We start from the raw sequence: 57,671 nt of genomic DNA, 5'->3' as shown, positions 1-57,671 counted from the left end.
CGGTCGCCCGGCCTGGGAAAAGGTCGGCGTACAGTTCACCGACGACGTTTCGCCGTATGAAGAGATGAAGATCAAACTGCTCAACGGCAGCCATCTGGCGCTGACGTATCTGGGCTTTTTGAAGGGCTATCGCTTTGTCCACGAGACCATGAATGACCCGTTGTTCGTGCGTTACATGCGCGCTTACATGGATCTGGATGTCACGCCGCAACTGGCACCGGTGCCGGGCATCGATTTGACCGAGTACAAGAACACGCTGGTGGCGCGGTTTTCCAATCAGGCGATTGCCGATCAGTTGGAACGAGTGTGTTCGGATGGTTCGTCGAAGTTTCCCAAGTTCACCATTCCGACCATCAATCGGTTGATTGCCGATGGCCAGGAAACCAAACGCGCGGCGTTGGTGGTCGCGGCCTGGGCGCTTTACTTGAAAGGCGTGGATGAGAATGGCGATACGTATTCGATTCCGGATCCTCGGGCGGCGTTTTGTCAGGCGTTGGTGGCGGATGATGCGTTGATTACCCAGCGGTTGCTTGGGGTTGAAGAGATTTTTGGCACGGCGATTGCTCAGTCGGCAGAGTTTGTGGCGGCGTTCGAGTGGTGCTGTGACAGCTTGCGCGAGGTGGGGGTTTCGCAGACTCTGGAGCGGGTTCTGGTTTGAGTGATGCGGTGACTTTAATGACCCATTCGCGAGCAGGCTCGCTCCCACATTTTGAAATGCGTCCCCCTGTGGGAGCGAGCCTGCTCGCGAATCGCTTCACCGCGAAAGACCTGATCCCCTGAGGATATCCCAGTGACAACCCGACAACTCTTCCTCGGCATCGACTGCGGCACCCAAGGCACCAAAGCGATCATCCTCGATGCCGCCAGCGGTCAGGTGCTCGGCCAAGGCGCCGCCGCGCACACCATGATCAGCGGCGCCAACGGCCGCCGCGAACAAGACACGCAACAATGGCTGGAAGCCTTCGCACTCGCCACCCGTCAGGCACTGTTGGCGGCGAATGTCGACGGCCAGTCAATCCTGGGCATCGGCGTATCCGGCCAGCAACACGGCCTGGTTTTGCTCGACGATCAAGGCGAAGTCCTGCGCCCGGCCAAGCTGTGGTGCGACACCGAAACCAGCGCCGAAAACGATCGACTGCTCAGCCATCTGGGCGGTGAAGCAGGTTCGCTGGAACGCCTCGGCGTGGTCATTGCACCGGGTTACACGGTGTCGAAACTGCTGTGGACCAAAGAGCAGCATCCGGAGGTGTTTTCGCGCATCGTCCGCATCCTGCTGCCCCACGACTACCTCAATTTCTGGCTCACCGGCCGTTCGTGCAGTGAATATGGTGACGCCTCCGGCACCGGCTATTTCAACGTGCGCACCCGTCAGTGGGACTTGCAGCTGCTGCGCGACATCGACGCCAGCGGTCGCCTGCAAGCCGCGTTGCCTGAGTTGATCGATGCGCATGAAGCCGTGGGCACGATCCTGCCGGCCATCGCCGAACACCTGGGCATCAACCGCAACGCACTGGTCGCAAGCGGCGGCGGCGACAACATGATGGGCGCCATCGGCACCGGCAATATTCAACCCGGTACGATCACCATGAGCCTCGGCTCTTCCGGCACCGTCTACGCCTACGCCGACGCGCCGAAAGTCAGCCCGGACGCCTCGGTCGCGACGTTCTGCTCCTCCAGCGGCGGCTGGCTCCCGCTGATCTGCACGATGAACTTGACCAACGCCACGGGCGCGATTCGCGACCTGTTCGACCTCGATCTCGAGCAATTCAACGACCTCGTCGCTCAGGCACCGATTGGCGCCGAAGGCGTGAGCATGCTGCCGTTCCTCAACGGTGAGCGCGTCCCCGCCCTGCCCCATGCCACCGGCAGCCTGCACGGTTTGACGCTGGATAATCTGACTCAGGCCAATCTGTGCCGCGCCGCCGTCGAAGGCACCACCTTCGGCCTGCGTTATGGACTGGATTTGCTCCGTCAGAATGGTTTACAAAGCCGCAGCATTTGCCTGATCGGCGGCGGTTCGAAAAGCGCGGTGTGGCGACAGATCGTCGCCGACATCATGAACACGCCGGTGATCTGCACCGAACAAAGCGAAGCTGCGGCCCTTGGCGCAGCGATTCAAGCAGCGTGGTGCAAGTCATGGTCGAACGGTCACGAGGACACACTGGCCGACCTGTGCCAGCGCTGCGTGAAGCTCGACCTGAACAGTGAAACCCTGCCGATCACCGCCAATGTCGCGGCGTTTCAGCAGGCTTATGAACGCTATCAACAGCATGTCGCAACCCTATAAAGAGCAAACAATTATGTATTTGGTGTGTGGCGAAGCCCTGTTTGATTTTTTCAGCGAAGACGACGCCAGCGGTCTGGCATCGAAAGTGAATTTCAAGGCGATTGCCGGCGGCTCGCCGTTCAACGTCGCCGTGGGCTTGCGCCGTTTGGGCGTGGATTCAGCCTTGTTCGCCGGCCTGTCCACCGACTACCTCGGCCGCCGCTTGCAGCAAGTGCTTAAGGAAGAAGGCGTACGCCCGGACTTTCTGGTGGATTTCGCCGCGCCGACCACTCTGGCGATGGTCGCCGTCGGTGCCAACGGCTCGCCGCATTACAGCTTTCGCGGTGAAGGCTGTGCGGATCGGCAGCTGAATCCAAGCCATCTGCCGTCGCTGGGCGACGAGGTGCGCGGCTTGCACATTGGTTCGTATTCATTGGTGGTGCAGCCGATTGCCGACACCCTGCTCGCCTTGGTCCAGCGTGAAAGCGGCAAACGCCTGATCACCCTCGATCCCAACGTACGCCTCAATCCCGAGCCGAATATCGACTTGTGGCGCGAGCGAATCGCCACGCTGGTGCAACTGGCGGATCTGATCAAAGTCAGCGACGAAGACTTGAGCCTGCTCTATCCCGAACAGGATCCGCAGCGCGTCATCGACGGCTGGCTGGAACATCGCTGCCAAGTCGTTTTCCTCACTCGCGGTGGCGAAGGCGCGACCGTGTTCAGCCGCGCCCATGGCTCATGGTCGGTGCCAGCCTGCTCGGTGAAGATCGCCGATACCGTCGGTGCCGGCGACACCTTCCAGGCCGCGCTGATCACTTGGCTGACCGAGCACGGTCTGGACTCGGTCGAAGGCGTGCAGCAACTCGGTCGCGAGCAGATTGACGGCATGCTCAAGTTCGCCGTGCAAGCCGCAGCGCTGACCTGCAGCAAGACCGGTCCGGATTTGCCCTATCGTCACCAATTGACCTGAGCGCGTAGACTGTCGCCCTTTTTCGCGCATGACGGATGACGGCTTTTGAATTCAGGGCAAACAGTTGGACTACTGGTACTCGCGGCGCTGTTGACGGGTTGCGGCACCTCGCCGCCCCGTTCGCCGGAAAACATCTGCGAGATCTTCCGGGAGAAAAGCGACTGGTACGACGCTGCGCAAGTCACGCAGAAGCGCTGGGGGGTGCCGATTCAGGTGCCCTTCGCGATCATGTATCAGGAATCCGGCTACCGTTACGACGCCAAAACCCCGCGTAAATACCTGCTCTGGGTAATTCCGTGGGGCCGGGTGTCGACCGCTTCGGGTTATGCCCAGGCCAAGGATGAAGTCTGGTCTGACTATCAGAAAAGCACCGGCAGAAACTGGGCAGACCGCGAAGACTTCGACGACGCGATCGACTTCGTCGGCTGGTACATGGACAAGACCACGTCGATCAACGGCGTCTACAAATACGACGCCTATGGCCAGTACCTCAACTACCACGAAGGCTGGGGCGGCTATCGCAACAAGACTTACGCCGCCAAAGCCTGGCTGATGCCGACGGCGCGCAAGGTGCAGAATCGCTCCGACATGTATGCCCAGCAATATGCCGGGTGCAAGGAAGATTTGAATCGCGGGTTCTGGAGCCGGTTCTGGCATTGGCTATAACACGGTCCCCCTGTAGGAGCTGCCGCAGGCTGCGATCTTTTGACTTTGATTTTCACAAACAAGATCAAAAGATCGCAGCCTGCGGCAGCTCCTACATAGGGTTGGTGTGTTACGCCGTCCTCCTTGTGGGAGCTAGCCTGCTAGCGATAGCGTCCGTTCAGACGCAAAACGCCCAACGGCTTACAACACCGAAAAGTTGTAACTCACAATCAACCGGGTCTCATCCACATCCCGGGCAAACTTTTCATAGTTGGTGCGGTAAGTCGCATTACGCAAACGCACACTCACATCCTTGAACGTTCCCGCCTGAATCACGTACTTCAACTCGCTGTCACGTTCCCACTCTTTACCTTCCTGATCGCTGCCCAACACCTTGATGTGATCACCGCTCACATAGCGGGTCAGGAAGCTCAGGCCATTGATGCCGATCGCCTTGAAGTCGTAGTCATAACGCAACTGCCAGGAACGCTCCTGCGCAGCAGCGAAGTCGTTGACCTGCACATAGTTGACCAGATACGGATTGCTGCCATCGAGGTACGGCATCGAGTTGTCGCCGTTCATGCGCTGCCAACCGCCACTGAACGTGTGGCCGCTGATGGCATAAGACAGCATGCCGCTCAATGCGCGGTTATCGATGGAACCGGCCCGTTCTGCACCGCTGTCGGCACTCTTGATCAGGCGTACATCGGCCTTTAATACGCCGCCGCCCAAAGGCTGATTCCCCAACAGCCCGACGAAGTGCTGACGATAGATGTCCTCAAGTTCCGCGTAGTGATACTGCGCGGTCAGGCGATCATTGATCTTGTAGTCGAAGCCGTACATGTCGAAATGGTCGGCAGTGGTGTTGCACGCGTAGCGCTTGTTCTTGCAGTGCACGCGGATGTCTTGCGAGTCGGTGGAATCACGCGCGGTGTAGTTGTCCAGACGCGCCGCCATAAACGTCAGATCCTTCACTTCTTTTGAAGTCAACATCGCACCGTTGAACATCGTTGGAAGCAAACGCCCGTCGTTGTACTTGAGCAACGGCAGATCCGGCAGCAGTGCGCCGTATTTCAGCACCGTATCGGACACCCGCACTTTGGCGGTCAATCCCAGCTTCGCGTACTGATCCTTCGAACCGCGCGGGTCCTGCCCGCTGGACGGCAGCAACCCGCTGTTGCTGCTGTCGGCGCTGGAATCGAGCTTGAAGCCGAGCATGCCAAGCGCATCGATACCGAAACCCACGGTGCCTTCGGTGTAACCCGATTGCAGATTGAAAATGAAACCCTGAGCCGACTCTTCGCGCTTGGACGCGCCTTGATCGTTGGACGTGTGCCCATCACGGAAATCGCGGTTGAAATACACCGTGCGCGATTCGATTTTCGCCGTGCTGTCTTCAAGAAATCCGCTGGCCTGAACGGGCGCGGTAAATCCTGCGCACAGCACAACGGCTCCGAAGCCCAATGACAGGCGCGGGGTGATGAGGGGGAATGGGGGACGCATCAAAAACTCCACAATGCAGCGTTTGCGCACAGGCGCAATAAGCCAGAAAAATAGCTCCCGTCCCGGGTCAATACTGAGCCGAGAGGAAGTGAACACGCGGGGGTGAGTTGCAATGATGGCAGATGGCTTTGACGTGCCACAGGCGACTTTAGTCTGAAACTGACCGGCAATTCTTTAGCGCATGGCCAGTTGATTGCACCTGAACTTTTGTCGTAAAAATCCAGCAAACGCCCGGATTCATTAGAAAAAAAGGCCGGCCTAAGGGTTTTCCCTAGGCGTCACGGGGCGCCTTCCTACGGCATTTGCGCCTTGAATGAGGCGGTTTAATCCTCCATCATCCGTCTCCTGCTTATTCAACGGACGGAATTCAAGGCATGCTGGACGCCAACGCAACCCACATCACCCTCACGCTCGAAGGTGCCAACGCCGACCTGCAAGTCCTTAGCTTCACCGGTCGCGAAGCCCTCAACGAACCGTTCCGTTTCGACCTCGAACTGGTCAGCGCCCGTCCCGACCTGAAACTCGAAGAGCTGTTGCACAAGCCCGGCGTCCTGACCTTCGGCGCCACTGGCGAAGGCAAGATCCATGGCCTGGTGTACCGCATCGAGCAAGGCGATTCCGGCAAGACCCTGACCCGCTACAGCATCAGCCTGGTGCCGCAACTGGCCTACCTGCGGCACAACCACGACCAGCAGATCTTCCAGCAACTGACCGTGCCAAAGATCATCGCCCGGGTGCTGGAGGATCGCGGCATTCTCGCCGACGCCTACAGCTTCCAGCTCAGCGCCGAATACCCGGAACGCGATTACTGCGTGCAGTACGACGAATCCGACCTGCATTTCATCCAGCGCCTGTGTGAAGAGGAAGGCATCCACTTCCACTTCCAGCACAGCAGCAGCGGCCACAAACTGGTGTTCGGCGACGACCAGACCGTGTTCCGCAAACTCAAAGCTGTGAGCTACCAGCAAGACTCCGGCATGAGCGCCGACAAACCGGTGATCAAACGCTTCAACCTGCGTCTGGAAACCCGTACCACCCGCGTCAGCCGCCGCGACTACGACTTCGAAAAACCGAAGATCCTGCCCGAAGGCGCGGTCAAATCCGAGTTCGCCCCGGACCTTGAGGATTACGACTACCCCGGCCGCTTCACCACCCGCGAGCGCGGCAAGTTCCTCTCGACCCGCGCACTGGAACGCCATCGCAGCGACTACAAACTCGCCGAAGGCAAAGGTGACGAACCGACCCTCACCAGCGGCCACTTCCTGACCCTCGCCGAACACCCGCGCGCCGAGTGGAACGATATGTGGTTGCTGCTGGAAGTGCTTCACGAAGGCAAGCAACCGCAAGTGCTCGGCGAAAACGTCACCAGCGACGTCACCGACAACAAAAGCGATTTCCACCAGGGCTACCGCAACAGCTTCCTCGCCACCCCGTGGGACGCGCACTACCGCCCTGCCCTCGAACACCCGAAACCAAAAGTCCTCGGCAGCCAGACCGCCGTCGTCACCGGGCCCGCCGGCGAAGAAATCCACTGCGATCAATACGGCCGCATCAAAGTCCAGTTCCACTGGGACCGCGACGGCCAGGGCGACGACAAAACCACCTGCTGGATGCGCGTCGCCAGCGGCTGGGCCGGCGCAGCATACGGCGGCATCGCCATCCCGCGCATCGGCATGGAAGTCCTCGTCACCTTCCTCGAAGGCGACCCCGACCAGCCACTCGTCACCGGCTGCCTGTACCACAAGGAAAACGTCGTCCCCTACGACCTCCCGGCGAACAAAACCCGCAGCACCTTCAAAACCCTCAGCTCACCGGGCGGCAAGGGCTACAACGAATTCCGCATCGAAGACAAAAAGGGTGTGGAACAGATCTACATCCACGCCCAGCGCGATTGGGACGAAAACATCGAGCACGACCAGAAGATTCGTGTCGGCAACGAACGGCACGACACCGTTGAAGCCAACACCCTGAGCGAGTTCAAGGTCGAAGAGCACCGAATTACGCATCTGGATCGCAAAAGCGAAATGCGTGCGGATGACCACCTGACGGTTGCGGTGACTCAGCATGTGAAGGTGGGTACTGCTCAGTTTGTTGAGGCTGGGACGGAGATTCACTATCACGCTGGCGAAAAGGTGGTGATTGAGGGTGGCATGGAGCTGACCGCCAAGGCTGGCGGGAGTTTTGTGAAGGTTGATGCGGGTGGTGTCACGATCAGTGGCGCTGAAGTGAAGGTTAATACCGGCGGTGCGCCGGGGGTTGGTACGCCTGCTGCGCCGTTGCTGCCGGGGCCGATGAAAGTGGCGGATGCGGATAAGGCTGGCACAGTGCTTGTTCCCCTCCCCAAACGTCTGAACGAGTCCGGTATCACACCGCTGTGCGGCAAACAAAGCAACGGCGCTTGCAGCCGTAAGGATTGCACATGCATGTAAAAGCGCTGAGCGCCCTCCTCGATGCCCCGCGCCACGCATTCGAGCAGTTGCCAAGAGAAAGCTCCGGTTCAACGCTGTGCTTCATCATTGATCGCACCCGCCAGCCAGAGGCTACAAGTCGTCTCTACCGCATTGGCGAGCCAGTCCACTGCCAAGGCCTTTTCCTGAGCACCGACTTCGCTGAAATGGCTGCTGAAGGCCCGCTGTGGCTGACCGCACCGTGGGGCAGTCGCCTGGCCGCGGAAGCGGCAAAACTCTGCGAAGAAAAGTTTGCCGGTATCGCATTGGTCACCGACGATCCAGCCACAGCACTCGCTCACGCCCGCTGGCTGCTGCGCGCAAACGACGGTTCCGGTGGCCAAAGCCTGTTGAGTTACCACAAACCAAGCCTGTGGGCCGCGCTGGCCTATACCGCAGGCGAAAACTCGCACCAGCTCTTTGGCCCTTGGCAGCACGTCTACAGTCCCGCGCCGGTCCACTTTGGCCGCAATCGCGGATTGTGGCTGAGTTGGCGCTCCGTCTCGGAACTCGAATGGCTGGGCGACGTCTCAGCGTTCGACATGCCGCAAGCAGCACCGAAGATTCAGGAACATCTAGGATGGGTTTACTGGGCAGACGAGCAATACGCCGCCTACGGCGAACCCACCGACGAACAACTGCCCAACCTCGTGGAAAACCTCAACGTGTTGGTTGCCCACAACATTTACGAAGGTCGTCATTTACTGAAACTGGGCCAGATCACCAACGGCCCACTGCTCGAAACGCAGCCTCAGGCAATGGCCATCCTGCAATCCAGGGAAGAGTCGTTCATCAAAGTTCAGCAGCTGCAGCAACTCGCCACCAGCGCTGCTTGATGACCCCGTCCGCGTAAAGAATGAATGGAAGCGAAATGGAACAGAACACCAGCGCCGCACCTAAAACAGAGTTGTCACCTACCCAGCCAGTAGCAGCTGACGAAATCTGTGCAAAACCAGCTCGGGATATCGGTGAACAACCCGAAGTCCCGGCAGACACGCCGGGCGACCACGACAAAGTCAAAACGCCCTGCTCCACGGTTTATGGCAGCGCAATTTATGACACAGAGAATGAGTCTTTCTGGTTGCTGCCAGACCGCACCAACTCGGCGTTGAAAGAAGCTTCCAGCGATCTGGAACAAAAGGTCAGCTCGACCAAGACACCCGAAGAGCGCAAAAAAGGACTCTACGAATCCGGTCTCCTCGAGTATTTCCTCGAACCCAAACTGGCAAACTTCCTCGAGGGTGAAGAAAAAGCCAGGATGCTCGAGATCGAAGCCCAACATCCGAATATAAGCAATTTGGGTGCGGCCCTGCTTGAAGCCCAAGAGAGCAGAAAGGCCGCACCACCAGCAGAGCCACCTGCAAAACCTCTCACGAGCCTAGAGCAGGACCAAGTTAAAAGAAACGAGTTGATGTCCGCCCGCAATGACGCCACTCGTGTGCATGGAATGCACAGCGAATGGCTAAAGCTCAAGCGTACAGCGATCGCCGCCGCCAAAGACAAGGGTTACGCCTACGAAAGTGGCAGCCTTTACTCTCCGAAAGCCATTGCTGCTCGCGAAGCCGTTCAGAAATACCTGAAAGCACGTGGGGCAGTTCTCGAAGACAAACAACTGACGACTTCAACGTCAACCGAGCTCGCTACCATGTTGGCTCAGGACAAAAAGCGAATTGACGATATTGCGATGTGCGGCTCCAACAATCAGCTTATGTTGTGTACGTACGTTCGTGATCAGGAAATCAAACGTAAAGAGCGTAAAGCGACCTACAACGCGTATCTCGACGCCATTTCCGATGTGGCTCAATATGGCATCGCCTTACCTGAATTCGCTTTAATTCCCGCCGCAGGTGGGTCAGTTGAAGGCGGCGTCGACCTGTTCAAGCAGTACTTGGCGCTCGAGAAAGAACAAACAGAAGTCAACGAGCGTCTCACTGCAAAGTATAAAGGGTGGATTGAGGCGAGCGGCCGACAAGCCAAAGCACCAACCAACCTTGTCACTATCGAGCGTGCCGCTTGGGATCGCCTGCAAGCTTCTAAAGAAACGCTGAGGCTTCAGGCTGAAAAAAACGTAGAAACAGCGCCTGTTCGCCGACATCTTTTGTGGGAGCCCGAACAGTTTCAGGCAAGACCAGAGGAGCGTCTGATCAAGAATGGCTTCCCACTTGCCGAGATGAGCATGGCAGACAGCCTCAAAAAGCCACTAACCTATCTCAGCATGTATTCGCTGCCACGCCTCAAACAAACCGTCAAAGACGACTGGAAGAAAGTTGGCGCGAAGGTCAAAGACCTGGGAAAACGTCCAGGCAACAGCGATGGAAAATCAACAACGGACACTGAGCTGAGCCTGTTCGGGCAATGGCTGACTCAGGAAGGTGCGTTACGGATCAAGGATCAAGAAAGCGATTGGTTCTCTGCCGAGGGCTGGTTCGAGATTGAAAAATTCAACAGCTATCTTGAAAGTAAAAAATACAAGGTCACCGCATTGGAGAATGCTGGCACTCGCAAGGAGTGGGGCAAGCGGCTGGAGCAAGTGCTGTTTAAGGACAACGTGCGCAAGACATTCCGCCTCTTCGATATTACCCCGCAGGCACAATTGGTTCGATGCCTGATGCCCTCCACGACAGAAACTCTCCATGCCTCAACCAAAGTAGAGGGTCCTGGATGGACACTGGCTGAAGGATTTCAAACTTCGGCTAAAGCTACTTTCGCCGTTGACCTAGCACGAGGTGAAGTCGAACTATTCAAAGTTGACCTGCCCGACCGCGCCAACGCCAAAGAAATCATCATCACCTACAGAAATGCCGAAGATATTCAGCAAAAAATGAACCTCGGGCGTTTTTCGCTCTACCTTGGCGCTAAAGCGTGGGGTTACGCTGGCGCTTCATTGCTACTGTCCTCGGAAATTGCTTTGGATATTGGCAATGCGGGCTTCCATCTGGCGCCCCCCGAACCTGTTGTGCGCGCACCTGATAAACGCAACTTTCTACACACAGAGAAGAGTGGCCAGGCCAACTTCGCTCAAACGCTGCAAGTTCAGGACGGAGCCAAGGCAGCATTCAATCTTTTCGCAGGTGTGCAAACAGGCATTATGGTAACTGGTGCGCTGAACTGGGCCCCTCCGTCCGAAGTAGCATTACTGACAAAAGCGCCAGTTGCTGGAAAAAACGCAGGTATTAAAGCGAGTGAGTGGTTTAGCCTTGCGCGCCTGACAGTAGAACTCAACGCTGCAGCCGGCCTTGGTGCCAAAGCAGAGGCAAGTATTTCGCTCAATGACGGTCGTCTCATTCTTGTTCTAAAAGCTGCGTTGATCGCTGGCCCAGGTGTCGGCGGCTCATTTAAATTCGAAATTGGTTATGATGCAGTCACCGAATTGCTCAACATGTTCCGCAGAGAACTTTATAAAAACAAACAAAATCCATACTTTGTAATTGAAGACGAAACCTACGCTTATCTTTCAAAATTAAACACGCTTGCAATTGGTGGTTTTGACATTCGAATGATTTATCTTATGGGTGCTGATGCGGTAATGACGCTTTATGAAAGCTTGACTGCAACCGGCAAAGGCGGCTCGATAGCGCACACGATCATGTCGTATGAAAATCAAGTTGAATTAGAAGAATGGTGCATTAATGCTATTCCCGGAGCTTTAGGCCCTCTTCTTTTGACGCTAATCAGCCCTCCAAGTGATTTCTCTGTGACAGTTACCAGACCCACAGGAGAAACGGCAAAAAAAGAAGATACTATTAAGTATAGCGAGGAAAAATCACATTTACTGCAACAAAAAGCTATTGAAAAGATTCTCGGCTGGATCCTAAAGCGCGCACACAATGAAAACTCCGTTGATAAAGCACAGAATCATTTTGAAGAAATATGCATGTCGATGACTAAATTTGGTATAAAACCGGTGAACGAGGGACAGTTGTATTGCGAGCGAAGGCTCGCACTCGATAACTTTATGACAGAACCCGTTCTTCGCCTAACTGATCGTACCGGTGATGACATGCGCGCCGATTATTTATCCCATGTAAAAGTACTAGGCGCGAACAAGGATGGACAATGCCAAAGATCCCAGTACTTCGGTAGAACATATACACCATCTGGCACAGCAAAATATATCGCCCCAACCGGAAAATTTGAGAATAAATAAGATGCGGCTCATAGTATTTTTGTCAGCAGTGCTAGCACTCATCGGTACCAACCAGGCAGCCGCCGAGCTGAATATTGAACAATCGCTCGCAAAGCAGCAGGGTATAATTCTCTACAACCAGCTTAAAGCTGTCTCCGCAACTCCTTTACTTCGAGTCGCGGCAGAAGCCGGAGACCACGAGGCACAATATTACCTTGCTGAGTCGTTAAGACAGAAAAATAGCTATATGAACCCTGAAGCTAAAAAGTGGTATGAAGCCGCAGCTACTCAAGGGGATCTCTATGCAATGATTCAGCTTGGACGAAATAAAAATGATCTGTGCAAATTAGCAAATGATTGTCCAACCACAGAAAAAAAACCTTCAGATTGGTTAAATAAGGCATATAGCCTGGCTCAACCTAAGGCTGAGGATGGAAACGCTGAAGCCATGTACATCATGTACGAACTAACATTAGATAAAACTTGGCTACAAAAATCTGCTGCCAAAAACCACCACATCTCACAGTACTTATTGGCCACTAGCTTCAAACAGGGGGATGGTTTTTTTCTGCCATGGAAACGTTCCGAAGCTGTTGAAAAACTATTCAAAGCTTCAGCTGAGGGTGGATACCCACCTTCCATGATGGAATACGGAGCCCTTCTTTATGAAGAGGGTGATCGAGAAGGATTCCGCCACTGGAACGAACAAGCGGCTTTAGCAGGTTATGCCACAACGGTATATGGTTACGGATCTGATCTTGCTCATGAGCCAGACACCTATGGTTTTCCATTCGACATTATCAAAGGATATGCACTCGTTTATACGTTGAAGGAACTAGATGGCGGTGGCGGTTTACAAGCTAGAGTGGAAAGCAAACTTCTAAAAATTGAAGCTAAGATGACAGCCGATCAAATTACAGAAGGCAAGCAGCTCGCAAAAAAATGGAAATCCACCCATGCTCCTCTTTCTTTTTTTCCAGACAAGTTAAGTCAATAATCTCATGAAGAGCTTAGCCGGGGCACTGCTATTGATCGCCTTGTTTCCTTCGTACGCACAGGCTCAACTCACTTTGCAACAGCGATCTGCTAAAGATAATGGAATCGTACTCTACAACCAGTACAAAGCGATTTCCGCCATTCCTTTTCTTACAATTGCAGCAGAGGCCGGTGATCACGAAGCACAATATTATTTAGCCGAAGCCTTGAGAACAAAAAACCATTACGTAGATCCCGATGCAAGAAGTTGGTATGAAGCTTCAGCAAATCAAGGTGATCTGTACGCAATGATACAACTCGGCCGAATCGAAAAAGATTTATGCGATATCGTTAAAGGCTGTACTCCTCCTCAGAAAGAGCCAATTGAGTGGTTGAACGAAGCAAAGAATCAAGCTTCAAAAAAAGCAAAAAGCGGTAGCGCAGAAGCAATGTACATCATGTACGAAGTTACATTAGATGACTCTTGGCTTGAGAAATCAGCGATGGCCGGAAACTCCCAAGCGCAATATTGGCTGGCAGTCTTATACAAGCAAGGCAAAGGGTTATTTTTACCTTGGAATCGCTCTAAAGAAGTGGAAAAATGGTTCAAACTATCATCCGAGAAGGGAAACCCTAAGTCGATGATGGAATACGCAGCACTTCTTTATGAAAAAGGCGATATCGACGGCTTTAGATATTGGAGTGAGCAAGCAGCTCTAGTAGGTAACGCTGAATCCGTCTACAACTTCGGATCATATCTTGCTCACGAGCCTGATACATTTGGTTTCCCATACGATCCTGTGAAAGGATACTCGCTCGTATCCTCACTTCAAACATTGGATGGTGGCGGCGGAATGCAGGTTAATGTTAAATACAAACTTCCGATAATTGCAGCAAAACTATCAAGCTCGCAAATTTCAGAAGCAAACGAGTTCTCTAAAAAGTGGGCACTTACTCACCCACCGCTGTCTTTCTTTCCTGAAAAGCTAAGCCGTTAGGATATGAAAAAAACTGCATTGAGCTTGCTATTCATAGCTTCTTTATCTTCGCACGCTCAAGCCGAACTCACATCTCAGCAGCGAATTGCTAAAGATAATGGAATCGTACTCTACAACCAATACAAAGCCATATCCGCGATCGAGTTGTTAAAAATTGCAGCCGACAGTGGAGATGATGAAGCACTTTATTACCTGGGTGAAGCAATAAGAAAAAACAACCGCCACATGACTCCGGAAGCAAAAAAAGCATACGAAAGCTCCGCAAAAAAGGGGAATATCTACTCTATGATTCGCCTTGGGAGAATTGAAGACGACTTGTGTTCAACCATGAAAAACTGTCCACAAGGTGAAGACTCTCCTAGCAGCTGGGTAATTAAAGCTAAAAGCCTTGCAATTCAACGAGCAACGCAAGGAGATAGCGAATCGATGTACCTGTTATATGAAATGACAGGCAACGATGACTGGTTGGAGAAATCAGCAGAGAACGGATTCGCATTTGCGCAGTTCCGTCTGGCGACGAAGTACCAAGAAGGAAGTGGTTCATTTTTACTACCCTCGAGGCGCAACCAAGCTATCGAACGATGGATGAAAGCGTCTGCTGAAAATGGTTATCCACTTGCAATGATGGGGTTAGCCGCAATCATGATCGAAAAAAATGATTTAGCCTCGTTCAGAAGCTGGAACGAAAAAGCAGCTGACTCGAGCTACGTAGAAGGTGTATTTGGATATGCATCCTACATAGGTGAAGAAAACTCAAAATACGGCTTCGCATTCGACCCAATAAAATCATATGCTTTACTTTCAAACCTGCTGGAACTTAATGGTGGAGGCAATGTAATACGAGACGTAAATGATACATTACCCGACATAGAAAAAAACATGTCAAAAGAGCAAATAGAAAAAGCAAAACAACTCGCAAAAACGTGGAAGGCCAACCACCCGCCTCTCTCGTTCTACCCTGACAAGCTAGGTTATTAATAGCAGTGCGAGCATTTAGAATTATTTTAGCAATGTTGGTCGCCGCTCTTTCTGCAAACGGCTCAGCACATTCGCAAACAAATGAATCAACCCTGGGAGTGGTGTTATACAACCAGCTAAAATTAGACTTGGCGATTCGCGAACTAAAAAAAGAGGCCGACTCCGGAAATGTGAATTCACAGTACTACTTTGCCGAGGCACTTCGAAAGCGAAGCCGGTACATGACTGCTGAAGCGCAGCAATGGTACGAAACCGCTGCGGGTAATGGATCTATATTTGCCATGATTCAGCTAGGCCGCCAAAACGATGACCTCTGCAGAAAAATGACCAATTGTCCCGCGAGCAAAAAATCAAGCGCTGATTGGTTGATTCAGGCTAAAAAAATGGCATCAAGCACAGACACCCCTGAGTCTTTGTATTTAATGTATGAAATAACTTTCGATCGTACTTGGTTGGAAAAATCTGCAAACGCAGGTTATGCACTCGCACAATATTGGATGGCCGTCGGTGATCGCCAAGGTGAAGGATTTTTTCTTATGCCTGGAAAACGTGAAGAGGCCATCAGCAAATGGCTGAAAGCTGCTTCTGAAGGTGGCAATCCGAAAGCAATGATGGATTACATTGAGATCCTGTATATGAAAGGAGATCTTGAAGGTGTGCGCTATTGGCTTCAGGCAGCAGCTGAAACGGGCGATCAAATAGCTATTAGCAGTTATGGATCTTACATTGCCCATGCCCCTGACCAAGTTGGTTATCATCTAGATCTGGTTAAGGGTTATGCACTGATTAGTCTTCTGAAAGAACTGGATGGCGGAGGCGCTATTCAAGATTTCGTTCAAGATACTCTCGAAGAAATCGGGAGCAAGATGACGCCTGAACAGTTAGAGAGCTCAAAAGCTGTCGCTGAGGAATGGATAGCCACTCACCCGCCGCTTTCGTTCTTCCCCGACAAACTGAGTAACTGACTCAATTTTCTCTTGTTTTTCACGGTGGTGCACTCCGGATTTCATTGTGGTGAACTACCACCCTTTAACATCCCGGATGAAGCAACCACCTTCCGTAAACTCGGCAGAAACACCAATGAAACTGATGACCACTGCGATCATGTTGTTAGCCCTAGCGTCAACTCAGTCATTCGCGCTTACGCACGAACAATCTCAGGCAAAAATAAAGGGCATCGAGCTATACAATCAATACAAAGCCATTTCTGCGATTGAGTTTTTGAAGATCGCCGCTGATGGTGGCGATGATGAGGCACTCTATTACCTAGGCGAATCAATAAGAAAAAATAACAGACACATGACTCAGGAAGCACAAAAAGCTTACGAGGAGTCAGCAAAAAAAGGCAATATTTATTCTATGATCCGGCTCGGAAAAGCGGACCAAGACTTGTGCGCAACTATGAAAAATTGTTCTTCCTTTAAGCAATCACCTGAAGAGTGGATGAATAAAGCGAAGATGCTTGCAACTGATCATGCATCTCATGGAAATGCTGAGTCCATGTACTTGTTATGGGAAATAACAGGGAACGATGAATGGTTAGAAAAATCTGCACAAAAAGGTTTCCCATTGGCGCAATTTCGTTTAGCGATTAAATATCAAGAAGGTGGCGGAGTATTCCTACTGCCCTCCAGAAGATCAGATGAAATCGAAAAGTGGATGAAAGCATCTGCAGAGAATGGTTATCCTCCAGCTATGATGGGATTTGCTGCTGCCAGGATTGAAAAAAACGATTTGTCGTCTTTCAGAATCTGGAATGAGAAAGCTGCTGCTTCAAGCTATGTATCGGGAGTTTTTGGCTATGCGTATTACATTGGTGAAAAAGAGCCAAAATACGGATTCACTTCGGACCCAGTAACATCATATGCGTTACTTTTAAATTTACTAGAGCTTGATGGTGGTGGAAACGTGATAAACAATGTCAACGACACATTACCAGAAGTTGAAAAAAACATGTCTAAACAACAAATAGAAAGCGCAAAAGAACTCGCAAAAACGTGGAAGGCAAACCACCCGCCCCTCTCTTTTTTTCCTGACAAGCTAGGTTATTAACGCCAGTGATGCGTCATAAAACATTCGCTCACAGTCAATGGATAAAAGCATTCCAGACGAAGAATGTAGTCATCATTCTTTGGGAATTTTAATTGATAGACATTGCAGCGGACACACGCCGAAAACGAACATGGCGACGAAGGCGAATAGCGCTGAGTGTATTGGCGTTGCTGCTTTGCTATGCCACACCCAAAATCCTCGCCCTGCTCCGTACTCCCGGAGCCATGCTGACTTCCGCAAACTACACGGATCGGCCTATTTTGAGTTTCTGGGTAAATGATTTTTGGGGCGGAAACCTGGCTGCAATGGGTGGTGGTGGAACCGTGTGTTGCCAAAGAATTGAGGGCGAGACGGTTCGGGTTTCTTGGATACTCAGCCGTACAGGCGAGCAGTTAAGGCAAGGGGTCAAGAAAGAAGATCATGAGGTTACTTTGCCGCTGCCTCGCCGAGAACGCGGTGATGATTTTCTGCATGTGCGGTTTTTACCAGGAAATATTGTCGAGCTGAAATGGGCCCCTGATTTGATCAGTCCGCTTGAATCTTCTCTGGTTAAAGAATCTCGTCATTGACTCATCGAGTGTCACGAGCGTTAAGCACGGGCAGAAACTCTTCCGCCCGTGAATGCCAGAGCATGCAGCCAATCTTTAAACCGGCGCCTTCCAATTCAACATCTGCTGCTGCGCCACCTGCAGCAAATCATTGCCATCCTGCGTCAGCAGGTACAACGCATGGGTAATGTGCGGAATGTCCTGAACATCAGCGTGTTTGAAGCAGAGGCAGTGCAGGGTTTCGAGCAGATCGGCCGAGGCGCGGACGCGCTGGACGGCGGCTTCCAGAATGTCTTTGGGGTTGGCTTCGGTGTCGATGACCAAGGGTGCGCTTTCGGTGACGCCGCTGTTGAGGGGGATGTAGCGATTGGGGAGCGGATTAATTATTGGCATATTGATTACTCAACTGTTTTCGAAGGTAACCGCCGGCACCGTGACCAAACAGTGGGGAGGCGGCCGTGTACAGGCTTGGTCAACCGAGAACAGTTCAAACTCAGCTCGCCCGAAGGCGTCCTGCACACAGCCGCCACAGCAATGCACTACACGAACATAGATGTTCGCGGTGCAAATGATGGCACATATGCAATGAACTCTTCTCAGGTGACCAAACCCGAATCGCTGATTTTGCAGCGACGCGAAACCATAACCGCCCCGCTCCAGCCGCCGAAAGCAGACAAGGCATCTGTCCTTGTAGGAATACGGCCTGCCTGCGCAGGAAATCGCCCCGCTCCCTGACAGCCGGCATTCAGCCCGGTTAACCATCGCTTAACGCTGCGGTCAAAAACTCTACTGAACCGCACGCCCTCAGCGCTATTGGCTGACGCCCAGTGCGGCAGGTTTGGCTGAATCACGCCGAACTCTAGAACCGTCACACGGGAGTCCTTTCATGAATATCCGTCCTTTCCTGCTCACCACTGCCCTCGCCTGCACCGCGTTCGCTGGGCTCGCCCAGGCCAATGACTCGTCTGCCACGTCCAACGCTGTGCCTTATGAGTACGGCATGCCGCTGCATGTGGCGAAGGTCGTGTCGTTGACTGAGCCGCCCACTCTGGATTGCAAGGTGATCACTGCCGACATGAAGTACATCGACAACAACGGCAAGCCTGAAGAGATCAGCTACCGGAAGTTGTCTGACGCGTGCAGTTATCAAAACTGAAGGAAAGCTCTGATTTGCGGGTTTGCGGTAGGCGGGAAGTGTTTCGCGAGGTTATGCTCGGGGGCCTTCCTCACTGCCGCAAGGATTCGCCATGCAGTTGTCGTTTCGCACGTTGTCGACTCTAACTTCTTCGTTGTGTTTTCTCTTGGCGTTGGTCTGGGGCTTTTTCCCCGACGTGTTGCTGGCGATCTGGAGCATCGCGTATTCCGACTCAGCCGGTTTTGTCGCGCGGCGCAGTGCGGTGCTGTTTGCAGCGCTGGGGCTGATGTTTTATCTGGTGCGCAGCGCGCCGCCATCGCTTGGGCGCAACGCGCTAAGCAATGGGTTTATCGTTGGCTGTTTTGGTTTGGCGGTGCTGGGTTTTGCAGAATGGCTCAACGGTCACGCCGGCCCCGGGATTCTGCTCGCGGTGCTGGTCGAGTTCGCGCTGGGCCTTGGTTTTGTGCAGGCCCGGCGCGTGACGGTCGAACTGGGTGAAACGGTGCGTTAAACGGCTCTGGATCGTGGACTATAGTGATGTGGCGTCGCCTGTCGCTCCAGGTCCGAGCGTAGCCCGGCGATCAGTTCGTTGATTTCGCGACAGCCATTCAAATGACTGGCATCAATGCCGCTAACCAATAAATCGACCTGGTCGGTCTGGTGATCGCCGAAAACCTTGACGGTCATCGACAAGTCTGGCGACAGCGTGCATTGGCAGCGTTTAGGCAGAAAGCTGCTTTCAATGATATTGCGTAGTTCCAAGGCAGACAGAAACATGGTGAACCTCTCCTTCTAAATGAAACTGCCAATCAACGCTTCACGTTGACCGCTTTTGCTGCCCCTGCACGGGTGTGTCCCCGCTGTTTCCCTGGTGCGGCAAGCGGTTGTACTGCGAAATGCCTTTTGGAGTGTAGGCGCCCGAACCCGGTGCGCTGCACCAAACAGACGCATAAAGCGTGCCTTCCATCGGATCGTTTTGACCCTCGTAAAATCAAGCACTTGGCGATGAGGCCAGCATTTGGCCAGTTGCAAAATGCAAGAAAAGGACTTCCAGGCCCTGCAAATTGCAACTCGGCGTCGGTTTGCATTCGACGCGCGTGGGGGTAAGAATGCCCCTCAATCCACACTACACCCGCAAGGAGGCTTCCATGGGTTCTTTCCGTACTTACGCGACCACCGGCCTGATCGTCGCCAGCCTGTCTACCCTCGCCCACGCGGCCAAACTGGAAGATGTGGCGCCGTATCCAAAGGCTGAGGTCGGTTTCACTCGTCAGGTCATTCACCTGCCCAAGCAGGATCAGGAAGAGAACTTTCAAGTCGAGATCCTCGCTGGCAAAACCCTCGAAGTCGATTGCAACCGCCAACGTCTGGGCGGCATGCTGGATGAGAAGAACCTCGAAGGCTGGGGTTACTCGTTCTACCGACTGGAAACAGTCATCGGCCCGATGAGCACGAAGATGGCCTGCCCGCCCGGCTCCCAGAAGAAGCGCGCGTTCGTGCCCGTGGTCGGGGATGGCTTCATGCTGCGTTACAACAGCAAGTTGCCAGTGGTGGTTTATGCTCCGTCGGACGTCGAAGTGCGTTATCGCATCTGGTCCGCCTCGGACAAAGTCGGCACTGCCCTTCAGGAATGATCTGAGCAAGGAGCATCTTCCGTGATTACCTGCCACGTCAGATACGTGATCGATCCTTACCAGTTGACCGAGTTCGAGGCCTACGCCAAGGCCTGGCTCGGCATTGTCGAGCGTCTGGGCGGCACCCATCACGGCTATTTTTTGCCGTCCGAGGGTGCGAGCAATATCGCCTACTGCCTGTTCAGTTTTCCGTCGCTGGCGGATTACGAAAGCTACCGACATATCGCGATGACCGACCCGCAGAGCACCGCGCTGGTGGAATCACTGGTCGAGAAGAAATTCATCCTCAGCTACGAGCGCAGCTTCCTGCGCCCATTGCTGCCCTGATCGCCATCACGCCGGGGCGCCGCATGCAGCGGCGCGCTCGGCGACGTGGCGCAGGCTGTCGAAGTTGATGTTGGCGCCCGAGTCGATTGCCACGAAGGTCTGCTCGCGCACACCACTTCTCGCCACGTATTGCTTGATCCCCGCCACCGCCAACGCGCCGGAAGGTTCGGTGATCGAGCGGGTATCGTCGTAGATGTTCTTGATCGCCGCGCAGAGTTCGTCGTTGCTGACGGTGATAACTTCATCGACGCAAAAACGGCACACCTCAAACCCATATTCGCCGATCTGCGCCACGGCCACACCGTCAGCGAAGGTGCCGACGCTCGGCAGTACAACGCGCTGATCCGCCTGCATTGCGGCTTTCAGGCAGGCGGAGTGCTCGGACTCGACGCCGATGATGCGCACTTCCGGGCGCAGGTATTTGACGTAGGCGGCGATGCCAGCGATCAAACCGCCACCGCCGACCGGAACGAAGATCGCGTCCAGCGTGCCTTGATGCTGGCGGAGTATTTCCATCGCCACCGTCCCTTGCCCGGCTATCACGTCCGGATCGTCGAAAGGCGAAACGAAGGTTCGCCCGGTCTGTTCGGCCAATTGCAGCGCATGGGCCAGGGCGAACGGGAAGCTCTCGCCGTGCAGCAGTGCTTCGCCGCCGCGACTTCGTACACCAAGCACTTTGAGTTCGGGTGTCGTCGACGGCATGACGATGGTGGCGGCGATGCCCAACTCCCGCGCTGCCAGCGCCACACCTTGAGCATGATTGCCGGCGGATGCGGTGATCACCCCGCGCGCCTTCTGTTCGTCGCTCAACTGCACCAGTTTGTTGTAGGCGCCACGGATCTTGAAGGAGAACGTCGGTTGCAGGTCTTCCCGCTTGAGCAGGATGCGGTTGCCCAGTGCTTCGGACAACGCCGGCGCGGCCTGCAATGGCGTGCGTATGGCAATGTTGTAGACCGGCGCGGCCAGGATCTTCTTCACGTACTGCTCAAGCAGGATTTGTTGCTCATTCATCATCGTCGTCTCCTGACTCACCTCCCCTGCGGCAGCTCCTACAGGGGGCAGGTGTTTTTGGTTAAAACCCGGGAGACAGAAAATGAAAACCCGCCTCTAGGGCGGGTTGGGTGCTGCAGTCGTGAGCTAGCCCGCCAAATGAGGAATGGCGGTAATAATGCTTGGCTGGCAGCGCAATACGGTGGAAGTCATGGGCTGGAAATTAGCCCGAGCGGTGCTCGCGCGTCAATGGCCAATTCCGCGCGACAAAGGTAGGCTGGCGATTCTGCTCATCACTTCAAGGAACGAATGCATGATGTCTATCGCCCTGCCCCTCACGGCTTTGCTCGCGTTTACCGGTTATACGGTTTCGGTGATGCTTCAGGCTGAGCAGTCGTTGATCGACTTCGGCATCAGCCTGATGTCACGGCCCGATACCGCTCAGGTGGTGATTGATCTGTACTTGCTGGCGACATTGGCCGGGGTGTGGATGGTCAAGGATGCCAAGGCGCGCGCGCAGACTGTGTGGTCGGTGGTGCCTTATTTGTTGCTGACGGCGGTTTTTGTGTCGGTTGGGCCGTTGTTGTATCTGGTGGTTCGTGGGGTTCGGGAGCGGAAGAACGTTGTCGATGCGCCTCAGTTGAGCTGATCCGGGTTGTATGTTGATGTTGGATCAGCCTTCGCAAGCAAGCTCGCTCCCACAGGGAGACTCAGCCAAGTTTTACGGCGAAGAAGGCTGCGGTTTCGTAAGGTACTGTCACCACATCTTTACCGCGTAGCTCCGACTCGGAGTTGATCAGCGCGCGAATCTGCTCATCGACCTGCGCCCGCTGCGCGTCCGGCAACGCGGCGATAAAACTGGTGGAGCGCACTCGATTGAAAATCACATCTTCCGGCGATCCGGTGTGGCCATGGTGAAACTGCTGGAGTTGCAACGCGCCGAACGCCGGATGCGGAAACGCCGCCCGCCAGGCACCGCTGTAATAGCGCGGCGTGTCGCCCTCCAGTGCGTTGACGATTGCATCGAGTTTCGGCACCCAACTGACTTGGGTATCGCGCAGGTTCCAGATCAGCGCCAACTTGCCCCCGGATTTGAGCACTCGGGCGATTTCGGTCAGCGCCTCAGTGCTGGCGAACCAGTGAAACGCCTGGGCGCAGACCACCACGTCCACTGAAGCATCGGGCAACGGCAAGTCCGTTGCCGTCCCGCTCACCGCCAGTACCTGCGGCCAGGCATCAGAGAGTTTTTCCAGCATCTGGGCCACCGGTTCCACGGCAATCACTTGCGCGCCGGTCGCCACCAGCCGCCCGGTAAACTTGCCAGTGCCAGCGCCCAGATCAATCACGGTTTTATGACCATCCAGACCCAATGTGGCGGTCAGCCATTCGCTGACCTGCGGCGGGTAATCCGGCCGCCCTTTGACGTAGGTATCGGCAGCGGTTTTGTAGCCGGCGGCGGCTGAGTGATGGACCTGATCTTTCATGGCAACTCCCCTTGCGGCAAAGCTTCGGATCAACGGCGGATGCCCACGAGCATAGCGCTTGAATTTACGCCTACCTTGAACAGTCACTGACAAAGCAATGAATAAAATTTCACCCTGTGGTGTTCAAAGTCAGACATAACCCTCTGTGGAGCCTTGCCCATGACTATCCGTTCCGTTATGTTCGCCGCCCCGTTGCTGCTGGCCGCTGCCCTGTCCAGCCATTTGGCGTTTGCCAATGGCGATGAAGACGAGCCGGTCAAGAAGCCCGAATGCCCCAAAGGCCAGGTCTGGGACAGCAAAACGCAGAAGTGCGTATTGCAAACCAGCAGCCTGTTGCCCGACGCTGATCGTACCGACTACGCCTATCGCCTCGCCAAGGACGGTCGCTACGACGAAGCGCTGGCGCTGCTCGATACCCTGCAACAACCGAACACCGCCAAGGCCCTGAACTATCGCGGATATGCCACGCGCAAACTGGGCCGTACCGACGAAGGCATCAGCTATTACCTGCAATCGGTGAAACTCGATCCGCAGTATGCGCAAGTGCGCGAATACCTCGGCGAGGCCTATGTGATCAAAGGCCGCGTCGACCTGGCGCAGGAACAGTTGCAGCAGATCAAATCGATTTGCGGCACGTCCTGCGAGGAGTACCAGGATTTGGCTGAAGCCATCAACGATTCATCGAAAACCTGAGCATCAATCAACGGAGGCGATCATCGTCAGCGATCAGGCATTCAGAGCAGAACTCGGCCAGCATCTGGCGCGATTGTGGCGCTACGGTTTGCTGCTGTCGCGCAATCGACACGTGGCCGAGGATCTCGTGCAGGCCACGTGCGTGCGGGCGCTGGAGCGTTTTGCGCAGTACGCGGCCGGCACGCGCATGGATCGCTGGCTGCTGAGCATTCTGCATTCGATCTGGCTCAATGAAGTGCGCGCTCGCCGCGTGCGCCACGGTACTGGTCAGGTCGATGCCGATGGGCAACTGGCGTTCGACGGTGAGCACGCGGCGCAGACGCACGTCATGGCGGCGCAAGTGATTCGTCGGGTCGATGCGCTGCCTGAAACTCAGCGTGAAACCGTGTACCTGGCGTATGTCGAGGGCCTGTCCTATCGCGAAGTCGCGGAGATTCTGCAGGTGCCGATCGGCACCGTGATGAGTCGTCTGGCCACCGCCCGCCTCAAACTCGCCGAATATCCGCCGCTGCAATCCGTGCCGAAACCCACCGAAGGAGACCGCTCATGAATACACCTTCGGACGAGCAACTGGTGGCCTATCTGGACGATGAGCTCGACCCGGATTATCGCCGCCGACTCGACAACGCAATCGCTGACGACCCGCTGCTCAACCTGCGCGCGCAGTGGCTGAGCCGCAGCAGCCTGCCGTTCAAGAACGCCTACGATGAACTGGCGCAACAAGCGCCGCTGGATCGTCTGCAAGCACGCCTGGATGCCATTCCTTCGCCACAAAAGCCGGGGCTGAGTCGCCGCTGGTTTATCGCTGCCACAGCAGCCACGTTGGTGGCTGGCGGGGTGCTGGCGGACCGATTGTTGCTCGGCTGGCAGGCGCAGCAATCACACAACTGGCGTGGGTTGGTTGGCGACTATATGGCGCTGTATGTGCCGCAGACACTGGAGCATTTGCCCACTGACGACGTTACACAGCGCGCACAGTTACGCAGCGTCGACGCACGCCTTGGCCTGAATCTTTCCGCTGCCGCGCTGAAACTGCCGGGCGCTGAATTCAAGCGCGCGCAAATGCTTGAGTACGACGGCGTACCGATTGCGCAGATCGTGTATCTGGACGCGAAACATGGGCCATTGGCGCTGTGCGTCAGGCGTTCGAACAGCGGCAGTCAACCTTTGGCGCACGAACGCCGGCAAGGGATGAATGTGGTGTATTGGACCGAGCGAGAGCATGCGTGGATGTTGATCGGCCATGACACCGCCGCAGGGCTCGAAGAAAAGGCAAATTTGTTGAGAAGTCGTTTAGCCGTATGAGAAAAACCACTTCTATGCTGGAAAAGTAATCTTCCAAGGAGTATTCCACCGATGCCGATGCCGATTTCGTCTCGCACTGCATTACTGGTGATCGACGTTCAGAACGACTTCATTCCCGGCGGTCAATTGCCGGTGCCTGAAGGCGACCAGATTGTGCCGCTGATCAATCGCATTGCCGGCCACTTCAAACAGGTATTAATTGCCCAGGACTGGCACCCGAAGGGACATGTCTCTTTCGCTTCCAGCCACCCCGGCCGTCAACCCTTCGATGTCATTCAACTGCCTTACGGTGCACAGACACTTTGGCCCGACCATTGTGTGCAAGCCACTCCCGGTGCCCAGTTTCACCCGGAGCTGGATCTGCCCCACGCCCAGTTGATCATCCGCAAGGGCTGCAATCCCGACATCGACAGCTATTCTGCGTTTCTGGAGGCCGATCGGCGCACCACCACCGGACTGGCCGGTTACTTGAAAGAGCGCGGCATGGATACGGTCTACATGGTTGGTCTGGCATTGGATTTCTGCGTGATGTTTTCCGCTCTGGATGCGCGGGCGGCGGGGTTCAATACGTTTGTGGTGCTGGATGCCTGCCGGGCGATTGATCTGGATGGATCACTGGCGGCGGCGATGGACCGGATGCAGGGCGCAGGGGTCGGGTTGATTCAATCCACTGAAATCAGCTGATCGGCGACCATTCCCCTGTGGCGAGCGGCCGTCAGACTGAAGTTGGCAGCCACAGTCGGAATCGCGCGCCCCCCAGCGGCGAAGACTCTACCGTCAAAGTCCCGCCCTGCGCTTCCAGTGCCCGACGGCTGATCGCCAGCCCAAGCCCGAACCCACCTGTGGCCCGATCACGGCTGCGATCGAGTCGATAGAACGGCTCGAAAATCCGCTCGCGCTCATCGTCGGGAATGCCGATGCCGTCGTCATCCACCCAGATCTCGCAACCTTTTGCGCAAACCTGTACGCCGATCTGAATGCGCTTTTCGCAGTACCGCATGGCATTGCGCACCAGATTCTGGATCGCCCGGGCAGTCAGTCGCGGATCAAGCGAGAAGCGCTCGAGCTGTCCGTGCAGCAGCACATCAATGACGATATCCGGCGACTCCAGTTCCTCGTCGACGCTGCCCAGAATACTGTCGATGAATTCGTCCAGCGACACTTCGACCTGCTCCGGACACTGCGCAGGGTTCTGCAAGCGGCTGTAAGACAGCAATTCCAGTACCAATTCATCCAGCTCACGAATATGTGCGACCAACCCTTGCAAACGCTCACGGCTCGCTGCCGGCAAGTCGTCGGACAGCGCCAGCGCCAGGCCGAAATCCAGGCGCGTCAACGGCGTGCGCAGTTCGTGGGAAACCGCATTGAGCAGGTCGCGCTGTTGGTTGAGCAAGTTCTCGATGTCACCGGCCATGGTGTCGAACACATTGGCCAGGCTGCCGATGTTCGAACTCGAGGCGATATTCGTGCGTTCGCTCAGATGACCTTTACCAAAACGCTCGGCAGTGCCCTTGAGGCGCTCCAGATCGCGCCAGTGTGGACGCAGCCACATCAACAGACAGGCGAGCAGCGTTGCGCCGATCAATACGTTAATGCTCCAGTACAACAGATCGACGTCCATCGGGTCGGGCGGCACCACCATTTGCACCGCCATGGTGTCGTCCAGCGGCGTGACCGCGAGTGTGCGCCAGCCCCAATCGCCGATGCGCACCACGTTCTCGCCACGCCGCAGTCGCTCACGTTCAATGGCGGTGAAGTCGGCATCGTCGATGCGCGCCAGCACGATGTGCAGCGGCTGGAAGTCCTTGTCCATCGACGCTGCCACGGCGGGCCATTGTTCCTGCGGCACGGCGTGAAACTGTTTGGTGATCAGCGATTGCAAGCCACGGGAATAATCCAGGTTGTAGGTAACGAAGCGCTCCCGGAACGCCATGACCACCAGATCCGGCACCAGATAAATGGCCGCGCTGTACGAGACAATCGTCACCAGATACAGACGAAACAGGATGCGAAACATCAGATCAGCATTCCCATTCGGAACGGCTGAACAGATAACCCTTGCCCCACACCGTCTTGATCTTGCGCGCCTCGCCGGCATGGTCATCGAACTTGCGCCGCAGCTTGGAAATCGCCACATCCACCGAACGGTCAGTGCCGTTGAATTCGATGCCGCGCAGGCGTTGCAGAATCTGGTCGCGGCTGAGCACTTCGCCGGCGTGTCGCGCCAATACCACCAGCAAGTTGTACTCGCCGCTGGACAACTCGACCGGCTGATCGCGCCAGCTCACGGTGCGTTCGGACAAATCGATGCAAAGGTTGCCCATGACGATGCGGTCGTTGACCGTCAACGGTTCGCCCAGGCTGCTGCGGCGCAGCAAAGTACGCACCCGTGCAAGCAACACGCGCGGTTCGCAGGGTTTGGTGACGTAATCGTCAGCGCCCATTTCCAGGCCCAGCACCTGATCGTGGCTGTCATCGCGAGCGGTGAGCATCAGGATCGGCAGCGTCGCCGAGTCGGCGCGCAGCAAACGGCAGACTTGCAGGCCATCAAGCCCCGGCAACATCAAGTCGAGGATCACCAGATCCGGCGGATTGACCCGCGCCCGTTCACGCACATGGTCGCCACGGCCGATCACGCTGACGGAATAGCCGTTGCGCTCCAGGTAGCTGGAAATCAGTTCGGCGAGGGCGGTGTCGTCTTCGACCAGCAGGATGTTGGGCATGGGTGTTCCAGAAAAAGTGCTGTGGCGACTGCTCGCGATAGCTATTGAACTGTCGCAATAAATTTCAAGGGCTAAAGGATATACGCCCTCACCCACTCCTGAGTAAAACCCTTACACAATTTCACACAGCGCCTACAAAGCTTCACCGCTACTCTCGGCAACTGCCCGTAGGATGCGGGCATCAATATTGGGGGTGGTAAATGTCGAACAAACTGCTGGCCGGGCTCGGCCTGATCGCCATGGCGCTGACGCTGAGCGCCTGTGACTCGTCTTCGAACGCCGAAGAGCAGGCGCCGCCAGCCACCGTGCGCACCGAGACCATCGAAGCCCGCCCCCTGTCGATCAGCAGCGAACTCAGCGGCCGCATCGCCGCGCCGCGCATTGCCGAAGTGCGTGCCCGGGTGCCCGGCGTGGTGCTGCAACGCACCTACCGCGAAGGCAGCGACGTGAAAAAGGGCGACGTGCTGTTCCGCATCGATCCGGCACCGTTCAAGGCTGATCTGGACAGCGCCGATGCCGCCTTGCGCAAGGCCGAGGCCAATGCCTTTCAGGCGAAGTTGCAAGAGCAGCGCTACGCCCAGTTGATCGACGACAAGGCCATCAGCGCCCAGGACTACGACAACGCCCGCGCCAATGCACGGCAAACGGCCGCCGATGTCGCCGCCAGCAAAGCCGCGGTGGAACGGGCGAAGCTGAACCTGGGTTATGCCACCGTCACCGCACCGATTTCAGGGCGTATTGGCCGTGCGCTAGTCACCGAAGGCGCACTGGTCGGCCAGAACGAAACCACGCCGTTAGCGCTGATTCAGCAACTCAACCCGATTTATGCCGACCTCACCCAGTCGACCCGCGAACTCAACGAATTGCGCCGCGCATTCCGTTCCGGGCAATTGCAGGAAGTCGGGCAGGATCAGGTCAAGGCCACGCTGATTCAGGACGACGGCACTCTGTATCCGCTGCCGGGCAAACTTTTGTTCAGCGACATCACCGTCGACCCGGGCACCGGCCAGATCATTCTGCGCAGCGAATTCCCAAACCCGGATCTCGACCTGTTGCCCGGCAGCTTCATCCGCGTGCGCCTGGAACAGGGCACCATCCAGAATGGCATCACCGTCCCGCAACGCGCCGTGCAGCGAGACAGTGCCGGAGTGGCGAACGTGTTGACTGTCGACGAACAGATGCGCGTGGCCGAGCAACCGGTGCAACTGGGCGCGGTGCAGAACAATCGCTGGATCGTCACTGGCGGCCTCAAACCCGGCGACCGCATTGTCATCGAAGGCCTGCAGCACGCTCGCCCCGGCGAGAAAGTACAGATCGACGAGACCCCTCTTCCACTTGCCCAGACCTATGGTCAGTAAGCAGGACGCTTTTATATGCCGCAGTTCTTTATCGACCGCCCGGTGTTTGCCTGGGTAGTCGCACTGTTCATCCTGTTGGCCGGTGCGCTGGCCATCCCGCAATTGCCAGTGGCGCAATACCCCGACGTCGCGCCGCCACAGATCGAAATCTACGCCGTGTACCCCGGCGCGTCGGCGCAGACCGTCGATGAAAGCGTGGTCAGCCTGATCGAGGAAGAGCTCAACGGCGCCGATCACCTGTTGTACTTCGAATCGCAAAGCAGCCTGGGCAGCGCCACGATCAAGGCGACCTTCCAACCGGGAACCAACCCGGAACTGGCGCAGGTCGACGTGCAAAACCGCCTCAAAGTAGTCGAGTCGCGCTTGCCGCAAGCGGTGAACCAGCAAGGTTTGCAGGTGGAGAAAGTCTCCTCCGGCTTCCTGTTGCTGATCACCCTGACGTCCAGCGACGGCAAGCTCGATGACGTAGCGCTCAGCGATTATCTGGCGCGCAACGTGATGAACGAAATCAAGCGCCTGGATGGCGTTGGCAAAGCGCAGTTGTATGGTGCCGAACGGGCCATGCGCATCTGGATCGATCCGCAGAAGCTCATCGGTTTCAACCTGACCCCGGCAGACGTCAACGCCGCCATCGTCGCGCAGAACGCCCAGGTGTCGGCGGGCAGCATCGGCGATCTGCCTGCGCCGTCGACGCAGGAAATCACCGCGACGATTCTGGTCAAAGGCCAATTGTCGACGCCGCAGGAATTCGCCGACATCGTGCTCAAGGCCAACCCGGACGGTTCCACCGTTCGTATTGGAGATGTGGCGCGGGTCGAGATCGGCAGTCAGGAATATCAATTCGGCACTCGCCTCAATGGCAAGCCGTCCACCGCCGTTGGCGTGCAGTTGTCGCCGGGCGCCAACGCACTGAACACCGCGACGCTGGTGCGGGCGAAGATGGATGAGCTGGCGCGTTACTTTCCGGCCGGCGTGGAATACAAGATCCCATACGACACCTCGCCATTCGTGAAGGTCTCGATCACCAAGGTGGTCTATACCCTCGGCGAAGCGATGTTGCTGGTGTTTGCGGTGATGTACCTGTTCCTGCAAAACGTGCGTTACACACTGATCCCGACACTGGTTGTGCCGGTGGCGCTGATGGGCACGTTCGCGACCATGCTGGCGCTGGGATTCTCGATCAACGTGTTGACCATGTTCGGCATGGTGCTGGCCATCGGTATTCTGGTGGACGATGCCATTGTCGTGGTGGAGAACGTCGAACGGATCATGGCCACCGAGGGCTTGTCGCCCAAGGAAGCGACACGCAAGGCGATGACGCAGATTACCGGCGCCATCATCGGCATCACCCTGGTGCTGGTGGCGGTGTTCATACCGATGGCGTTCATGCAGGGTTCGGTCGGGGTCATTTACCAGCAGTTCTCGTTGTCGATGGCAACGTCGATTCTGTTTTCGGCGTTCCTCGCACTGACCTTGACCCCGGCGCTGTGCGCAACGCTGCTCAAGCCAATTGCCAAAGGCGAGCATCATGAGAAAAGCGGCTTCTTCGGCTGGTTCAACCGCCGCTTCGAGCAATTGACCCACCGCTATCAGGGTTGGGTCGGTTATGCGCTGAAACGTACCGGACGGTATCTGCTGATCTACGTCGTGTTGCTGGTTGGCCTCGGTATTTGCTTCATGCGTCTGCCCTCCTCGTTTTTGCCGGTGGAAGATCAGGGCTACACGATCACTGACATTCAACTGCCACCCGGCGCCACCAAGAACCGAACGGTGCAGGTCGCCGAACAGCTTGAAGCACATAACGCTGGCGAGCCAGGCATCAGTGACAGTGTGGTGATTCTGGGTTTCAGCTTCTCCGGTAGCGGACAGAACGCGGCATTGGCGTTCTCCACGCTGAAGGATTGGTCGCAACGCGGTAGCGACGACTCGGCCAGCTCGATTGCCGACCGCGCCAACATCGCCTTGAGCCAGATCAAGGACGCCATGGCGTTTTCCGTGCTGCCGCCCCCCGTGGATGGCCTCGGTACGTCCAGCGGTTTCGAGTTCCGTTTGCAGGATCGCGGCGGACTCGGCCACGCAACACTGATGCAGGCGCGTACCGAGTTGCTGGCAGCCGCCGAGAAAAGCCCGGTGCTGATGAACGTTCGTGAAAGCGCGCTGGCCGAAGCACCGCAGGTGCAACTGGAGGTGGACCGCAAGCAGGCCAATGCCTTGGGCGTGTCGTTCGCAGACATCGGCAATGTGCTGTCCACCGCTGTGGGTTCGGCGTACATCAACGACTTCCCCAATCAGGGGCGCATGCAGCGGGTTGTGGTGCAGGCTGAAGGCGATCAACGCAGTCAGGTAGATGACTTGCTGAAAATGCACGTGCGCAACAACGCCGGAAAAATGGTGCCGCTGTCGGCATTCGTGCAGGCCAAGTGGATTCAGGGCCCGGCGCAACTGACCCGGTACAACGGCTACCCGGCGATTGCGATTTCCGGCGAACCTTCGCCCGGTCACAGCACGGGCGAAGCCATGGCCGAAGTTGAACGCCTTGTTGCGCAAGGGCCGAAAGGTCTGGGGCAAGAATGGACGGGCCTGTCGTTGCAGGAGCGCTTGTCCGGCAGTCAGGCGCCGATTCTGCTCGGGCTGTCGCTGCTGATCGTGTTCCTGTGTCTGGCAGCGCTGTATGAGAGCTGGTCGATTCCGACTTCGGTGTTGCTAGTGGTGCCTTTGGGGGTGCTCGGCGCGGTACTGGCGGTGACGCTGCGCGGGATGCCCAACGACGTGTTCTTCAAGGTCGGCCTTATCACCATCATCGGTCTCTCGGCGAAGAACGCGATCCTGATCATCGAGTTCGCCAAGAGCCTGTACGACGAAGGCCACGACTTGATCGACGCGACATTGCAGGCCGCACGCCTGCGTCTGCGCCCGATCGTGATGACGTCGCTGGCGTTCATCCTCGGCGTAGTACCGCTGGCGATTGCCACTGGCGCCAGCTCGGCAAGCCAGCAAGCCATCGGCACCGGAGTGATCGGCGGGATGATTACTGCGACGTTGGCGGTGATCTTCGTCCCGGTGTTCTTCGTCGTTGTGATGAAGCTCGTAAAAAGATTCACCAAACCCCACTGACCCTGTACGAGCTGCCGCAGGTTGCGATCTGATCGTTCCCACGCTCTGCGTGGGAACGACGCTGGGGATGCTCTGCGTCCCAAGGCCAAAAGATCGCAGCCTGCGGCAGCTCCTACAAAAGCCCGGTGGCGTGCGCTATGGTGCAGGGATCGATCACTGATGTGAGCCTCCATGCGCTTTCTCGCCCGCACCCACCCTCGCCTGTCCGCCGCCGCCCTGTTCGGCCTCGCCACAGGCTTGCTGGCCCCCGCCGACTCCATCGCCAGCAAAATCCTCATCGGCTGGAACGCGGGCGTCTGGACGTACCTGATCCTGATGTTCTGGCTCACCGCCCGCGCCAAGGCACCGGACGTCAAACGCATCGCCGAAGTCGAAGATGAAAACGCCGGGCTGGTTTTGTTCGTGGTGTGCATTGCGGCACTGGCGAGCCTCGCCACCATTACCTTCGAACTGGCCGGCAGCAAGGATCTGGAAACCACGCGCAAGCTCATGCACTACGGTTTCACCGCTCTGACCGTGATCGGTTCGTGGTTACTGATCGGAGTGATTTTCTGCGTGCATTACGCACGGTTGTATTACACCTGGAACGGTAAGGAACCGGCGCTGCGTTTCGCCGAGGGCCTGACAACGCCCAACTATTGGGACTTCCTGTACTTTTCGTTCACCATCGGCGTGGCCGTGCAGACGGCGGATGTCGGCGTTGCGACGCGGGAGCTGCGCAAAATCGTACTGGCGCAATCGTTGATCGGATTTGTGTTCAATACAGCGATATTGGGGTTTTCGATCAATATTGCGGCGGGGTTGTTTGGTTGACAGCTGACCAAACATTCCAAACCTTGTAGCGAACTTAATAACGCAATGCTTGATGGCACGAATTATTGAAATGAAACCGTAGTACGGCTCCAAGGACCTGGGACGACGCCTAAGGCATTGCTTGATACTCGATTGTGAAATCAAGTGCGCAGCGTAAAACCCCACCATTCTGAATCACAAAAAAGATCGCTTGTAAACTGTGAAGTATGACAGTTTACAGCCCAACTGAATCGCGCTTTGATGCAGTTCCCGTGGTTCGATTTGAATGATGTTCCACTGGTTCTTATTGCGACTTCAATGATGGAGATGACTCATGAGTGCAGCACGGAAACTTCAAACGCCAGTCAGGAAGCGATCCGCTCTCGAGAATACCTTTAGCGCCTCAATCGACGGAACGGAACCACTTAACTTTAAAGCTGTATTTGAACAGGTGACCTATCCACAGGAGGGTGAACCGCCTCGCTGGACAATTGAGGCACGTTATCGCGACCCTAATACCAATCATATACAAACAGTTCGAGTCATTTTTCTTAAAAATCCCGCGAATAACAAACCTGTGCTTGCAAACGAGGAACTTCGAGTTCTCTACAGTAATACCGCAGAAGATCCACCCGCTGAGTACTTTACAAATGATGCTACAACAGCGATAGAGTTTGATGAGGCCACTGCCGCTGTAAAAGGCACCATCAGCGCAACTGTCGATGATGGCCTCGAATCACAAAAGTCCCATGAGCTCACTATTGAGTTTGACCTGGTTGCGGAAGAATGGTCAAAACGTATGTAGGCGACAGTAGAAAGACAACAAAAAGGAGGCGCTAGCCTCCTTTTTGTTTGCCTTAAATTAAAAAGCTATGCTGAATCCTGCGCTCAGGTTGTAATCCTGACTGACAGTCCTGCTTTGACTCGACCCTGCCTCCGCGAAGATCTGTACTCCGTTCGGCAAAGCCCAGTTGACACCACCGGCCAACTCCATGCTGGTCGTCGAAGTGTCGTTATTAAACCGACTGTCGTTGACATGGACTTCATTGGATTTAATAAATTCATGCCCCATCGCTACGCGAACGCGAGGCTGAAGTTTTTGTCCGTTGCCTAAATCGATCTGGCTACCCACATACATTCCTCCCTTGGTGACAAATGAGCGTGTCCGTTGACTGTCGACATCAAGGCCATTATCCAGGGAGTAATGCTTGCCAGAAACGACTGCTGCGTTGACTTGAACAAACGGTGTCAAAAACAAATGTTGGTTCAGGTCATATTGTTTTCCCACCTCCAGCGATCCACTTAAGCCATAAGTGTTGTAGTCACCTTTACTGCGCTCGCCGTCACTCATACTGACGTTAACTTTATTATCGAAACTGTTAATTTTCGTTACAGCATCGATATAAAAACCCGTCTGCGCGTCGAACTTCGTCAGGTAGCCACCCACCGAATAGCTGTCGACCGTTCCGGAACTACCGCGCTTCAAATCCAGGTCGGTTTTACTGTAGCCAACCATCGCCCCCACTAACCAGTCGCTGTCTGCAAATCGGGTATCTGCGCCAATGACCAAGCCCTGCTGGGTCTGGCTATAACCGTCACCATAGCCATTCTGCACGCTGTAACGATTGCCATACGTGCGCATCCACACTCCGCCGTTGCCACCCGTCAGTCGACGATCGCCCATTCGGGTATTGAGCAATGTGCGTTCAGCATCAATGATTGTTGGCGCTGTATTGGCAATGGCCAATACCGATCGAGTACTGGTGCTGATCTGAGTATCCGGGCGAAGATACCAGCCGTCGCCCTCCTCGAATAATTTGTAAGTGAAGGCACCGGCGTCTACCGAGCCCGTGTTCAAGGCAAACTCGGCGTTCCCACCCGCCACTTTGACCAATTGTATTGGCTCATCGCTCGTAGGCTTGGTGCCCGTCGCTGTCACTGCCAACTGAAAGCTCCCTTCAGCAGTTCCTGTGATGTTCAGAAAGTCTGTTTGTCGACCTCCGAAATCAGTCGCCATTTTCAGCACACCGTTGCCCGACAAATGCTCTACGTCCAACCGGTAGAAAGTTTCTCCCTGCACAAAATCAAGCGTCCCGCCGGCCATTGCCAGTTGTCCGACCTGATTGTTGCCGGCCAAGACCCAAGTGGAATCGTTCAGAGTGAAGTTCGATACGTTCTCGACATTTCCGGTAAACGTAGATCCACTGTCGAGTCTCACGCTTGATCCATCAACAGCGTCTCCTTTTAACAAGCCGTTGAATGCGCTGTTGTTACTGAGTTTGAGCGTAGAGATGTTCTGCAGATCCCCTGTCAGCGATGCACGGTCGTCCAGTGAAACCATCGCCTTACTGCCGGACTCTACAATGACGTTGCCATTGAGTTGGCTGTCCGTAACGTTGAGTTCAACAGTAGCACCGCCGGCGACCTCCAGAATTGATCCATTTCCGCCGATCAAGGTCGACCCATTCAAAACACTTATGACCAAAGGCCCTAATGGGTTGTTACTCAGATCAGCGACAATCGCTGCACCGCTTCTGCCCTCAATACTGGAATTATTCAAGACCAACTGACTGAGCTGCTGGCTTGCACCGTCCAGCCCATAAATCAAACCATTAAGGCCGCCGATGATTTTCGAACCGGCAGTCAAGTTTGCCGAGCCGCCGGCAAGCGACAAGCCAAAACTCGTAGCGCCTGTGCCTTCTACCGTGCTTTTGATCAAATTGAGTACGCTAAAAGACGACACAAATGCTCCGCCGACCACACCCTGCACGGTACTGTCTTGTAAATTGGCAGTTGAACCGGTTTGAGTCGATGTTTCGCGAATTACCTGAAGGCCAATTGGTAAACCAGATATCGTTGAGGCGGTAACGTTTGCTGTGCTGTTGACCAATGACAGCGCGGTAGACCCACTGTTACCGGTCACCGTTGCATTGTTGAAATTGAGCACTGCACCATCGTTGGCCTGCACCTCCTGGATTTTACCGCCGTTAACAACTAACGTGCCGCCGTCAGCGCGAATGTCCAGGGTGTCTGCGCCATTGACAGTCAGCGTGGAGCCAGTTCCAAAGCTCCAACTTTCGATGGGAGATGTAGCGGAAAGGGTTTCATTTTCACCTGGGTTAAGCACTCTTGCTTGCGCCGCAGGTGTGCAAACAAGAATGAGCAGCAGGAAAGGTGACCACCTGCTCATACGTTGTTGAAAAAAAAGATTACTGATTAAACGCATAGGTTCCACCACGATAATCGAATGTCCAAGGAATCGGCTCGACAGGTCGTTATCGGAAAGGTCTCACCGGAGGGCGGCAAGACTATCGTTCCGCGTATAGATGCGGTGTAGGAAAAGTCTGCAATCACCAGGGAATTCCGCCTTTTTGCTGTAAGACCAAACACAGCAACATTTCCCACCACGACATGTTTAAACACAATCGTGGCGGGAAAGGAACTACAGGGTTCTTACTGATCTTCGCAGTACTCACCGTACCCATTGATCAAGTAAATTGCACTTTCGAACTCCACGGAGGGATACTCCACTGTATTGATTTCCACCGTGTACCAGATCTTCCACCAGCCCCGGTAGTCACCAGGAGGACTAGGAATCGGCGCAGGTGGCGGTACCGGGATGTTTCTGATAAATGTGTCATATGGCGAAATGACCATATCGAAACCGGTTGCTCCTTCCCCGCCGTCAATAAGGTGAACCGCCGATTTGAAATCCGTGTCGGGCGAAATTTGAGTCATTGCCGAATCGCGATAACCCTGAGCGTAAAGATATACGTTCCTGCCATCCAACAAATGGGTAGTATTCCCCGGAATACGCACTTTCAGCCCGAAACCTGGCTCTTTGAGATCATCACAATAAATAGTGGCGGCATCCTCCTGCAGAACTTTGGGCTCGTCCAAATCAACCACAATTGCATTATTGGTGACGTTGGTAATCAGTGACGGGTTTTCATTGACTCCGCCGATTTCTGATACGAAATACTGAAGCTTTCTGTCGGTACCCACCCCACCGGCATCGATAGTCGGCCACGGTAGAGTCATTGTCACTGTAGTTTGCCCATCCTTAAGGAATTCCGGCCCGAAACGAACACCTTGATACTCACCAAAAATCTGCTGTCCCGATTCGACTGCCGGAGTTGTCCAAAGATCAAAAGTAACAGTTTGATCGTTTTCGTAATCTCCAGGCTCAAGTACATCTTCAACTGTCGTACTTGTAATATGGGGCGCCTCCAATTCGGCATTCGGCGGAGTCGGGTCAGTCGGGTTAATGGGGCCGGGATAATAGATATTTACATTAATATCAAGATCCGAGGTACCTATATCGCCGGTTCCACGTAGCAGGGTTGCCTTGATCGTAACTTCCTTGTCAGTCCGGATATCAGGATCGGGGTCATAATACTCATTGAAAATATCATCAAAGGGCACTGGCACAACCAATGGATTGCTCGTTCCAAAAGGAAATTCGCCGAGATTTTGACCTCCCCACTCAACTCTTACTTCGTCGCTATCCAGTATATTATCGACCCGCTTGAATTTGACTGTCGTACTCGCCGAATCAACAAGATCGATTAACTTATCTGTTTCCGCCAGTTCAACAATAGGTTCTTCAAGCACCGGCAAAGGCGCAAAACGCACATGTACCCCTTGGGCTCGCGACAACGCACTAATATTACCCGCGCCATCTGCCACTGTGTAATAAGCATACACCGCCAACGGATCAAGCAATCTAAACTTATTAATACTGATACTAAGCGATGCAGACGCCGGCCCCTCGTAAATGGGTACATCAGGATTAGTCAATGAATAAATCCGACTAATATAAAAACGCAGCACATCATCTGGCAAAGGGTTTTCATACGTATGCGTTACTGTAATAACCGCGTTTGGCGAGTGACGCACAATAAAGGCTTCGTCAATCAAATCCCCTGGCGACAAGGTGGGCAATGCCGCGACGGGTGGATTTCTCTTCAAGCCGCCAGGTAGTGCCTGATAAGGCGCACGTCTGTCGATGATAATGGTTGCTGTATCTGAGTTATTTGGATTACCAACCGGTTGCGGCTGGATCCGACAGCGAAGTTCCCAAGTGGTTGGTGTCACGGGAGGGTTGTCTTCGGTCAGAAGATCCGAGCGTATGGTGATATCCCACGATGTAGGACGCCCGGCAACAGGTCCTGCGTCAAACGTATGAGCGTCCTGCCAGGTTGTGGAACCAGTTTTGCGTATTTGAACTGATACCTTATCAGTATTATCAGGAATAAGCGTGTCGTACACCTTCACCGAAAGCACGGCACCCGGCACCAATTTGTTGGCATAAACTCGCCGGTCACTAGCACTGACAATATCGGCCACCTCAGGGGCCGGGCCCGCCAGGGGTGCATTAATTCTGCTCTCGACTGCCAATCGATCAACTTCTGCAAGTTCTTGCTTAGCGTTCATCTGGTATTCTCCTTGTATCATTATTAAAATTCTCAAACGTGAGAATTCAATATTTAATCAACAACTCGACCTGCTGCCGATATTAGCAAGCACCAATATCAGCGCTCGACAGCAACAACACTTTACAAATTAAAAATTTTTACGCGGGGGGCCGCAATACTCGTCTCCAGAAATAGCCCGGTCAATCTTTGCAATTTCGACCAAAGACTTCCCGATATAATCTCCAGCGCTCCGGATTTTGTATGTGGCAGAAACACAGCACTTATTGATCAAGTCCTCCAAATAAGGAGAAAACGGTATTGGCGGGAGCTCAAACCCGTCTTTATTATCCGCATCGGCCTGACTGAGGGTATAACTAAGCCCCCCTGCGCTCCCTTCAACAAAGAAATCCTCGCTATTATTAAGATTCGAATAGCCACGCCAGGATAACTCACATATATCGTCTTTATTCAGATTCTGAAAAGGGACCTTGACATACACACCTTCCCATATCGGGCGCAACGTAGTGCAATTCAGATAGCCGTCAAAATTAACATCCGGAAAACGTGGCTCCTTCAAAACCGGAAGAGGAATAACACTATGATCAATCGTTAACTTTCTCTCCTCCGACGTTAAGGGATTACCCACTGGAAAACGTTTCTGCCGGTAATAGAGATATGCAACTCCATCGCCTTGAAAAATACTCTTGTCGAGCGGAATAATAAACTCGGTTTCGGTAATGGGGCCTGGTTTCACGTCGCTGTAAATAGTTGTCGTGACGCCGTCTCGTCTCCAAAAAACCTCGAGTAAATCCGACTCTCCAACTGGAGCGTAGATCGGCCAACGAGGCACTCTGGCGACACCACCGTTCATCAATATCTTAGCTGGCACCTTTCCATCGGGGTCACTTTCCGGAACATCATCTACCTTCGGAGCATCCGCCAGCAAAACACCTTTGTCTTTTTTTTTGCGTTGCTTCGACATAGTGAGATCCCTACAAGTGAAAAGACATACCGGAAACCTTCAATCTGTTCTGGTCTTATTAGAGAGCTCTGGTATTTCTTTGCCTACTGTCATATCTGACAGGTATTTGTACCGCTCGTCGGATTTAGCGTTGAGGATCACCTTATCCGCGCTTGACGAAGTCATATCATTGACGTTCACTGAAACCGGTTTCAGGCGTTTCCTACAAAAATAAGGTCAATCCCTTGAACGATTTCTCTGCCGCCCAACGCAGCCGCGTCACCATGCTAGATGTCGCCGAACGCGCCGGTGTTTCCAAGGCCAGCGTGTCGCGCTTCATCGGCGATGACCGCGCCCTGCTCTCCGACGCCATTGCCTTGCGCATCGAGCAAGCGATCAGCGCACTCGGCTATCGCCCGAACCAGATGGCCCGTGGCCTTAAACGCGGTCGCACTCGCCTGATCGGCATGCTGGTGGCCGATATCCGTAACCCTTATTCGATTGCCGTGATGCACGGGGTGGAAACCGCCTGCCGTGCGCACGGCTACAGCCTGGTGGTGTGCAACACCGACCGCGATGACGAACAGGAACGCCAGCACCTGGCGCTGCTGCGCTCGTACAACATCGAAGGGCTGATCGTTAACACCCTCGGCCATCACCGTGACGAACTGCATGAACTGCATCGCGAAATGCCGCTGGTGTTGGTGGACCGCAAAGTCGACGGACTCGACAGCGACATGGTCGGGCTGAACAACCCGCAGGCAGTGGAGATGGCCCTCGCCCATCTTGAACAGCGCGGTTATCGCGATGTGTTGCTGGTGACCGAGCCCTATGACGGGACCAGTTCGCGGATCGAGCGGGTCAGCAGTTTTCAGGCACAGATTGCGCAGCGCTCCGGGTTGACCGGCGCGGTACTGGAGACCGGCGATGAGCTGGCGACTGGTCTGCAAAATTTTCTAAACAAACCTGCAAATGGGCCAAAGGCACTGTTCTGCGCCAATGGCGTGGCGGCGCTGACCAGCACTCGCGCATTGCGTGAGATCGGCTGTCGGCTGTTCGAGGATGTCGGGCTGATTGCCCTGGATGATCTGGATTGGTATCCGTTGGTGGGCAGCGGGATTACCGCGCTTGCCCAGCCGACGGAGGCGATTGGTGCGCGGGCGTTTGAGTGTTTGCTCAAGCGCTTGCGTGGGGATGCTGGCGAGGCGCGGGTGCTGGATTTTGCGCCTGTGTTGGTTGAACGCGGTTCGACCCTCGGGAATTTGCGGTGAATTGGCCGGCGCTCTTCGCGAGCAAGCTCGCGAAGAGGGCCGAAAGAAGAGCACATCACTCACTGATATTTTTTTGAACAAAAATGAAACCGGTTTCAGAGGTAAAAAAACAATGAATAAACCTGCCGTTTCCATCAGCCTGTCCAGCTACGGCGCCGAGCTTGTGCGTCAACGCGGGCAAGACTTTTTTATTGACGTGCTAGCCGCTGCCGGTGCCGATCGCATCGAGTGGCGCGAGGAATTGCTGACCCGTGAAGTGCCCGCGCAATTGAGTGCTGCCACCGCCGCGCTTGGACTGCAAAGCATCTATTCCTCACCGACCGAACTGTGGCTCGCCGGCCAGGCACAACCCAATCCCGAGTTGATCACCGCCCTGCAGCACGCCGAGGCGTTCGGTTCGAAGTGGCTGAAAGTCTCCCTCGGCTACTTCACCGACAACTGTGATCTGTCAGTCCTCAAGCAACGGCTCAATAACAGCCCAGTGCAATTGCTGGTGGAGAACGACCAGACCCTGCACGGCGGGCGGATCGAACCTTTTCAGCGTTTCTTCACCGCCGTCGAACAGCACAACCTGCCAATCAAAATGACGTTCGATATCGGCAACTGGCAGTGGCAAGACCAGTCCGCCACCAGCGCCGCACGCCTGCTCGGTCGCCACGTCGGCTACGTGCACTGCAAGGCCGTGGCCCGGCGTGCCGACGGCAAACTGGTAGCCGTGCCACCTGCTGTCAGCGATTTGCATCTGTGGGAACAACTCTTGCGGCACATGGCCCAAGGCGTTATGCGCGCGGCCGAGTATCCGTTGCAGGGTGATGATCTGGTCGAGTTGACCACTGCGCACGTCGCCGCCCTCGCCCGCCTTGGCCAATCCCGCCTTGGCCAATCCCGTCTGGAGCCTGCCCATGTCTGAGATCGATATTTTGTCGTTTGGCGAAACCATGGCGATGCTGGTGGCCGAGCAATGTGGTGATCTGGCGGCGGTCGAGCACTTTCATAAACGCATTGCCGGCGCCGACAGCAACGTTGCGATCGGCCTTTCGCGGCTCGGCTTCAATGTGGCCTGGCTGAGCCGGGTGGGTGCCGATTCGCTGGGTCGCTTCGTGGTCGAGACACTGGCCAAAGAAGGTCTCGATTGCAGCCATGTCGATGTCGACACAGCGCACCCCACCGGTTTCCAGTTCAAGTCGCGCACCGACGATGGCAGTGATCCACAAGTCGAATATTTCCGTCGCGGCTCGGCGGCCAGTCATCTGTCACCACGCTCAATCACCGAAAGCCTGCTGAGCGCCCGGCATCTTCATGCCACGGGCATTCCGCCAGCGCTGTCGGCGTCAGCGCGGGAAATGTCGTTCGAGCTGATGAGCCGCATGCGCAATGCCGGGCGCAGCGTGTCGTTCGACCCCAATCTGCGCCCGAGCCTGTGGGCCAGCGAACGCGAAATGATTACTGAGATCAACCGCCTCGCCGCCCTCGCCCATTGGGTGTTGCCGGGGTTGAGCGAAGGTCGCTTGCTCACCGGTTTTGAAGATCCGGCGGACATTGCCGCGTTTTATCTCGATCAAGGCGCCGAAGCGGTGGCGATCAAACTTGGCCCACAGGGTGCCTATTACCGCACGCATCTGGATCAGGGCTTTGTCGCCGGGGTGCCAGTGGCCAATATCGTCGACACGGTGGGTGCCGGTGACGGCTTTGCGGTGGGGATGATCAGTGCCCTGCTCGAACACCAGAGTTTTGCCGAGGCGGTGCAGCGTGCGAACTGGATTGGCAGTCGGGCGGTGCAGAGTCGCGGGGATATGGAGGGGTTGCCGACCCGCCTGGAGTTATCGGTTGAATTTGAGTCTGCCTTCGCGAGCAGGCTCGCTCCCACGTTTGAAATGCATTCCCTTGTGGGAGCGAGCCTGCTCGCGAAGAGGCCAGCCTAGTCAGCGAAAAATTTGAACCTGCTGCGACAAAAACAACAAGCTCAGGAGCAACACCATGAAAACCGCAACCCTCGCCGCCCGCCGCTGGTGGTACATCATGCCGATCGTGTTTATCACCTACAGCCTGGCGTATCTCGATCGCGCCAATTACGGCTTCGCCGCCGCCTCCGGCATGGCCGAAGATTTGATGATCACCCCGGGGCTGTCTTCATTGCTCGGTGCGCTGTTCTTCCTCGGCTACTTTTTCTTCCAGGTGCCGGGGGCGATCTACGCGCAAAAGCACAGCGTGAAGAAACTGATTTTTGTCAGCCTGATCCTCTGGGGCGGGCTCGCCACGTTGACCGGCGTGGTCTCCAACGCCTATTGGCTGATCGTCATCCGTTTCATGCTCGGCGTGGTCGAAGCCGCCGTGATGCCGGCGATGCTGGTCTATCTGTGCCACTGGTTCACCCGTGCCGAACGCTCGCGGGCCAACACCTTCCTGATCCTCGGTAATCCGGTGACGATGCTATGGATGTCGGTGGTCTCGGGTTATCTGGTGCAGCATTTCAGCTGGCGCTGGATGTTCATCATCGAGGGCCTGCCGGCGGTGCTCTGGGCGTTTATCTGGTGGCGTCTGGCCGATGATCGTCCAGCCCAGGCCAAGTGGCTAAACGACCAGGAAAAGCAGGACCTGGAAAGCGCTCTGGCCGCCGAACAGGTCGGGATCAAAGCAGTGAAGAACTACGCCGAGGCGTTCCGTTCGCCGAAGGTGATCATCCTGGCGTTGCAGTTCTTCTGCTGGAGCATTGGCGTTTACGGCTTTGTGCTGTGGCTGCCGTCGATCCTCAAGGCCGGCGCGCAAATGGACATGATCGAGGCCGGCTGGCTGTCGGCGCTGCCGTATCTGGCGGCGGTGATTGGCATGCTCCTCGTGTCGTGGGGCTCGGACAAACTGCAAAAACGCAAACGCTTCGTCTGGCCACCGCTGCTGATCGCCTCGATTGCTTTCTACGGTTCCTACGCACTGGGCGCGGAACATTTCTGGTGGTCGTACACGTTGCTGGTGATTGCCGGTGCCTGCATGTACGCGCCCTACGGGCCGTTCTTCGCGATCGTGCCGGAGATTCTCCCAGCCAACGTCGCCGGCGGCGCGATGGCGCTGATCAACAGCATGGGCGCACTCGGTTCGTTCGGCGGTTCATATCTGGTGGGTTACCTGAACAGCTCCACCGGTTCGCCCGGTTCCTCGTACCTGCTGATGAGCGGCGCGCTGCTGCTGTCGGTGGTGCTGACGATTTTTCTCAAGCCCGGCGCCAGTGATCGCGTCGTGGCCAAAGCCGTGGCCACGCGTCCCGTGCCGGCTCATTCCTGAAGAGATTTTTGCCATGAAAAAACAGGTCGTTCTTTACAAGAAACTCTCGCCCGCGCTGATGGCGCGCCTGCAAGCGCAGTTTGACGTGACGCTGATTGAAAGCCTCGACGCCCAAGGCCTGATGCAACTGCGCGATGCCCTGCCCCGCGCCCACGGTTTGCTCGGTGCCAGTTTGAAACTCGACGCTGCGTTGCTGGATCTGGCACCGCAACTGGGGGCCATTGCCAGCGTGTCAGTGGGCGTCGACAACTACGATATCGACTACCTGACCCGCCGCAAGATCCTGCTGACCAACACCCCCGACGTACTCACCGAAACCACGGCCGACACCGGTTTCGCGCTGATCCTCGCCGCCGCCCGGCGTGTGGTGGAACTGGCCAACATGGTGCGCAGCGGCCAGTGGCACCGCAACATCGGCCCGGCGCATTTCGGCACCGATGTGCATGGCAAGACGCTAGGGATTATCGGCATGGGCCGGATTGGCGAGGCGTTGGCGCAGCGCGGGCATTTCGGCTTCGGCATGCCGGTGATTTACCACAGCCAGTCGCGCAAACCGGCGGTTGAGGAACGCTTCGACGCGCAATACCGCAGCCTGGAGGATCTGTTGCAGCAGGCCGATTTCATTTGCCTGACCTTGCCACTGACGGCACAGACTGAAGGCCTGATCGGCGCCGAGCAGTTTGCGTTGATGCGCCCGGAAAGCATTTTCATCAACATCTCGCGGGGCAAGGTGGTGGACGAGGCGGCGATGATCGATGCGCTGCGTCACAACCGGATTCGCGCGGCGGGGCTGGATGTGTTCGAGCGTGAGCCGTTGAATCATGACTCGCCGTTGTTGCAGCTCAACAATGTGGTGGCGACGCCGCATATGGGGTCGGCGACGCATGAAACGCGCGAGGCGATGGCGCGCTGCGCGGTGGAGAATCTGCTGGCGGCTTTGGCTGGGGAGAAGCCTTTGAATCTGGTGAACCGGGATGCCTGGCTGGGTTGAGATCTCCTGTGCCTAACGGGCCTCATCGCTGGCAAGTCAGCGATGAGGCCTGTGCGGGCAGTTCAAGATTGTCAGGCACTGCGCGCCTGCAACAGCTGCGCCGCACACAACGCAATCCGCGCACAGGCATCTGCCAGTTTCACCCGATCCACCACCAACCCGATGCGAATATGCCCCGCCGCACTCGGCCCGAACGCTTCACCGGCCAGCACCGAAACGCCATAACCTTCCAGCAATCGTTCGGCAAACGCCTGGGCACCGAGCCCGGTCTGGCGCACATCGACCATCACGAACATCCCGCCATCCGGGCGGATCGGCTGCAACCCCGGGCAACCGCGCAAGCGCTCGCACACCAGATCCCGCCGTAGGCGATATTCCTCGCGCATCTGCGTCACTTCCGGCAAATCGCTTTCCAGCGCCACCTGCGCCGCTTTCTGCACAAAGTCCGGCAGCCCGAACAACATGCTCAATGACAGATTGACCAGATGCTCGGCCAAGGATTTTGGCCCGATCATCCAGCCGATACGCCAGCCGGTCATCGCATGGGATTTCGACAGGCTGTTGATCGTTGCCGTCCGCTCGGCCATGCCGGGCAGACTAGCCGGGCTGATGTGCTCGCCTTCATAAAGCAGCTCGCTATAGACCTCGTCGCTGATCAGCCACAAGTCGTGGTGAATGCACAACGCCGCCAGTTCCTGCCAGATCAGCAGCGACAGGCTCGCGCCGCAGGGATTGTTCGGACTGTTGAGCAGCATGGCGCGGGTTTTCGGGGTGATGCGTGCGGCGACATCCGTGGGATCGACACGAAAGCCGTTTTCCGGACGCACCGGCACTGGCACCACGGTCGCACCGCAAGCGCCGAACACGCCTTCGTAGGTGACGTACATCGGCTCGGCGACGATCACTTCGTCGCCCGGATCCAGCAGGCATTGCGCCACTGAATACACCGCGCATTGTGCGCCGGGCATGACAATCACATGGTCGGCGTCGACCACCTGGCCACTGCGTCGGCGATGTCGAGCGGCAATCAACTGGCGCAGGGCCAAGCGACCGCGCACGTCGGAATAATGTGTATCGCCCGCCAGCAGGCTGTCGATGGCGCCGTGGACAATCGGCAGCGGTGTGTCGAAATCAGGATCACCCACGCTCAGCAGCAGAATATCGACACCCTCGGCGCGTAACTCCAGCGCTCGGTCATGAATCTGCCAGGCCGCTGCTCCCTCGCCGGCGATTCGTTGGGTCAAGGCTGAATAGCGCATGTACGTCTCCTGATTGCGCAGTCTCCAGCCTTCACCCTATCTCAAATCACGAAACGCGCCACCATGGCATTCAAGTCGACCGCCAGACGCGACAGTTCGTGGGTTGCTGCGCTGGTCTGGTTGGCGCCTGCTGCCGATTGCGTGGCCAGATCGCGAATGTTCACCAGGTTGCGGTCGACTTCGCGAGACACCTGCGCCTGCTCTTCGGAAGCGCTGGCGATGACCAGGTTGCGTTCGTTGATCTGGTGGATCGACTGGGTGATCTGCTCCAGTGCCACGCCAGCGGCGCGGGCCATTTCCAGGGTGGACTGGGTGCGTTGATTGCTTTGCTGCATCGAGGAAACCGCTTCACCGGTGCCGTTCTGGATGCCGGCGACCATCTTCTCAATCTCTTGCGTCGACTGCGCGGTGCGATGGGCCAGTGCCCGCACCTCGTCCGCCACCACGGCAAAACCACGTCCGGCCTCACCGGCACGGGCCGCTTCAATGGCGGCGTTGAGCGCCAGCAGGTTGGTCTGTTCGGCGATGGCGCGGATAACGTCGAGCACCTTGCCGATGTCACGACCTTGCGTGGCAAGACCTTCGATCATTTGCGCGGTGTTCTGCACGTCGTGGGTCATGGTCTGAATCGCGTCGACGGTTTTCACCACTTGATCGCGGCCTTCACGGGCGGCGTGGGTCGACTGATTGGAGGCTTCGGAGGTCGACACGGCGTTACGCGCCACTTCTTCCACGGCAGCGGTCATCTCGTTGACGGCAGTGGCAGCTTGTTCGATTTCATTGTTCTGCTGTTGCAGGCCACGGGACGCTTCTTCTGTCACCGCGCTGAGCTCTTCGGCGGCGGCGCCCAGTTGCGTGGCGGAACCGGCGATCTGCTCGATGGTTTTGCGCAGGTTGGTCTGCATCGCCGCGAGGGCTTCGAGCAAACGGGCCGGCTCGTCCTTGCCGTCGACTTCGATGAGTTTGGTCAGGTTGCCGTCGGCAATGGTCCGCGCAGCCTCGACGGCGCGGTTCAGCGGCGTGACGATGCTGCGAGTCAGCAAGAGCGCGAGCAACACGGTGGCCAGCGCAGCAACCACGGCGACGATGACGATACCGGTGATGGCGCTGTCGTAATGTTCGCCAGCCTTATTGGAAGCAGTTTTCGCATCGGCAGCGTTGATCGCGATGAGCTTGTTGAGTTGCTCACCCATCTGGTCGGTGCCGTCCTTGATCCGCGTGTTGATCAGGGTACGCATCTCGTCAACTTTGTCCTGACGCGACAGCTCCAGCATCTGGTTTTGCGCTTGCAGGTAGTTGTCCAGCGTCGTCGCGAACGTCTGGTAAATCGCGCGCTCTTCCGGGCCGGCCGGCAGCGCGGCGTACTTGGCCTGGCCGCTGCGAACCTTGTCCACCAGAACACCGATGCGGGTTTGTGCTTCTTGCAGGGCGGCCGGGTCGCGGTTCACCAGAACCCGGAACGACAGGATGCGCAGACGCAGGACGTTTTCCGTGACGATGGCAAGCTGGGTCACGCTGGGTAACTGCGTCGAGTCCATCTCGACTGACGCCTGACGGATGATCGTCATGCGGTTCACGGCGAACACGCCAAGCACGACTACCAGCAGGGCAATAAAGGCAAAACCGAGGAAGGCACGGGGCGCGATATTCAGGTTACGCAAGGACATAGTTGGACTCTCGGAAGATAGAAACTACGAGCGTCCATGCCGTGATCACTGACCCGTGGGGGGCGGGCTTCAGTCCGGCGTCACTGTTTTTGGGATTCTTGTGCGCGCCTATTGGCTGTATCGGCCAGGCTTTAGGAAGGTTGCGTGTAAAGAGCAAATATTTTTCTGGGTGTTACACCATTGAAACACCGCGCGCGCCTCGTGCAGGGGTTTGGTCAGGGTTTGGTGGAGAGTCGCCAGACTCGAGCGATGTCACACGCTCGCTCGCGCAGCAGAAGCGGCGCTTGCGCGCAAGCCTGCTCCAGCGTCATCGGCCCGCTGGTCACGGCGAACGCGGCATCAATGCCATGAGCGTACAGCTCCTGATAACCCTCGCCCAATGTCCCCGCGATGACAATCACCGGGACGTTGTGTTGTTTGGCAATCCGCGCCACGCCGAACGGGGTTTTGCCGCGCAACGTCTGCGCGTCGAACCGTCCTTCGCCGGTAATCACCAGATCCGCGCCTTTGATCGCCTCGGCCAACCCGACCAACTCGGCGACCACCTCGACCCCGGCCTGAAACTGCGCACCGAGAAATGCCTTGGCGGCAAAACCCAAACCACCCGCCGCACCGCTGCCGGGTTCATCGCGAACATCTTTACCCAAGGCTTGCGCGCTCAGTTCGGCGAAATGCCCCAACGCTTGATCAAGTTGCTGCACTTGTGTCGGCGATGCACCTTTCTGCGGACCAAAAATCGCCGAGGCACCGTGTGGGCCGCACAACGGGTTGTTAACGTCGGCGGCGATATCGAAACGCACCTGAGCCAGACGCAGGTCCAGTTCGCTCAAGTCCAGATGTGCCAATTGCGCCAGCGCCAGGCCGCCGGGCACCAACGCCTGACCTTGTGCGTCCAGCAACTTTACCCCCAACGCCTGCATGGCTCCGGCGCCCCCATCATTGGTGGCACTGCCGCCGATCGCCAGAATTACCCGTTGCGCCCCGGCATCCAGCGCTGCGCGAATCAGTTCGCCGGTGCCGAAGGTGCTGCTGATGCACGCATCGCGCTGCCCCGGCGGCACCAATTGCAAGCCGCTGGCCTCAGCCATTTCAATGATCGCGGTGTGGTTATGCGGCAACCAGCCCCAAGCGGCGTCAACCGCTGAACCCAACGGGCCACGCACGCGGGTGCGGCGCAACTCGCCTTCGCACGCGGCGAGAATCGATTCGACCGTGCCTTCGCCGCCGTCAGCCATCGGGCATTTGATGAGTGTGGACTGCGGCCAGACTTGCGCCAGGCCCAGAGCAATGGCCTCGGCGACGCCTTGGGCACTCAGACTGTCCTTGAACGAATCGGGGGCGATGACGATCTTCATGCGAATTCTCCAGTTCCAATGCTCATCATGCTGCCAGTCGGTCTGCGCATTGACGCCGGTCCGCTGCACAATGGGCGCAGGCGTTTATTGTTCATTTCTACAAAAGCCCTGCAGTGGAGGCTGAATGTCCCGGCCCCATCGCTGGCAAGCCAGCGATGGCGTCTTCAAAAACACCTCATGCAGAGGGATCAGTCTGCGGCAGCAATTGCACCCCAAGATACAGCGCCAACATCCCTTCCAGCCTCAACGGATCCACCCCACTGATCTCGGCAATCCTTTCCATCCGATAGCGCAGGCTATTGCGATGAATCCCCAGTGCATCGGCACACGCCTGACTCTGCCCATCGTGATCGCACCAACTGCGCAACGTCGCCAGCAACTGGCCGTTGCTGTCCTTGGCGATCACCTTGCGCAGAGGCTTGAGCAGTTCATCAAGCGCATCGTCGTTGCGATGCCGCCAGAGCATCACCGGCAAGCGATAGCGATTGAGGGTCAACAGACGTGAATGCGGCAATACCTCGCGGCCATAGGCAAGCAGATCGCCCACCCGGCGATAACAACGACGCAACCCGCTCAACCCATTCGCCTGCCCACCCACGGCAATGCGCAGGACGTTCCAGCCCAGGCCGTCGAGCTTCTCCAGCAAGCGATCATGCTCGACGTTGTGGCTCGCCGGCCGACACCACAGCAGCGAAGTCTTCGCCGAGCTCACGCACCAACTGTCCGGATAGCGTGACATCAGCCAGGCACTCAGCGCCTCGACGGTTTGCCCCGGGCCATGTTCCGGCCCCAATTCGAGCAAATACGGGATCCGCGTCAATTGCGGTTTGAGACCGAGTTGCTGCGCTTCATCGACCAGCCGTGGTGAATCTCCCGCCTCGCTTAACAGCAGCGCCAGCAGATCATCACAACGTTGACGCCGCCATTGCTGCTCGGCCTGCTGATTGCGTTGACCTACCAACATTTCCGCCGTCATGCGCACCAGTTCGGCGTAGGTGCGCAGTTGTTCCGGTTCACCGGTGATGCCAAGCACGCCGATCAGACGCTGATCAAGCAGCAACGGCAGGTTGATCCCCGGCTGCACGCCTTTCAAATGCTGGGCTGTCGGCGCGTCGATTTCGACCACCCGACCGTTGGCCAATACCAGTTGCGCGCCTTCATGTCGGGTGTTGATCCGCTCCGGTTCGCCGCTGCCGAGGATCAGCCCCTGGCTGTCCATGACGTTGACGTTGTACGGCAAAATAGCCATGGCCCGGTCGACGATGTCCTGCGCGAGGTCGTGATCGAGTTCGAACATGGTGGGCAAGATCCTTAAAAACGGGGCGGACGGTTGTTCACGCGCACAGGGCTTGGCGGCAAACCCTGTGCTCAGGCACAAAGACAATCCGGCCAAAGGTGGCCGAGACTCTCAGGGCGATCAACGTTACCCTTTGCATCGCAAAAAATCATAATAAAGAGAGAGCCGCTATGTCGCAGAGCGCCGCAGCTACCCAGACCATCGATGACGGTAAAAACGCCGTTTATAAACGCATCACCCTGCGTTTAATCCCCTTCATCTTCATCTGCTATCTGTTCAACTACCTCGACCGGGTAAACGTTGGATTTGCCAAACTGCAGATGCTCGACGCGCTGAAATTCAGCGAAACCGTCTACGGCCTCGGTGCCGGTATTTTCTTCATCGGCTACGTGCTGTGCGGCGTACCGAGCAATCTGGCGCTGACCAAATTCGGTCCGCGGCGCTGGATCGCGCTGATGATGATCACTTGGGGCACGCTGTCGACCTGCCTGTTGTTCGTCACCACCCCCACCGAGTTCTACACCCTGCGCCTGTTCACCGGTGCTGCCGAAGCCGGGTTCTTCCCGGGCGTTGTGCTGTATCTCTCGCAGTGGTTCCCGACGTTCCGCCGTGGCCGGATCATGGCGTTGTTCATGTCGGCGATCCCGGTGTCCGGTTTGCTCGGCAGCCCGTTTTCCGGCTGGATTCTCAACCATTTCGCGGCGGGCCAGGGCGGTTTGGCCGGTTGGCAGTGGATGTTCCTGCTGCAAGGCATTCCGACCGTGATACTGGGTGCGCTGGCGTATTTCCTGCTGAGCGACAGCTTCGCCAACGCCAAATGGCTGACCCCACACGAGCGCGCCGTGCTCGAAGCGGATCAGGCCGAAGACTTGGCGAACAAGCCAAAAACCACATCTGATTCACTGCTGGCGGTATTCAAGAATCCGGCGATCTGGGCGTTTGGCCTGATCTACTTTTGCATCCAGAGCGGCGTGTACGCGATCAACTTCTGGCTGCCGTCGATCATCAAGAACCTCGGTTTCAGCGATAACCTGGTCATCGGCTGGTTGAGTGCGATTCCTTACCTGCTGGCGGCAGTGTTCATGCTGGTGGTCGGGCGTTCGGCAGACCTGCGCCAAGAACGTCGCTGGCATCTGGTGGTGCCGATGCTGATGGGTGCGATTGGTCTGGTGATTGCGGTGAACTTTGCGGCCAATCCGGCGATTGCGATTCTCGGTTTGACCATTGCGACCATGGGCGCCCTCACCGGCCTGCCGATGTTCTGGCCGGTGCCGACGGCGATGCTCAGTGCGGGCGCGGCAGCGGGTGGTCTGGCGTTGATCAACTCGATGGGGCAGATGGCCGGGTTCCTCAGCCCGTATCTGGTGGGTTGGGTCAAGGACAGCACCGGGTCGACCGATGCGGCGTTGTATCTGCTGGCGGGAGTGATTGTCGGCGGGAGTCTGCTGGCGTTACGGATGACGCGGACGTTGCGGGTTTGATTTAGAAGATCAAACGATCGCAGCCTGCGGCAGTTCCTACAGTCGGTGTAGGAGCTACCGAAGGCTGCGATCTTTTGCTGTCAGGAAAACGCATCCAACTCAATTACTAATCCACCCGGCATCTGCACAAAGATCTGCCAGATCCCCTCGCCCGGCACTTGCGCCAACTGGTACGGCAATCCACTCTCACGCACCCGCCGCAACACAGTTTCCGCCGGCTCATCGGTGCGAAACGCAATGTGGCTGAGTTCAGTATCATCGAAAGTCGGCTGCTCGATCACATGCACCACGGCGTGCGCGTCCTGATACAGCCAGCGGCCGGGAAACGGAAACGGCGGCCGGCGCCCCGGCGCCAGCCCCAGCAATGCCGCGAAATTGTCCTGCAACGTCTGGCCGTCAGCGGTGTTGAAAGCCAGATGATCGAATGTCCACGTCATGCTCATCTCCTGCGGTTATTCACTGATTGCAGTATCCACACTTGCCAATCACGGAAAAATCTCGCTAAAACGCAAAGATCTTTAAAGGATTTTTACCAATGAGCTCGATTCTCGATCTGGAGATCTTCGTCCGCGTCGCCGACTCCGGGAGCATTTCCGCCGCCGCCCGCGCATTGGAGCTGACACCGGCCGCCGCCAGCATCGCCTTGAAGCGTCTTGAAACCCGCCTCGGCATCCGCCTGCTGGCGCGCTCCACCCGGAGCATGCGCCTGACTGAAGAAGGCCGGCGCTATCTGGAAAGTGTGCGCCTAGCCCTCGCGACACTGGCCGAGGGTGAGCAGGCGCTCAAGCAGCAGAGCGAAGGCTTGAGCGGCGTACTGCAACTGGCGGCACCGTCGGACTTCGGGCGCAATGTGTTGTTGCCGTGGCTGGATGATTTCAAACGCGAACATCCGCACGTTCAGTTGCAACTGCTGCTGAACGACCGCCATGCCGATCTGTTTCGTGAAACCGTGGACGTGGCGCTGCGCTTCGGCGTACCGAGCGATTCGACGCTGGTGGCGTTGCCGATCCTGCCTGAGCATCGTCGCGTGGCTTGCGCCAGTCCAGCCTATTTAGCCCGTCATGGCACACCGCAAAACCCGAGCGAATTAACGAAGCACAGTGCCCTGCTCTACTTACGCAATGGTCGGCCTTACAACACCTGGCGTTTCAGTCGCGACGACGAAACGCTTGAAGTCGAAGTCCATGGCGACTATCTCAGCGACGACGGCGAAGTCGCCCGCCGTTGGGCACTGGCCGGGCATGGCATCGCTTACAAAGCCTGGCTCGATGTCGCCGAAGACGTGCGTGCCGGGCGACTGATGACCTTGTTCGATGACTGGGAAGGTGAAAGTGTGCCGTTCAATTTACTCTGCCCACATCGGGTGCAGGTATCGGAACGGGTCCGTGTGTTGCAGGCGTTTTTGCAGGCACGCTGCCGAGGCTTGAGCCGATAATTCACTTTGCCGCGTCGCACGCTTCTGGTGTTTGATTAAGGCATTCCCACCGACAAAAGGATTTTGGCATGAGCTATCGCACACTGGGCCACTCGGGGTTGCAGGTGTCCACCCTCACCCTCGGCACGATGATGTTTGGCGAACAGACCAGCACCGAGGAGTCATTGCGCATCATCGACAAGGCCTGGGATCAGGGCATCAACTTCATTGATACCGCTGACGTGTACACCAATGGTCGCTCGGAAGAGATCGTCGGCGAAGCGATTGCCGGCAATCGCCATGAATGGATCTTGGCGACCAAGGTGGGATTCGGCCCGGTGGACGGCGTACCAAACCGCAGCGGTTTAAGCCGCAAACATATCTTCAACGGACTCGATGCCAGCCTGACTCGGCTCGGCACTGATTACCTCGACATCTATTACCTGCACCGCGAAGACCACAACACGCCACTGGAAGTGACGATCTCGGCGATCGGCGATCTGATTCGTCAAGGCAAGATTCGTTACTGGGGCCTGTCGAACTATCGTGGCTGGCGGATCGCCGAGGTGATTCGCATCGCCGACAAACTTGGCATTGATCGCCCGGTGATCAGCCAGCCTTTGTACAACATCGTCAACCGTCAGGCCGAGACTGAGCAGATTACTGCGGCGCAAACCTATGGTCTGGGTGTGGTGCCTTACAGCCCACTCGCCCGAGGCGTACTCAGCGGCAAATACGCGCCAGACGTAACGCCAGACGCCAACAGCCGTGCCGGGCGTCAGGACAAACGCATTCTGGAAACCGAATGGCGGGTGGAGTCGCTGCGCATTGCCCAGCAGATTCAGCAATACACCGAGGGCCGTGGCGTCGGCATCGTCGAGTTTGCGATTGCCTGGGTGTTGAACAACAGCGCAGTCACGTCGGCAATCGTCGGGCCTCGTACTGAAGCGCAGTGGGACGCGTACACCAAAGCGCAATCGGTGAAGATCACGGCGGAGGATGAAGCGTTTATCGATTCGCTGGTGACACCAGGCCATGCCTCGACACCGGGGTTCAACGATGTAAGCCATTTTGTGTCGGGTCGCAAACCGCATTCGACTTGAAATTACTCCCTCACCCCAGCCCTCTCCCAAAGGGAGAGGGCACCGATTGGGGGGATATTTGCCTATGCTTTCTCTGAATGCACGATGGTCAATCTGCAATCGACTTGGTATTTCACCTCGCTGAATATTGCGAGACCCTGCGGTCAGTCCCCTCTCCCTCCTGGAGAGGGTTAGGGGCCGTTGAAAATAATGGCCATCCGGTCAATATTCAGCACAAAAACCACGTATCCTTCGCGCCCCGTTTTATCACCCACTCGCGAGGACAGTTTGTCTAAAGGTATCGCTCTATCGGTTTCAGCCTCGGTGCTGTTTGCCGTCATGTATTACTACACCTCGCTGCTCACCCCGTTGAGCGGCGTGGAGATTTTCGGCTGGCGGATGCTGCTGACGGTGCCGTGCATGACCGTATTCATGCTGGTGTCCGGGGAATGGCGGCGGGTGCTGGAGTTGGTTCGCCTGATGGCGGCAAAGCCGAAACTGATCGGCGGGCTGATTGTTTCGGCCGGCCTGCTCGGCGTGCAGTTATGGCTGTTCATGTGGGCGCCGCTCAACGGTTACAGCCTCGATGTGTCGCTGGGCTACTTCCTGCTGCCGCTGGCCATGGTGCTGACCGGGCGGATTGCCTATGGCGAGAGCCTGTCGTACCTGCAAAAGGTTGCGGTGTTCTTCGCAAGTCTGGGTGTGTTGAACGAGTTGTATCAGGTCGGTGGATTTTCCTGGGCGACGCTGGTGGTCGTGGTCGGCTATCCGTTGTACTTCGTGCTGCGCAAATACCTGAAAACCGACAACCTCGGCGGCTTGTGGGTTGATATGACCCTGATGCTGCCGGTGGCCTATTGGTTTGTTCAGGGCGGCGAGCAAGGCCTGGCCGTGTTCGATCAGTATCCGGCGTTGATGTGGCTGATTCCGCTGCTCGGCCTGATCAGTGCTTCGGCGCTGGTGGTTTACATTATTGCCAGCCGGTTACTGCCATTCAGTCTGTTTGGTTTGTTGAGTTACGTTGAGCCGGTGCTGTTGCTCGGTGTGGCGTTGTTGCTGGGTGAAAGCATCAAGTCCGGTGAATGGTTGACGTATATTCCGATCTGGTTGGCGGTCGTTGTGCTGGTTTTTGAAGGTTTCAAGCACTTGATGCGGCAACGCAGGCCTTAAATCCAACACAAAAAAATCCCGGCCCTGCATCACTGCAGGCCGGGATTTTTCATTTCAGTAGCCGGTTACTCGGTCGCGAGTACGCCACGACGCACCTGGTCACGCTCGATCGATTCGAACAGCGCCTTGAAGTTGCCCTCGCCGAAACCATCGTCGCCTTTACGCTGAATGAATTCGAAGAACACCGGCCCCATCAGGGTTTCCGAGAAGATCTGCAGCAGCAGACGCTTGTCGCCCTGCTCCGACGAACCATCGAGCAGAATGCCGCGCGCTTGCAGTTGATCAACCGGTTCGCCGTGGTTCGGCAGGCGGCCTTCGAGCATTTCGTAATAGGTTTCCGGCGGCGCGGTCATGAAGCGCATGCCGATTTTTTTCAGGTGATCCCAGGTCTTGATCAGGTCGTCGGAGAGGAACGCGACGTGCTGGATGCCCTCGCCATTGAACTGCATCAGGAACTCTTCGATCTGCCCGGCGCCCTTCGAGGACTCTTCGTTCAGCGGGATGCGGATCATGCCGTCCGGCGCAGTCATCGCTTTCGACGTCAGGCCGGTGTATTCGCCCTTGATGTCGAAGTAACGAATTTCGCGGAAATTGAACAGCTTCTCGTAGAAGTTCGCCCAGTAAGCCATGCGACCGCGGTACACGTTGTGGGTCAGGTGATCGATGATCTTCAGGCCGGCACCGACCGGGTTGCGGTCAACGCCTTCGATGAAGACGAAGTCGATGTCATAGATAGAACTGCCTTCGCCGAAACGGTCGATCAGGTACAGCGGCGCACCGCCAATGCCTTTGATCGCTGGCAGGTTCAGTTCCATGGGACCGGTTTCGATGTGGATCGGCTGGGCGCCGAGTTCCAGTGCACGGTTGTAGGCTTTTTGCGAATCCTTGACCCGGAACGCCATGCCACATACCGACGGGCCGTGCTCGGCTGCGAAGTACGAAGCAACGCTGTTCGGTTCGTTGTTGAGGATCAGGTTGATCGCGCCCTGACGATACAGGTGCACGTTCTTGGAGCGGTGGGTCGCGACTTTGGTGAAGCCCATGATCTCGAAGATCGGCTCAAGGGTGCCAGGAACAGGCGATGCGAGCTCGATGAATTCAAAGCCCATCAGGCCCATTGGGTTTTCGTATAAATCTGCCATGGTGGCGCCTCATCATTTCTTATCAATTAACCAGGGTTATTTGTCAGTAATGCTGAGACCGGTGGGTGGCGCGCAGGAGATGCCACGCACACTGCGGGCGAGGAAGTCACCGTAGATCAGTTGAAACCCGAATATCTTCATTGTCGACCCAAGGCTCTTGCGGGCGAGGCTTCTGCTGCCAGAAGACGATTATTATTGTATGCGTAACCCGATTCTACACAGCGTAAATAGGGTTGTCTGCCCTCTCTATAAAATCCGCTTTTTTGGCGCTGGTGCAAGGAGATTGTTGCTAACGTATATTGCCCTGCATTCCGCACATCCCCGGCAGATGGCCAGCGCGGCTACTTATAGAGTTGGCCGCACGCCTAGCTGACGATGAGCGGCGCAAGCGTGAACGGCCATCTATCATCCCTTCTAACTGAGCAGTTTCTCAGTGATGCGCCGTTGCCCGGCCTGCATTCAAGATCCCACTTTCATGCGACAGGATGCGCTCATGCCTTTAACTATCAGAACCCGCCGCAAGCGCATGACCCGCATCGTCGTCACGCTGTTCAGTGGCTTGCTCCCGATTTTACTGGGCAGCTTAATTCTTTATGTGCAGGCGGGACGAACGCTGCAGCAAAGTTCACAACAGACCGCCGAGGAGGCGTTGCGTCAGTTTGAATTGATGCTCGACAACACCGCCCAAGCCGCTCAGGAACTGCTCCCACTGGCCGGCCAACGCTGCGAAGACGTCAAATTGGCCCTGCGCGAGCAAGTCACCCGCCGCCCTTTCGTACGCTCCACCAATCTGGTGTGGGAAGACAACCTCTATTGCAGCTC

Annotated in this window: 51 protein-coding genes and 1 pseudogene (2 of these 52 cut by a window edge); 36 read left to right on the top strand and 16 right to left on the bottom strand. The window is 56.4% G+C overall.

What is annotated here, in order from left to right; all coding sequences use genetic code 11:
* From ACIOVB_RS00640 to ACIOVB_RS00625, 4 genes are all read left to right on the top strand, one after another.
* Positions 1-658: the final stretch of a mannitol dehydrogenase family protein gene (locus ACIOVB_RS00640; RefSeq protein ID WP_401263971.1), read on the top strand. Its footprint begins 815 nt before the window's first position; the window shows 658 of its 1,473 coding nt (coding positions 816-1,473); the start codon falls outside the window, past its left edge; it ends in the stop codon at positions 656-658.
* 132 nt (positions 659-790) lie between these two features.
* Entirely contained in the window at positions 791-2,287 is a 1,497-nt protein-coding gene (gene xylB / locus ACIOVB_RS00635; RefSeq protein ID WP_401263969.1) for a xylulokinase, read from the top strand.
* Positions 2,288-2,300: 13 nt separating this feature from the next.
* Entirely contained in the window at positions 2,301-3,239 is a 939-nt protein-coding gene (locus ACIOVB_RS00630) for a carbohydrate kinase (RefSeq protein WP_401263967.1), read from the top strand.
* Between the two features lie 45 nt (positions 3,240-3,284).
* Positions 3,285-3,905 carry a hypothetical protein gene (locus tag ACIOVB_RS00625; RefSeq protein WP_187678956.1) on the top strand — a complete coding sequence of 207 codons (621 nt, stop codon included), beginning with the start codon at positions 3,285-3,287 and terminating at the stop codon, positions 3,903-3,905.
* 180 nt (positions 3,906-4,085) lie between these two features.
* Here ACIOVB_RS00625 and ACIOVB_RS00620 read toward each other — a convergent pair whose 3' ends face one another.
* Positions 4,086-5,387, bottom strand: a complete 1,302-nt coding sequence (locus tag ACIOVB_RS00620; protein ID WP_401263966.1) for an OprD family porin — start codon at positions 5,385-5,387, stop codon at positions 4,086-4,088.
* A 374-nt stretch (positions 5,388-5,761) separates the two neighbouring features.
* On the opposite strand from ACIOVB_RS00620, the gene ACIOVB_RS00615 reads away from it, so the two are divergent.
* From ACIOVB_RS00615 to ACIOVB_RS00575, 9 genes are all read left to right on the top strand, one after another.
* On the top strand, positions 5,762-7,816 hold the full coding sequence (locus ACIOVB_RS00615) for a type VI secretion system tip protein VgrG (RefSeq protein WP_401263965.1): 2,055 nt from the start codon (positions 5,762-5,764) through the stop codon (positions 7,814-7,816).
* Positions 7,807-8,670 (top strand): DUF4123 domain-containing protein, encoded by an 864-nt coding sequence (locus tag ACIOVB_RS00610; RefSeq protein WP_401263963.1) that lies wholly within the window; start codon positions 7,807-7,809, stop codon positions 8,668-8,670. Before ACIOVB_RS00615 ends, ACIOVB_RS00610 begins: the two co-directional genes overlap by 10 nt.
* A gap of 35 nt (positions 8,671-8,705) precedes the next feature.
* Positions 8,706-11,981 (top strand): hypothetical protein, encoded by a 3,276-nt coding sequence (locus ACIOVB_RS00605; protein WP_401263961.1) that lies wholly within the window; start codon positions 8,706-8,708, stop codon positions 11,979-11,981.
* Between the two features lies 1 nt (position 11,982).
* Positions 11,983-12,957 carry a tetratricopeptide repeat protein gene (locus tag ACIOVB_RS00600; protein WP_401264383.1) on the top strand — a complete coding sequence of 325 codons (975 nt, stop codon included), beginning with the start codon at positions 11,983-11,985 and terminating at the stop codon, positions 12,955-12,957.
* Between the two features lie 4 nt (positions 12,958-12,961).
* Positions 12,962-13,933, top strand: coding sequence for a tetratricopeptide repeat protein (locus ACIOVB_RS00595; protein ID WP_401263959.1), 972 nt, complete (start codon positions 12,962-12,964; stop codon positions 13,931-13,933).
* 3 nt (positions 13,934-13,936) lie between these two features.
* Positions 13,937-14,911 carry a tetratricopeptide repeat protein gene (locus ACIOVB_RS00590; RefSeq protein ID WP_401263958.1) on the top strand — a complete coding sequence of 325 codons (975 nt, stop codon included), beginning with the start codon at positions 13,937-13,939 and terminating at the stop codon, positions 14,909-14,911.
* A gap of 32 nt (positions 14,912-14,943) precedes the next feature.
* Positions 14,944-15,876: a tetratricopeptide repeat protein gene (locus ACIOVB_RS00585; RefSeq protein ID WP_401263956.1), complete on the top strand. Its 933-nt coding sequence runs from the start codon at positions 14,944-14,946 to the stop codon at positions 15,874-15,876.
* 115 nt (positions 15,877-15,991) lie between these two features.
* Positions 15,992-16,963: a tetratricopeptide repeat protein gene (locus ACIOVB_RS00580; protein ID WP_401263955.1), complete on the top strand. Its 972-nt coding sequence runs from the start codon at positions 15,992-15,994 to the stop codon at positions 16,961-16,963.
* 224 nt (positions 16,964-17,187) lie between these two features.
* Positions 17,188-17,532, top strand: coding sequence for a DUF3304 domain-containing protein (locus ACIOVB_RS00575; protein ID WP_401263953.1), 345 nt, complete (start codon positions 17,188-17,190; stop codon positions 17,530-17,532).
* A 75-nt stretch (positions 17,533-17,607) separates the two neighbouring features.
* Here ACIOVB_RS00575 and ACIOVB_RS00570 read toward each other — a convergent pair whose 3' ends face one another.
* Positions 17,608-17,904, bottom strand: a complete 297-nt coding sequence (locus tag ACIOVB_RS00570; RefSeq protein WP_100848441.1) for a hypothetical protein — start codon at positions 17,902-17,904, stop codon at positions 17,608-17,610.
* A gap of 493 nt (positions 17,905-18,397) precedes the next feature.
* On the opposite strand from ACIOVB_RS00570, the gene ACIOVB_RS00565 reads away from it, so the two are divergent.
* Both ACIOVB_RS00565 and ACIOVB_RS00560 read left to right on the top strand, forming a co-directional pair.
* Positions 18,398-18,667, top strand: a complete 270-nt coding sequence (locus ACIOVB_RS00565) for a DUF2790 domain-containing protein (protein ID WP_401263951.1) — start codon at positions 18,398-18,400, stop codon at positions 18,665-18,667.
* Between the two features lie 91 nt (positions 18,668-18,758).
* A complete protein-coding gene (locus tag ACIOVB_RS00560) occupies positions 18,759-19,157 on the top strand; it encodes a hypothetical protein (protein ID WP_401263950.1) in 399 nt (132 codons plus the stop codon).
* Here ACIOVB_RS00560 and ACIOVB_RS00555 read toward each other — a convergent pair.
* Positions 19,154-19,423: a DUF1652 domain-containing protein gene (locus ACIOVB_RS00555; RefSeq protein WP_401263948.1), complete on the bottom strand. Its 270-nt coding sequence runs from the start codon at positions 19,421-19,423 to the stop codon at positions 19,154-19,156. The genes ACIOVB_RS00560 and ACIOVB_RS00555 overlap by 4 nt on opposite strands.
* Positions 19,424-19,794: 371 nt before the next feature.
* Between ACIOVB_RS00555 and eco the strand changes: the two genes are divergently transcribed.
* Both eco and ACIOVB_RS00545 read left to right on the top strand, forming a co-directional pair.
* Entirely contained in the window at positions 19,795-20,280 is a 486-nt protein-coding gene (gene eco / locus ACIOVB_RS00550) for a serine protease inhibitor ecotin (RefSeq protein WP_401263947.1), read from the top strand.
* Positions 20,281-20,301: 21 nt separating this feature from the next.
* Entirely contained in the window at positions 20,302-20,607 is a 306-nt protein-coding gene (locus ACIOVB_RS00545; RefSeq protein ID WP_210552812.1) for an NIPSNAP family protein, read from the top strand.
* A gap of 30 nt (positions 20,608-20,637) precedes the next feature.
* Here ACIOVB_RS00545 and ilvA read toward each other — a convergent pair.
* Positions 20,638-21,621 (bottom strand): annotated as a pseudogene (gene ilvA / locus ACIOVB_RS00540) (threonine ammonia-lyase, biosynthetic); the annotation flags it as partial.
* Positions 21,622-21,910: 289 nt separating this feature from the next.
* Between ilvA and ACIOVB_RS00535 the strand changes: the two are divergent.
* On the top strand, positions 21,911-22,246 hold the full coding sequence (locus tag ACIOVB_RS00535) for a DUF2834 domain-containing protein (RefSeq protein WP_401263946.1): 336 nt from the start codon (positions 21,911-21,913) through the stop codon (positions 22,244-22,246).
* A 61-nt stretch (positions 22,247-22,307) separates the two neighbouring features.
* Here ACIOVB_RS00535 and ACIOVB_RS00530 read toward each other — a convergent pair whose 3' ends face one another.
* Positions 22,308-23,081, bottom strand: a complete 774-nt coding sequence (locus ACIOVB_RS00530; protein ID WP_401263945.1) for a class I SAM-dependent methyltransferase — start codon at positions 23,079-23,081, stop codon at positions 22,308-22,310.
* A gap of 159 nt (positions 23,082-23,240) precedes the next feature.
* Here ACIOVB_RS00530 and ACIOVB_RS00525 point away from each other — a divergent pair, with 159 nt between their 5' ends.
* The 4 genes from ACIOVB_RS00525 to pncA are packed head-to-tail and all read left to right on the top strand — an operon-like array spanning position 23,241 to position 25,763.
* Positions 23,241-23,774, top strand: a complete 534-nt coding sequence (locus ACIOVB_RS00525; RefSeq protein WP_401263943.1) for a tetratricopeptide repeat protein — start codon at positions 23,241-23,243, stop codon at positions 23,772-23,774.
* A 19-nt stretch (positions 23,775-23,793) separates the two neighbouring features.
* Complete coding sequence (locus ACIOVB_RS00520; RefSeq protein WP_401264381.1) at positions 23,794-24,324, top strand: sigma-70 family RNA polymerase sigma factor; 531 nt, start codon at positions 23,794-23,796, stop codon at positions 24,322-24,324.
* On the top strand, positions 24,321-25,079 hold the full coding sequence (locus ACIOVB_RS00515) for an anti-sigma factor family protein (RefSeq protein ID WP_401263941.1): 759 nt from the start codon (positions 24,321-24,323) through the stop codon (positions 25,077-25,079). The genes ACIOVB_RS00520 and ACIOVB_RS00515 overlap by 4 nt, the downstream gene beginning before the upstream one ends.
* Positions 25,080-25,136: 57 nt before the next feature.
* Positions 25,137-25,763, top strand: coding sequence for a bifunctional nicotinamidase/pyrazinamidase (pncA, locus tag ACIOVB_RS00510; RefSeq protein WP_401264378.1), 627 nt, complete (start codon positions 25,137-25,139; stop codon positions 25,761-25,763).
* 31 nt (positions 25,764-25,794) lie between these two features.
* On the opposite strand, the gene ACIOVB_RS00505 is transcribed toward pncA, so the two are convergent.
* Positions 25,795-27,096 (bottom strand): ATP-binding protein, encoded by a 1,302-nt coding sequence (locus ACIOVB_RS00505; RefSeq protein WP_401263940.1) that lies wholly within the window; start codon positions 27,094-27,096, stop codon positions 25,795-25,797.
* Positions 27,097-27,100: 4 nt separating this feature from the next.
* Positions 27,101-27,802, bottom strand: coding sequence for a response regulator transcription factor (locus ACIOVB_RS00500; protein ID WP_187678934.1), 702 nt, complete (start codon positions 27,800-27,802; stop codon positions 27,101-27,103).
* A gap of 200 nt (positions 27,803-28,002) precedes the next feature.
* On the opposite strand from ACIOVB_RS00500, the gene ACIOVB_RS00495 reads away from it, so the two are divergent.
* The 4 genes from ACIOVB_RS00495 (at position 28,003) to ACIOVB_RS00480 (ending at position 33,871) form a co-directional block, all read left to right on the top strand.
* Positions 28,003-29,160, top strand: a complete 1,158-nt coding sequence (locus ACIOVB_RS00495; protein WP_401263939.1) for an efflux RND transporter periplasmic adaptor subunit — start codon at positions 28,003-28,005, stop codon at positions 29,158-29,160.
* A gap of 15 nt (positions 29,161-29,175) precedes the next feature.
* Positions 29,176-32,274, top strand: coding sequence for a multidrug efflux RND transporter permease subunit (locus ACIOVB_RS00490; protein ID WP_401263937.1), 3,099 nt, complete (start codon positions 29,176-29,178; stop codon positions 32,272-32,274).
* Between the two features lie 171 nt (positions 32,275-32,445).
* Positions 32,446-33,087, top strand: coding sequence for a DUF1345 domain-containing protein (locus tag ACIOVB_RS00485; protein WP_401263935.1), 642 nt, complete (start codon positions 32,446-32,448; stop codon positions 33,085-33,087).
* A 313-nt stretch (positions 33,088-33,400) separates the two neighbouring features.
* The gene (locus ACIOVB_RS00480) at positions 33,401-33,871 is read left to right on the top strand and encodes a hypothetical protein (protein ID WP_401263934.1); all 471 of its coding nucleotides are present in this window, start codon (positions 33,401-33,403) and stop codon (positions 33,869-33,871) included.
* Between the two features lie 57 nt (positions 33,872-33,928).
* Here ACIOVB_RS00480 and ACIOVB_RS00475 read toward each other — a convergent pair whose 3' ends face one another.
* The 3 genes from ACIOVB_RS00475 to ACIOVB_RS00465 all read right to left on the bottom strand — a co-directional run bounded on the left by ACIOVB_RS00475 (position 33,929) and on the right by ACIOVB_RS00465 (position 39,465).
* Positions 33,929-36,292 carry an autotransporter outer membrane beta-barrel domain-containing protein gene (locus tag ACIOVB_RS00475; RefSeq protein ID WP_401263933.1) on the bottom strand — a complete coding sequence of 788 codons (2,364 nt, stop codon included), beginning with the start codon at positions 36,290-36,292 and terminating at the stop codon, positions 33,929-33,931.
* Between the two features lie 227 nt (positions 36,293-36,519).
* Positions 36,520-38,502, bottom strand: a complete 1,983-nt coding sequence (locus tag ACIOVB_RS00470; RefSeq protein WP_401263931.1) for a hypothetical protein — start codon at positions 38,500-38,502, stop codon at positions 36,520-36,522.
* Positions 38,503-38,631: 129 nt separating this feature from the next.
* Entirely contained in the window at positions 38,632-39,465 is an 834-nt protein-coding gene (locus ACIOVB_RS00465; RefSeq protein ID WP_401263929.1) for a hypothetical protein, read from the bottom strand.
* A gap of 224 nt (positions 39,466-39,689) precedes the next feature.
* On the opposite strand from ACIOVB_RS00465, the gene ACIOVB_RS00460 reads away from it, so the two are divergent.
* From ACIOVB_RS00460 to ACIOVB_RS00440, 5 genes are all read left to right on the top strand, one after another.
* Positions 39,690-40,715, top strand: a complete 1,026-nt coding sequence (locus tag ACIOVB_RS00460) for a LacI family DNA-binding transcriptional regulator (protein WP_401263928.1) — start codon at positions 39,690-39,692, stop codon at positions 40,713-40,715.
* Between the two features lie 112 nt (positions 40,716-40,827).
* Positions 40,828-41,625 carry a sugar phosphate isomerase/epimerase family protein gene (locus ACIOVB_RS00455; protein WP_401263926.1) on the top strand — a complete coding sequence of 266 codons (798 nt, stop codon included), beginning with the start codon at positions 40,828-40,830 and terminating at the stop codon, positions 41,623-41,625.
* Entirely contained in the window at positions 41,618-42,637 is a 1,020-nt protein-coding gene (locus tag ACIOVB_RS00450; protein ID WP_401263925.1) for a sugar kinase, read from the top strand. Before ACIOVB_RS00455 ends, ACIOVB_RS00450 begins: the two co-directional genes overlap by 8 nt.
* A gap of 55 nt (positions 42,638-42,692) precedes the next feature.
* Positions 42,693-43,991, top strand: a complete 1,299-nt coding sequence (locus ACIOVB_RS00445) for an MFS transporter (RefSeq protein ID WP_401263923.1) — start codon at positions 42,693-42,695, stop codon at positions 43,989-43,991.
* Between the two features lie 13 nt (positions 43,992-44,004).
* Positions 44,005-44,982 carry a 2-hydroxyacid dehydrogenase gene (locus ACIOVB_RS00440; RefSeq protein ID WP_401263921.1) on the top strand — a complete coding sequence of 326 codons (978 nt, stop codon included), beginning with the start codon at positions 44,005-44,007 and terminating at the stop codon, positions 44,980-44,982.
* A 71-nt stretch (positions 44,983-45,053) separates the two neighbouring features.
* Here ACIOVB_RS00440 and ACIOVB_RS00435 read toward each other — a convergent pair whose 3' ends face one another.
* From ACIOVB_RS00435 to ACIOVB_RS00420, 4 genes are all read right to left on the bottom strand, one after another.
* Positions 45,054-46,241 (bottom strand): pyridoxal phosphate-dependent aminotransferase, encoded by a 1,188-nt coding sequence (locus ACIOVB_RS00435; RefSeq protein WP_401263919.1) that lies wholly within the window; start codon positions 46,239-46,241, stop codon positions 45,054-45,056.
* A 41-nt stretch (positions 46,242-46,282) separates the two neighbouring features.
* Complete coding sequence (locus tag ACIOVB_RS00430) at positions 46,283-47,908, bottom strand: methyl-accepting chemotaxis protein (protein WP_187679895.1); 1,626 nt, start codon at positions 47,906-47,908, stop codon at positions 46,283-46,285.
* A 215-nt stretch (positions 47,909-48,123) separates the two neighbouring features.
* Complete coding sequence (locus ACIOVB_RS00425) at positions 48,124-49,263, bottom strand: glycerate kinase (RefSeq protein WP_401263917.1); 1,140 nt, start codon at positions 49,261-49,263, stop codon at positions 48,124-48,126.
* A gap of 175 nt (positions 49,264-49,438) precedes the next feature.
* A complete protein-coding gene (locus ACIOVB_RS00420; protein WP_401263915.1) occupies positions 49,439-50,560 on the bottom strand; it encodes a sugar diacid recognition domain-containing protein in 1,122 nt (373 codons plus the stop codon).
* Between the two features lie 170 nt (positions 50,561-50,730).
* Between ACIOVB_RS00420 and ACIOVB_RS00415 the strand changes: the two genes are divergently transcribed.
* Positions 50,731-52,041 (top strand): MFS transporter, encoded by a 1,311-nt coding sequence (locus tag ACIOVB_RS00415; RefSeq protein WP_401263913.1) that lies wholly within the window; start codon positions 50,731-50,733, stop codon positions 52,039-52,041.
* A gap of 80 nt (positions 52,042-52,121) precedes the next feature.
* On the opposite strand, the gene ACIOVB_RS00410 is transcribed toward ACIOVB_RS00415, so the two are convergent.
* The gene (locus tag ACIOVB_RS00410) at positions 52,122-52,478 is read right to left on the bottom strand and encodes a hypothetical protein (RefSeq protein ID WP_187679899.1); all 357 of its coding nucleotides are present in this window, start codon (positions 52,476-52,478) and stop codon (positions 52,122-52,124) included.
* Between the two features lie 98 nt (positions 52,479-52,576).
* On the opposite strand from ACIOVB_RS00410, the gene ACIOVB_RS00405 reads away from it, so the two are divergent.
* The 3 genes from ACIOVB_RS00405 to rarD all read left to right on the top strand — a co-directional run bounded on the left by ACIOVB_RS00405 (position 52,577) and on the right by rarD (position 55,707).
* Complete coding sequence (locus ACIOVB_RS00405) at positions 52,577-53,476, top strand: LysR family transcriptional regulator (RefSeq protein ID WP_401263912.1); 900 nt, start codon at positions 52,577-52,579, stop codon at positions 53,474-53,476.
* A gap of 68 nt (positions 53,477-53,544) precedes the next feature.
* Positions 53,545-54,558 (top strand): aldo/keto reductase, encoded by a 1,014-nt coding sequence (locus ACIOVB_RS00400; protein WP_401263910.1) that lies wholly within the window; start codon positions 53,545-53,547, stop codon positions 54,556-54,558.
* A gap of 267 nt (positions 54,559-54,825) precedes the next feature.
* Positions 54,826-55,707 carry an EamA family transporter RarD gene (rarD, locus tag ACIOVB_RS00395; protein WP_401263908.1) on the top strand — a complete coding sequence of 294 codons (882 nt, stop codon included), beginning with the start codon at positions 54,826-54,828 and terminating at the stop codon, positions 55,705-55,707.
* Positions 55,708-55,772: 65 nt separating this feature from the next.
* Here rarD and hppD read toward each other — a convergent pair whose 3' ends face one another.
* Positions 55,773-56,849, bottom strand: a complete 1,077-nt coding sequence (gene hppD, locus ACIOVB_RS00390; protein WP_401263907.1) for a 4-hydroxyphenylpyruvate dioxygenase — start codon at positions 56,847-56,849, stop codon at positions 55,773-55,775.
* Positions 56,850-57,342: 493 nt separating this feature from the next.
* Between hppD and ACIOVB_RS00385 the strand changes: the two genes are divergently transcribed.
* Positions 57,343-57,671: the 5' end (the start) of an EAL domain-containing protein gene (locus ACIOVB_RS00385; RefSeq protein WP_401263905.1), read on the top strand. It continues 1,207 nt past the right edge of the window; 329 of the gene's 1,536 nt are visible here — the first part of the coding sequence; its start codon is at positions 57,343-57,345; its stop codon lies beyond the right edge, outside the window.

The organism is Pseudomonas sp. NPDC087639 (assembly GCF_044743385.1).
In the GTDB taxonomy this organism is placed as follows: Bacteria; Pseudomonadota; Gammaproteobacteria; order Pseudomonadales; family Pseudomonadaceae; genus Aquipseudomonas.
Note: the sequence above shows the minus strand (reverse complement) of the source record. Positions and strands in the feature narration are given on the sequence as shown.

Coding starts and splice junctions, on each gene's coding strand:
- ACIOVB_RS00630 (WP_401263967.1), top strand. CDS start 2,301: ATGTATTTGGTGTGTGGCGAAGCCCTGTTTGATTTTTTCAGCGAAGAC.
- ACIOVB_RS00620 (WP_401263966.1), bottom strand. CDS start 5,387: ATGCGTCCCCCATTCCCCCTCATCACCCCGCGCCTGTCATTGGGCTTC.
- ACIOVB_RS00615 (WP_401263965.1), top strand. CDS start 5,762: ATGCTGGACGCCAACGCAACCCACATCACCCTCACGCTCGAAGGTGCC.
- ACIOVB_RS00610 (WP_401263963.1), top strand. CDS start 7,807: ATGCATGTAAAAGCGCTGAGCGCCCTCCTCGATGCCCCGCGCCACGCA.
- ACIOVB_RS00605 (WP_401263961.1), top strand. CDS start 8,706: ATGGAACAGAACACCAGCGCCGCACCTAAAACAGAGTTGTCACCTACC.
- ACIOVB_RS00600 (WP_401264383.1), top strand. CDS start 11,983: ATGCGGCTCATAGTATTTTTGTCAGCAGTGCTAGCACTCATCGGTACC.
- ACIOVB_RS00595 (WP_401263959.1), top strand. CDS start 12,962: ATGAAGAGCTTAGCCGGGGCACTGCTATTGATCGCCTTGTTTCCTTCG.
- ACIOVB_RS00590 (WP_401263958.1), top strand. CDS start 13,937: ATGAAAAAAACTGCATTGAGCTTGCTATTCATAGCTTCTTTATCTTCG.
- ACIOVB_RS00585 (WP_401263956.1), top strand. CDS start 14,944: ATGTTGGTCGCCGCTCTTTCTGCAAACGGCTCAGCACATTCGCAAACA.
- ACIOVB_RS00580 (WP_401263955.1), top strand. CDS start 15,992: ATGAAACTGATGACCACTGCGATCATGTTGTTAGCCCTAGCGTCAACT.
- ACIOVB_RS00575 (WP_401263953.1), top strand. CDS start 17,188: ATGCTGACTTCCGCAAACTACACGGATCGGCCTATTTTGAGTTTCTGG.
- ACIOVB_RS00570 (WP_100848441.1), bottom strand. CDS start 17,904: ATGCCAATAATTAATCCGCTCCCCAATCGCTACATCCCCCTCAACAGC.
- ACIOVB_RS00565 (WP_401263951.1), top strand. CDS start 18,398: ATGAATATCCGTCCTTTCCTGCTCACCACTGCCCTCGCCTGCACCGCG.
- ACIOVB_RS00560 (WP_401263950.1), top strand. CDS start 18,759: ATGCAGTTGTCGTTTCGCACGTTGTCGACTCTAACTTCTTCGTTGTGT.
- ACIOVB_RS00555 (WP_401263948.1), bottom strand. CDS start 19,423: ATGTTTCTGTCTGCCTTGGAACTACGCAATATCATTGAAAGCAGCTTT.
- eco (WP_401263947.1), top strand. CDS start 19,795: ATGGGTTCTTTCCGTACTTACGCGACCACCGGCCTGATCGTCGCCAGC.
- ACIOVB_RS00535 (WP_401263946.1), top strand. CDS start 21,911: ATGATGTCTATCGCCCTGCCCCTCACGGCTTTGCTCGCGTTTACCGGT.
- ACIOVB_RS00530 (WP_401263945.1), bottom strand. CDS start 23,081: ATGAAAGATCAGGTCCATCACTCAGCCGCCGCCGGCTACAAAACCGCT.
- ACIOVB_RS00525 (WP_401263943.1), top strand. CDS start 23,241: ATGACTATCCGTTCCGTTATGTTCGCCGCCCCGTTGCTGCTGGCCGCT.
- ACIOVB_RS00515 (WP_401263941.1), top strand. CDS start 24,321: ATGAATACACCTTCGGACGAGCAACTGGTGGCCTATCTGGACGATGAG.
- pncA (WP_401264378.1), top strand. CDS start 25,137: ATGCCGATTTCGTCTCGCACTGCATTACTGGTGATCGACGTTCAGAAC.
- ACIOVB_RS00505 (WP_401263940.1), bottom strand. CDS start 27,096: ATGTTTCGCATCCTGTTTCGTCTGTATCTGGTGACGATTGTCTCGTAC.
- ACIOVB_RS00500 (WP_187678934.1), bottom strand. CDS start 27,802: ATGCCCAACATCCTGCTGGTCGAAGACGACACCGCCCTCGCCGAACTG.
- ACIOVB_RS00495 (WP_401263939.1), top strand. CDS start 28,003: ATGTCGAACAAACTGCTGGCCGGGCTCGGCCTGATCGCCATGGCGCTG.
- ACIOVB_RS00490 (WP_401263937.1), top strand. CDS start 29,176: ATGCCGCAGTTCTTTATCGACCGCCCGGTGTTTGCCTGGGTAGTCGCA.
- ACIOVB_RS00485 (WP_401263935.1), top strand. CDS start 32,446: ATGCGCTTTCTCGCCCGCACCCACCCTCGCCTGTCCGCCGCCGCCCTG.
- ACIOVB_RS00480 (WP_401263934.1), top strand. CDS start 33,401: ATGAGTGCAGCACGGAAACTTCAAACGCCAGTCAGGAAGCGATCCGCT.
- ACIOVB_RS00475 (WP_401263933.1), bottom strand. CDS start 36,292: ATGCGTTTAATCAGTAATCTTTTTTTTCAACAACGTATGAGCAGGTGG.
- ACIOVB_RS00470 (WP_401263931.1), bottom strand. CDS start 38,502: ATGAACGCTAAGCAAGAACTTGCAGAAGTTGATCGATTGGCAGTCGAG.
- ACIOVB_RS00465 (WP_401263929.1), bottom strand. CDS start 39,465: ATGTCGAAGCAACGCAAAAAAAAAGACAAAGGTGTTTTGCTGGCGGAT.
- ACIOVB_RS00455 (WP_401263926.1), top strand. CDS start 40,828: ATGAATAAACCTGCCGTTTCCATCAGCCTGTCCAGCTACGGCGCCGAG.
- ACIOVB_RS00450 (WP_401263925.1), top strand. CDS start 41,618: ATGTCTGAGATCGATATTTTGTCGTTTGGCGAAACCATGGCGATGCTG.
- ACIOVB_RS00445 (WP_401263923.1), top strand. CDS start 42,693: ATGAAAACCGCAACCCTCGCCGCCCGCCGCTGGTGGTACATCATGCCG.
- ACIOVB_RS00440 (WP_401263921.1), top strand. CDS start 44,005: ATGAAAAAACAGGTCGTTCTTTACAAGAAACTCTCGCCCGCGCTGATG.
- ACIOVB_RS00435 (WP_401263919.1), bottom strand. CDS start 46,241: ATGCGCTATTCAGCCTTGACCCAACGAATCGCCGGCGAGGGAGCAGCG.
- ACIOVB_RS00430 (WP_187679895.1), bottom strand. CDS start 47,908: ATGTCCTTGCGTAACCTGAATATCGCGCCCCGTGCCTTCCTCGGTTTT.
- ACIOVB_RS00425 (WP_401263917.1), bottom strand. CDS start 49,263: ATGAAGATCGTCATCGCCCCCGATTCGTTCAAGGACAGTCTGAGTGCC.
- ACIOVB_RS00420 (WP_401263915.1), bottom strand. CDS start 50,560: ATGTTCGAACTCGATCACGACCTCGCGCAGGACATCGTCGACCGGGCC.
- ACIOVB_RS00415 (WP_401263913.1), top strand. CDS start 50,731: ATGTCGCAGAGCGCCGCAGCTACCCAGACCATCGATGACGGTAAAAAC.
- ACIOVB_RS00410 (WP_187679899.1), bottom strand. CDS start 52,478: ATGACGTGGACATTCGATCATCTGGCTTTCAACACCGCTGACGGCCAG.
- ACIOVB_RS00405 (WP_401263912.1), top strand. CDS start 52,577: ATGAGCTCGATTCTCGATCTGGAGATCTTCGTCCGCGTCGCCGACTCC.
- ACIOVB_RS00400 (WP_401263910.1), top strand. CDS start 53,545: ATGAGCTATCGCACACTGGGCCACTCGGGGTTGCAGGTGTCCACCCTC.
- hppD (WP_401263907.1), bottom strand. CDS start 56,849: ATGGCAGATTTATACGAAAACCCAATGGGCCTGATGGGCTTTGAATTC.